The 56,869-nt window shown below is 62.5% G+C and carries 50 protein-coding genes and 2 pseudogenes (1 of these 52 running past the window's edge); 35 read left to right on the top strand and 17 right to left on the bottom strand.

Annotation, left to right across the window (positions count from 1 at the left end):
• Positions 1-211: 211 nt before the first annotated feature.
• Positions 212-1,699, top strand: a complete 1,488-nt coding sequence (locus ACN9MX_RS14125) for an EF-hand domain-containing protein (RefSeq protein ID WP_426387147.1) — start codon at positions 212-214, stop codon at positions 1,697-1,699.
• 300 nt (positions 1,700-1,999) lie between these two features.
• Here ACN9MX_RS14125 and ACN9MX_RS14120 read toward each other — a convergent pair whose 3' ends face one another.
• Positions 2,000-2,725 (bottom strand): hypothetical protein, encoded by a 726-nt coding sequence (locus ACN9MX_RS14120; RefSeq protein ID WP_363831202.1) that lies wholly within the window; start codon positions 2,723-2,725, stop codon positions 2,000-2,002.
• Between the two features lie 106 nt (positions 2,726-2,831).
• Positions 2,832-3,539 (bottom strand): TonB-dependent receptor, encoded by a 708-nt coding sequence (locus ACN9MX_RS14115; RefSeq protein ID WP_363831205.1) that lies wholly within the window; start codon positions 3,537-3,539, stop codon positions 2,832-2,834.
• 527 nt (positions 3,540-4,066) lie between these two features.
• Between ACN9MX_RS14115 and ACN9MX_RS14110 the strand changes: the two genes are divergently transcribed.
• Positions 4,067-5,698, top strand: a complete 1,632-nt coding sequence (locus ACN9MX_RS14110) for a tetratricopeptide repeat-containing sulfotransferase family protein (protein WP_363831208.1) — start codon at positions 4,067-4,069, stop codon at positions 5,696-5,698.
• Here the strand turns inward: ACN9MX_RS14110 and nagE are convergent.
• Genes nagE through ACN9MX_RS14090 form a run of 4 tightly spaced genes read right to left on the bottom strand, consistent with a single transcriptional unit; the run spans position 5,686 to position 14,898 of the window.
• Positions 5,686-7,407, bottom strand: a complete 1,722-nt coding sequence (nagE, locus tag ACN9MX_RS14105; RefSeq protein ID WP_426387146.1) for an N-acetylglucosamine-specific PTS transporter subunit IIBC — start codon at positions 7,405-7,407, stop codon at positions 5,686-5,688. The genes ACN9MX_RS14110 and nagE overlap by 13 nt on opposite strands.
• The gene (gene ptsP / locus ACN9MX_RS14100) at positions 7,404-9,923 is read right to left on the bottom strand and encodes a phosphoenolpyruvate--protein phosphotransferase (RefSeq protein ID WP_426387145.1); all 2,520 of its coding nucleotides are present in this window, start codon (positions 9,921-9,923) and stop codon (positions 7,404-7,406) included. Before ptsP ends, nagE begins: the two co-directional genes overlap by 4 nt.
• Positions 9,920-12,196: a family 20 glycosylhydrolase gene (locus ACN9MX_RS14095; RefSeq protein ID WP_426387144.1), complete on the bottom strand. Its 2,277-nt coding sequence runs from the start codon at positions 12,194-12,196 to the stop codon at positions 9,920-9,922. The genes ptsP and ACN9MX_RS14095 overlap by 4 nt, the downstream gene beginning before the upstream one ends.
• Before the next feature lie 14 nt (positions 12,197-12,210).
• Positions 12,211-14,898, bottom strand: a complete 2,688-nt coding sequence (locus tag ACN9MX_RS14090; protein ID WP_363831219.1) for a TonB-dependent receptor — start codon at positions 14,896-14,898, stop codon at positions 12,211-12,213.
• 236 nt (positions 14,899-15,134) lie between these two features.
• Here ACN9MX_RS14090 and ACN9MX_RS14085 point away from each other — a divergent pair, with 236 nt between their 5' ends.
• The 5 genes from ACN9MX_RS14085 (at position 15,135) to ACN9MX_RS14065 (ending at position 20,867) form a co-directional block, all read left to right on the top strand.
• Entirely contained in the window at positions 15,135-15,869 is a 735-nt protein-coding gene (locus ACN9MX_RS14085; RefSeq protein ID WP_363831244.1) for a GntR family transcriptional regulator, read from the top strand.
• Complete coding sequence (locus tag ACN9MX_RS14080; protein WP_426387143.1) at positions 15,866-16,897, top strand: SIS domain-containing protein; 1,032 nt, start codon at positions 15,866-15,868, stop codon at positions 16,895-16,897. Before ACN9MX_RS14085 ends, ACN9MX_RS14080 begins: the two co-directional genes overlap by 4 nt.
• The gene (nagA, locus tag ACN9MX_RS14075) at positions 16,894-18,060 is read left to right on the top strand and encodes an N-acetylglucosamine-6-phosphate deacetylase (protein ID WP_363831225.1); all 1,167 of its coding nucleotides are present in this window, start codon (positions 16,894-16,896) and stop codon (positions 18,058-18,060) included. The genes ACN9MX_RS14080 and nagA overlap by 4 nt, the downstream gene beginning before the upstream one ends.
• Complete coding sequence (locus ACN9MX_RS14070; protein WP_426387142.1) at positions 18,057-19,184, top strand: acyltransferase family protein; 1,128 nt, start codon at positions 18,057-18,059, stop codon at positions 19,182-19,184. Before nagA ends, ACN9MX_RS14070 begins: the two co-directional genes overlap by 4 nt.
• Before the next feature lie 1,209 nt (positions 19,185-20,393).
• Positions 20,394-20,867 (top strand): hypothetical protein, encoded by a 474-nt coding sequence (locus ACN9MX_RS14065; protein WP_363739539.1) that lies wholly within the window; start codon positions 20,394-20,396, stop codon positions 20,865-20,867.
• A gap of 149 nt (positions 20,868-21,016) precedes the next feature.
• Here ACN9MX_RS14065 and ACN9MX_RS14060 read toward each other — a convergent pair whose 3' ends face one another.
• Entirely contained in the window at positions 21,017-21,490 is a 474-nt protein-coding gene (locus ACN9MX_RS14060) for a hypothetical protein (protein ID WP_426387141.1), read from the bottom strand.
• A gap of 459 nt (positions 21,491-21,949) precedes the next feature.
• Here ACN9MX_RS14060 and ACN9MX_RS14055 point away from each other — a divergent pair.
• Positions 21,950-22,731 (top strand): annotated as a pseudogene (locus ACN9MX_RS14055) (IS5 family transposase).
• A gap of 270 nt (positions 22,732-23,001) precedes the next feature.
• Here ACN9MX_RS14055 and ACN9MX_RS14050 read toward each other — a convergent pair.
• Both ACN9MX_RS14050 and ACN9MX_RS14045 read right to left on the bottom strand, forming a co-directional pair.
• A protein-coding gene (locus tag ACN9MX_RS14050; protein WP_426387140.1) for an IS5 family transposase occupies positions 23,002-23,762 on the bottom strand; the annotation gives its coding sequence in 2 pieces (ribosomal slippage) (positions 23,002-23,438 and positions 23,438-23,762; 762 coding nt in all).
• Positions 23,763-24,225: 463 nt separating this feature from the next.
• The gene (locus tag ACN9MX_RS14045; protein ID WP_426387139.1) at positions 24,226-24,423 is read right to left on the bottom strand and encodes a thermonuclease family protein; all 198 of its coding nucleotides are present in this window, start codon (positions 24,421-24,423) and stop codon (positions 24,226-24,228) included.
• A gap of 421 nt (positions 24,424-24,844) precedes the next feature.
• Here ACN9MX_RS14045 and ACN9MX_RS14040 point away from each other — a divergent pair, with 421 nt between their 5' ends.
• Both ACN9MX_RS14040 and ACN9MX_RS14035 read left to right on the top strand, forming a co-directional pair.
• Positions 24,845-25,288 (top strand): CHRD domain-containing protein, encoded by a 444-nt coding sequence (locus ACN9MX_RS14040; RefSeq protein WP_363738818.1) that lies wholly within the window; start codon positions 24,845-24,847, stop codon positions 25,286-25,288.
• Between the two features lie 235 nt (positions 25,289-25,523).
• Positions 25,524-26,189 carry a hypothetical protein gene (locus tag ACN9MX_RS14035; RefSeq protein WP_426387138.1) on the top strand — a complete coding sequence of 222 codons (666 nt, stop codon included), beginning with the start codon at positions 25,524-25,526 and terminating at the stop codon, positions 26,187-26,189.
• Positions 26,190-26,250: 61 nt separating this feature from the next.
• Here the strand turns inward: ACN9MX_RS14035 and ACN9MX_RS14030 are convergent, their stop codons facing one another.
• From ACN9MX_RS14030 to ACN9MX_RS14015, 4 genes are all read right to left on the bottom strand, one after another.
• Complete coding sequence (locus ACN9MX_RS14030) at positions 26,251-26,712, bottom strand: ferritin-like domain-containing protein (RefSeq protein WP_363755632.1); 462 nt, start codon at positions 26,710-26,712, stop codon at positions 26,251-26,253.
• Between the two features lie 396 nt (positions 26,713-27,108).
• Positions 27,109-27,804: a type 1 glutamine amidotransferase domain-containing protein gene (locus ACN9MX_RS14025; RefSeq protein ID WP_426387137.1), complete on the bottom strand. Its 696-nt coding sequence runs from the start codon at positions 27,802-27,804 to the stop codon at positions 27,109-27,111.
• Positions 27,805-27,865: 61 nt separating this feature from the next.
• Positions 27,866-28,618: an SDR family NAD(P)-dependent oxidoreductase gene (locus ACN9MX_RS14020; RefSeq protein ID WP_426387136.1), complete on the bottom strand. Its 753-nt coding sequence runs from the start codon at positions 28,616-28,618 to the stop codon at positions 27,866-27,868.
• A gap of 61 nt (positions 28,619-28,679) precedes the next feature.
• The gene (locus ACN9MX_RS14015) at positions 28,680-28,988 is read right to left on the bottom strand and encodes a hypothetical protein (protein ID WP_426387135.1); all 309 of its coding nucleotides are present in this window, start codon (positions 28,986-28,988) and stop codon (positions 28,680-28,682) included.
• A gap of 202 nt (positions 28,989-29,190) precedes the next feature.
• Between ACN9MX_RS14015 and ACN9MX_RS14010 the strand changes: the two genes are divergently transcribed.
• Entirely contained in the window at positions 29,191-30,105 is a 915-nt protein-coding gene (locus ACN9MX_RS14010) for a LysR substrate-binding domain-containing protein (protein WP_426387134.1), read from the top strand.
• A 101-nt stretch (positions 30,106-30,206) separates the two neighbouring features.
• On the opposite strand, the gene ACN9MX_RS14005 is transcribed toward ACN9MX_RS14010, so the two are convergent.
• Positions 30,207-31,187, bottom strand: a complete 981-nt coding sequence (locus ACN9MX_RS14005) for an aldo/keto reductase (RefSeq protein WP_426387133.1) — start codon at positions 31,185-31,187, stop codon at positions 30,207-30,209.
• A gap of 96 nt (positions 31,188-31,283) precedes the next feature.
• Between ACN9MX_RS14005 and ACN9MX_RS14000 the strand changes: the two genes are divergently transcribed.
• The 10 genes from ACN9MX_RS14000 to ACN9MX_RS13955 all read left to right on the top strand — a co-directional run bounded on the left by ACN9MX_RS14000 (position 31,284) and on the right by ACN9MX_RS13955 (position 42,534).
• A complete protein-coding gene (locus tag ACN9MX_RS14000) occupies positions 31,284-32,120 on the top strand; it encodes a LysR family transcriptional regulator (RefSeq protein ID WP_426387132.1) in 837 nt (278 codons plus the stop codon).
• Between the two features lie 533 nt (positions 32,121-32,653).
• Positions 32,654-35,131: a TonB-dependent receptor gene (locus ACN9MX_RS13995; RefSeq protein ID WP_426387131.1), complete on the top strand. Its 2,478-nt coding sequence runs from the start codon at positions 32,654-32,656 to the stop codon at positions 35,129-35,131.
• An 80-nt stretch (positions 35,132-35,211) separates the two neighbouring features.
• The gene (locus tag ACN9MX_RS13990; protein ID WP_426387130.1) at positions 35,212-36,627 is read left to right on the top strand and encodes an MFS transporter; all 1,416 of its coding nucleotides are present in this window, start codon (positions 35,212-35,214) and stop codon (positions 36,625-36,627) included.
• A 22-nt stretch (positions 36,628-36,649) separates the two neighbouring features.
• The gene (locus ACN9MX_RS13985) at positions 36,650-37,795 is read left to right on the top strand and encodes an alpha/beta hydrolase family protein (protein ID WP_426387129.1); all 1,146 of its coding nucleotides are present in this window, start codon (positions 36,650-36,652) and stop codon (positions 37,793-37,795) included.
• The gene (locus ACN9MX_RS13980; RefSeq protein WP_426387128.1) at positions 37,792-38,100 is read left to right on the top strand and encodes a hypothetical protein; all 309 of its coding nucleotides are present in this window, start codon (positions 37,792-37,794) and stop codon (positions 38,098-38,100) included. The genes ACN9MX_RS13985 and ACN9MX_RS13980 overlap by 4 nt, the downstream gene beginning before the upstream one ends.
• Positions 38,093-38,917 (top strand): 2,3-dihydroxyphenylpropionate 1,2-dioxygenase, encoded by an 825-nt coding sequence (locus ACN9MX_RS13975; RefSeq protein WP_426387127.1) that lies wholly within the window; start codon positions 38,093-38,095, stop codon positions 38,915-38,917. The genes ACN9MX_RS13980 and ACN9MX_RS13975 overlap by 8 nt, the downstream gene beginning before the upstream one ends.
• Positions 38,914-39,693, top strand: a complete 780-nt coding sequence (locus ACN9MX_RS13970; RefSeq protein WP_363738166.1) for an alpha/beta fold hydrolase — start codon at positions 38,914-38,916, stop codon at positions 39,691-39,693. The genes ACN9MX_RS13975 and ACN9MX_RS13970 overlap by 4 nt, the downstream gene beginning before the upstream one ends.
• Before the next feature lie 4 nt (positions 39,694-39,697).
• Entirely contained in the window at positions 39,698-40,828 is a 1,131-nt protein-coding gene (locus ACN9MX_RS13965) for an FAD-dependent oxidoreductase (protein WP_363753206.1), read from the top strand.
• Complete coding sequence (locus ACN9MX_RS13960) at positions 40,828-41,487, top strand: aspartate/glutamate racemase family protein (protein WP_363830820.1); 660 nt, start codon at positions 40,828-40,830, stop codon at positions 41,485-41,487. Before ACN9MX_RS13965 ends, ACN9MX_RS13960 begins: the two co-directional genes overlap by 1 nt.
• A 63-nt stretch (positions 41,488-41,550) precedes the next feature.
• Entirely contained in the window at positions 41,551-42,534 is a 984-nt protein-coding gene (locus tag ACN9MX_RS13955) for a helix-turn-helix domain-containing protein (protein ID WP_363738161.1), read from the top strand.
• A 150-nt stretch (positions 42,535-42,684) separates the two neighbouring features.
• Here ACN9MX_RS13955 and ACN9MX_RS13950 read toward each other — a convergent pair whose 3' ends face one another.
• Positions 42,685-43,407 carry a TetR/AcrR family transcriptional regulator gene (locus tag ACN9MX_RS13950; protein WP_426387126.1) on the bottom strand — a complete coding sequence of 241 codons (723 nt, stop codon included), beginning with the start codon at positions 43,405-43,407 and terminating at the stop codon, positions 42,685-42,687.
• An 80-nt stretch (positions 43,408-43,487) separates the two neighbouring features.
• Here ACN9MX_RS13950 and ACN9MX_RS13945 point away from each other — a divergent pair, with 80 nt between their 5' ends.
• The 9 genes from ACN9MX_RS13945 (at position 43,488) to ACN9MX_RS13905 (ending at position 52,824) form a co-directional block, all read left to right on the top strand.
• Entirely contained in the window at positions 43,488-45,869 is a 2,382-nt protein-coding gene (locus tag ACN9MX_RS13945; protein WP_426387125.1) for a xanthine dehydrogenase family protein molybdopterin-binding subunit, read from the top strand.
• Positions 45,866-46,525 carry an SRPBCC family protein gene (locus ACN9MX_RS13940; protein WP_426387124.1) on the top strand — a complete coding sequence of 220 codons (660 nt, stop codon included), beginning with the start codon at positions 45,866-45,868 and terminating at the stop codon, positions 46,523-46,525. The genes ACN9MX_RS13945 and ACN9MX_RS13940 overlap by 4 nt, the downstream gene beginning before the upstream one ends.
• Positions 46,526-46,527: 2 nt before the next feature.
• Positions 46,528-47,001: a (2Fe-2S)-binding protein gene (locus ACN9MX_RS13935; protein ID WP_426387123.1), complete on the top strand. Its 474-nt coding sequence runs from the start codon at positions 46,528-46,530 to the stop codon at positions 46,999-47,001.
• Complete coding sequence (locus ACN9MX_RS13930; protein ID WP_426387122.1) at positions 46,932-47,810, top strand: FAD binding domain-containing protein; 879 nt, start codon at positions 46,932-46,934, stop codon at positions 47,808-47,810. The genes ACN9MX_RS13935 and ACN9MX_RS13930 overlap by 70 nt, the downstream gene beginning before the upstream one ends.
• A complete protein-coding gene (locus ACN9MX_RS13925) occupies positions 47,779-48,588 on the top strand; it encodes an SDR family NAD(P)-dependent oxidoreductase (RefSeq protein WP_426387121.1) in 810 nt (269 codons plus the stop codon). The genes ACN9MX_RS13930 and ACN9MX_RS13925 overlap by 32 nt, the downstream gene beginning before the upstream one ends.
• 61 nt (positions 48,589-48,649) lie before the next feature.
• Positions 48,650-49,609, top strand: a complete 960-nt coding sequence (locus ACN9MX_RS13920; RefSeq protein ID WP_363830799.1) for an XdhC family protein — start codon at positions 48,650-48,652, stop codon at positions 49,607-49,609.
• Positions 49,610-49,932: 323 nt separating this feature from the next.
• Positions 49,933-50,763, top strand: a complete 831-nt coding sequence (locus ACN9MX_RS13915) for a 23S rRNA (adenine(2030)-N(6))-methyltransferase RlmJ (RefSeq protein WP_363755621.1) — start codon at positions 49,933-49,935, stop codon at positions 50,761-50,763.
• A 192-nt stretch (positions 50,764-50,955) separates the two neighbouring features.
• Entirely contained in the window at positions 50,956-51,276 is a 321-nt protein-coding gene (locus tag ACN9MX_RS13910; RefSeq protein WP_426387120.1) for a hypothetical protein, read from the top strand.
• A 225-nt stretch (positions 51,277-51,501) separates the two neighbouring features.
• Entirely contained in the window at positions 51,502-52,824 is a 1,323-nt protein-coding gene (locus ACN9MX_RS13905) for an Hsp70 family protein (RefSeq protein WP_426387119.1), read from the top strand.
• Between the two features lie 144 nt (positions 52,825-52,968).
• Here ACN9MX_RS13905 and ACN9MX_RS13900 read toward each other — a convergent pair.
• Positions 52,969-53,406, bottom strand: a pseudogene (locus tag ACN9MX_RS13900) (DoxX family protein); the annotation flags it as partial.
• 53 nt (positions 53,407-53,459) lie between these two features.
• The gene (locus ACN9MX_RS13895) at positions 53,460-53,735 is read right to left on the bottom strand and encodes a BufA1 family periplasmic bufferin-type metallophore (RefSeq protein WP_363738773.1); all 276 of its coding nucleotides are present in this window, start codon (positions 53,733-53,735) and stop codon (positions 53,460-53,462) included.
• A gap of 208 nt (positions 53,736-53,943) precedes the next feature.
• On the opposite strand from ACN9MX_RS13895, the gene ACN9MX_RS13890 reads away from it, so the two are divergent.
• The 5 genes from ACN9MX_RS13890 to ACN9MX_RS13870 all read left to right on the top strand — a co-directional run.
• Positions 53,944-54,483, top strand: a complete 540-nt coding sequence (locus tag ACN9MX_RS13890) for a sigma-70 family RNA polymerase sigma factor (RefSeq protein ID WP_426387118.1) — start codon at positions 53,944-53,946, stop codon at positions 54,481-54,483.
• Positions 54,480-55,121: a DUF1109 domain-containing protein gene (locus ACN9MX_RS13885; protein ID WP_426387117.1), complete on the top strand. Its 642-nt coding sequence runs from the start codon at positions 54,480-54,482 to the stop codon at positions 55,119-55,121. Before ACN9MX_RS13890 ends, ACN9MX_RS13885 begins: the two co-directional genes overlap by 4 nt.
• A gap of 129 nt (positions 55,122-55,250) precedes the next feature.
• Positions 55,251-55,520 carry a hypothetical protein gene (locus ACN9MX_RS13880; RefSeq protein ID WP_426387517.1) on the top strand — a complete coding sequence of 90 codons (270 nt, stop codon included), beginning with the start codon at positions 55,251-55,253 and terminating at the stop codon, positions 55,518-55,520.
• Positions 55,521-55,581: 61 nt separating this feature from the next.
• The gene (locus ACN9MX_RS13875) at positions 55,582-56,412 is read left to right on the top strand and encodes a DUF692 domain-containing protein (protein ID WP_426387116.1); all 831 of its coding nucleotides are present in this window, start codon (positions 55,582-55,584) and stop codon (positions 56,410-56,412) included.
• Positions 56,409-56,869, top strand: partial view of a putative DNA-binding domain-containing protein gene (locus ACN9MX_RS13870; protein ID WP_426387115.1) — the 5' portion only. 331 nt of this gene lie beyond the right edge of the window; the window shows 461 of its 792 coding nt (coding positions 1-461); the start codon lies at positions 56,409-56,411; its stop codon lies off the right edge, out of view. Before ACN9MX_RS13875 ends, ACN9MX_RS13870 begins: the two co-directional genes overlap by 4 nt.

Here is a 56,869-nt window from a genome sequence, read left to right as displayed (position 1 = left end):
GCGGCTCTTGCGCGAATCGGGGCCGCATATGGCTGGCGGGGGTGGTGAGCGGACGGTCTGGTTGGGGGTGTTGGGCTGAACGGCATGCTAGCGCGACAAGGCGGTCGCACCGCTCACTCGTGCAATCGGCCTACCGAACCATTAACCTGACCCTGTAACAGTGCGTTGTGGCAGCACCTTTAAAATCTGGGGTTCACAATTGGGGGTGACCATGAAGACCGCGGCTTCTGTTACAGCGATAGCAATCGTGTGCGTAGGAGGTTTTGCTTTCGCGACGCTTACCCCGCAGACGGATGCGCCTGTGAGCTCTCCTTTACTCTTGGAGCAATTGCGCTCGGGCTCAGTGTTGGAACAGTATGTTGCTCAAATGGTGGGCAGGCTCCGGCAAGCGGACCGTCAGGGTGATGGCCTTGATCGAGACGACGTCAAACTGGATCTGGCAGCGGCGCGCGCCCAAGCGCGAGCCAGTTCTGTAGCAGAGTTTCTTCGGTACGACCTCGACGGCAATCTCGAAGTCACGCGTTCAGAGGTCGAGCAGGTGATGAAGCGAGATGACGACATCTCCACCGCAAACCAGGTAAATCGACTGCTCAATCGCGCCGATGCCAACGGCGACGGGAAAGTGACCGTAGTTGAAGCTGCAGCGTCGAACCGTATGTTTGGCAGCCGCAATCAGCTGGATGGTATGCTGGACCTTGATCCGGATGGCGACGGAAAGCTCACGCCGCAAGAATTGACAGCGCTGGCGGAACACGCCTTTGCAAAGGTCGATACCGACGGCGACCAAAAGATCTCGCAGGGTGAATACGCCGTGATAGCGCCCAGTGTGCGGGAAGCGCAAGTTGCCAGCTCCGCACCCGTGTGCGACTTGCCGGTCTTGTCGGGTGAGGCAAAGTTGATCGCGTTCGGTGCTTATGAAGGTGACGCTATTTCATCTGCCGTGATAGGTGGACCGGACGAAGAGACAAATATTATAGACGTGGCGATTGAACCAGGGTCCCAGCCGCTTTACCTCGTCCTTACGTCCTATGAATCAATGGTCTGGCGTTTCACGGGTGCTACCAGCCGCGTGGCTCGTGCCGTGGTCACGTCCCTCGGAACGGAAGCTGGTATCTCTGCATCCGGCGTCGTGGGTCTTTCCGCCCGAAAAGTGACAATCGGCGATCCCGACTGCCCGCGGTATTTCTACAAGACGGACTCGCAGTCCACCGTTGCGGCAGCAACGCTCCACCGATCCCTCGGACGTGTGCCCGACGGGATTTCCGGCAGCTATTCCGTTCAGCGCGTGTCGCTCCCATCCGGTCAAATCGTGCGCGCAGAACGCAACTCCGCGCCGCTGCCACAAGGCTTCGATGCGCAGATGTGGCGTGAGGCTGTCAGATTTTGGCCCGGCGGACTTGTAGCCGTCAATCCGCGCAGCGTGGTGGCGAAAGGGCCCGTCGAAGCCTACAAGGTTCTGCCGAGCCAGATGGGGCTTTCACAGTTGCTTGGATCAGGCGCCATTGAGCGTAAATCCAACGGCGCGTTAAGGATTGTTCGGCCGATCGCACACATGCCGCCCAGCATGGGAGGTGCGCATTCGGTCACGTTGATCGTCGCCAGCGGCGTGCCTGTTCCTCTTGGTGATCCGGTCCATAGTTGTATTATAACCGAAAGCTCCGGGCAATCACGCGGCGCGGCATGCCGTGGTTCGGATTAATCAAACGGGGGGCCAAAAACCCCATAGCACGGTCGAATGTCTGCTTGTGGCGCCGCGAAGCTGACAGTTTAAGTCGGCTATTGGTCGACGGGCGACAGGCAGCTATTTCTGCCCACGATCGTGTCGCCTGTCCTAAAGAGGACCGGCGGCTATCCCTTCTTACCCGCCGGTAAGGCGACATTCCGAAATCGGCCAGTTGCCGTCGCCGGCGAGTGTCTGAACGTAGGGCAGCTTTTGGCGAGCTAATCCGAAGCAAGGAATGACGGCTATGTTAGCGTTCGCCGGCATCCCCCAGGTGCCCTACTTCCCCACTGAAAAGCTGTACGGAATATACAGAAATACATCGGTGTTGCTGACTTGAGACCAGGCGACGGCCCGGTCGAGGCCGCTGACATTCACGGCATAGTCCGCACCATAGAAACCGACTGCGCGGTTCGCTCCCGCGGCGATGCGGCGGTAGATCTCGTCACGGTACTGGTCGGGATTGACGATGGTCAGCGCCAAGCCCCCTTTCTGTTCGATCTGCGAACGGCCCGTGGGGGGCACGGCCTTGACGAAGGCGGTGATCCTTTGCTGGGCGTTGGAAATCGAACCATCCAGCCTGACCTTGACCTTCAACCGAGCAATTGCATTGCTGCCGCTATCCTCGAAGCTCGGCTTGGGCTTGCTGTCCTCTTCTTCGTCGTCATCATCCTCGTCGTCCGCGTCGGCGTCGACCTTGCCCGCGAGGGCGGGAAACTGGTCACGCCAGTTGTCGCCGGTGATCTCGACCACTTCGAACTGACCGGTGACAAGACTGAGTCCCTCACGCTTGGCGCGGTCGAGCGCGGCGAGGAGCATGGCCTGAACCTCACGCCGGCGCATTTCAGCGTCGCGCGAGTCCGACATGATCTCGATGTTCCGCACCGCTGAATCCGCCTGCCGCTTGAGCCCGATGACCGGCGGTTTCTCGACCACGGCTCCTGCGCCCGGGCTCGGGATCCTTTGAGCCGTGACGATGACTTCGCTGGCATCGTCCTGCGCCAACGCGGAACTCGTGAAAGCCGCGCTCGCGAACAGGGCGAGGCCGGGAATTATAAGACATGAAAGGGATTTCATGGCACCTCTTCTCATTGCGTCGGGCCCCCGCGGCCTATTTCGGCACGATGGTGTACTTGTAGGGCAGGTACAGGAACACGTCGGTGCTACTTACCTGTGACCAGGCGACTTGTCCGTCGATCCCGCTGATGTGGAAGGCGAAGTCGGGTCCGAAGATGCCGGCGTTGTGCTTGGCATCCTCCGCGACGAGCTTGACGATGTCGTCGCGGTACTGGTCGGGATTGACGATTGTGAGCGTCAGACCGCCGGTCTTGTCAATCGTCGCGCGGCCGGAACCCGAGATCGCCTTGATGAAATCGATCAGTTTCTTCTCGGCGACCGCGGCCGAGCCAGCCAACTTTACCCTCAGCATGATGTCAATCTTGCTGGTGTCGACCCGGCCCGCGTACTGGAACTGCAGTTCCTGGTAATTCGCCTTCGTCACGGGGGACAATTGCACCGTCCCGGAGACCAGTTCGATGTCGGCATCCGGCGCGCGGTCGAGCGCGGCCAGTAGCACAGTATGGATCTCCTTCTTGCGCGTAGTTTCATCGCGCGTGTCCGACGAGATCGAAACAGGCATAACCGCCGCGTCGGCCTGCCGCCGCAGACCGACCACCGGGCGGTCTTGCTGGGCATAACGGGTATTGAATCGATTGCCGGTGACGATCACCTCGCCAAGTCCCGCAGGACCGGCCTGCTGCGCAAGAACAGACGGTGCACCGATCGCAACTGCCGCCGCCAACAAATACCACAATTTCATGAAGCCACTCCCCCACATGAGGCTTCATGATTTCGCACGAATTTGCAACGTCCGCTTTTGCTCCCGATAGCCAAGCTGCAGATCCGCAACTGCGGTTGAGGGCGCTTATCGCTTACCAGTGAATGTAGGACTGCTTTCAAGCAAGTTGGAGGAGCGCCGCAACGTCCGCAATGTTGGCGTATGCCGACAGGCGGACCGCCGTTGAACCGGAAGGTGCCGACCAAAGCCGGACACTGAACATCGCCGGAGGAATGGCCGAACTTGAGAAAATCGGACGTTGCCACCACTGCGACCTACGCGAACTCAGAAGCGAAAGTCTCCTGCAAAGCCGGTGCGGTTCACTTTCTGGTTGTCTTCATCACCGTGCAGTCCTCAAATCGATATTAGGTTAACACCCCGTCCGAATTATAGGCACCACCTCACCTCAACCGGTCTATACAGCTCAGTACCGAAATTGGTAATCTGGCCCCTAACCGTAGAGTCGAAATCCGTTGCAAACTCCGCAAACTTGCCCTCCGATTGTGCCCATGCACAGTGCGATTGATCTGGCACGACAAGCGGCCCGCATGGGCCGCTGGCAGGAAGCCGAGGACCGGGTTCGCGCGATTCTTTTGCATGATCCGTACGCCATTGACGCGCTGGAAGTTGTCGCCTTGTCGCGCCGTCAATTGGGCGATGTTGCCGGATCGGAAGCGGCGTTGCGCAGCGCGATCGCGATCGCGCCGGATAGGCGCTGGCCCTATGGCGACCTTGCGCGGCTGCTGATCGATGCGGGCCGACCGAAGGAGGCCGAAACCCTCGAGCGACAGGCGCTGGCAGCTGACAGCGCCAATGCCGATGCCCATATGCTGCTGGGACGGCTGCTGACCGATCGCGGCTTGGCTTTTGAAGGCGCGCAGCATCTGCGGCAGGCCATTGCGCTCGCCGGACGGCATCCGGAGCTGCTTTACGGGCTCGGCCGCGCGCTTTCGCAACAAGGGCTGCTCGATGACGCGCGCCGGTTGCTGGAAGAGGCGGCCGGGGCCACGCCGCTGCACCTTGCCACGTTGGCGGCGCTTGCCGAAGTGGAAGAGCGCGCCGGCCGCTTCGCGCAGGCCACCGCCTGGCTCGACAAGGCCGATGCGGTGGCGCGGGGACAAGGCCAGGACGTCATACTTCAGCGCAGCGTGCTTATGGCACGGATGGGAGACGAGGCCGCCGGGCTGGCCCTGCTCGAAATGCAACCGGAACTCTCTGGCGCCGCCATGCTGCAGCGCGGGCGTCTGCGCGACAAGCTGGGTCGCGGCGACGAAGCCTGGAGGGACTGGACCGAAGGCAAGGCCTTGATAGCGCGGGCCGCCGGCCGGCGCTACATGGCTCAGGCCATCGCTGAGGAAGCCGCAGAACTGGCAATGCTCGCCCGGACGATACTCCCGGCAGGAGCGGCACCCCGCGATACAGGTGCAGAGCCGGTGTTCATCCTCGGCTTCCCACGCTCTGGCACTACGCTTGTGGAGCAGATCCTGGCTGCGCACGATCAAGTTGTTGCGGGAGGTGAATTGCCGTTCGGACCGGAATTGCGCGAATTGGCGGAGCCGTTAAAAAGCGCTGATGCCGCTGTGCTTCGCGAACACTATCTGGCCCGCGCCGGGGAATATGGCCTGACGAAAGGCCCGGCACGCTTCTTTACCGACAAGATGCCGCTTAACGAATTCCATTTGCCCCTCATTCGCCTCGCCTTCCCGGCGGCGAAAGTGATTCGCGTGGTACGCCATCCGCTCGATGTGCTCGTCTCTGTGCTGAGCCACGATATGACGCATGGCCAGAATTGCGCCTATCGGATCGAGGATGCGGCGCGACATTTCGCACTGATTCAGCAGCAGGTTGCAGCATATGAAGGCGCTGGCCTCGTGATCGATCATACGCTGCGCTACGAGACCCTGGTGGCGGATCAGGAAGGGGAAACCCGCGCGCTGATGGCAGTACTCGGTCTGGACGTCCAGCCCCGGCAGCTTGCCTTCCACCGCGAGCCGCGCCATGCGCCGACGCCAAGCTACGCCCAGGTGCGCGAGCCGCTGAACGATCGCTCGATCGGCCGCTGGCGCTATTTCGCATGCGAGATCGAACCGATACTCCCGCTTGTTTCCGATGCGACGAAAGCGCTGGGTTACGCCGCTTGAAGCGCCTCGTTCAGCGCGTCGGCACCCGCCACCAGCAATTGCACGCCGTCATCGGTCCGCGCGACCATCCGCACGCCCAGCGAAATGAGCGCAGCCTCGTCGAGCGCATCGGGTGAAGCCAGATCGAGCCAGAGGCGGCTATGCGCGGCGCCTGAAGCACGGATATTCGTTTGGCCGCCGAGTGCCGCGAGCCACGGAATCGTATCGACCTTGGGCGCCAATGTACTTCCGGTCGAGCCGTTGGCCGGCGCATCGCTTGCCGCTCTGAGAGGTCCCGCCGCCGCGCGCATTTCTCCAGCGATGATCTCTGCCTCCGGGCCAATCACCACCTGGAGATTGTGGTCGGACAGGCGCACAAGCCCCTTGGCTCCCAGCGCGCGTAATCTGGCCTCGTCCGCCCACGCCTGATCGCGGATCTTGAGGCGCAGTCTGGTCGTGCACGCGGCGATGTCGGTGAGGTTTACTGCGCCCCCCAACGCCGCAACATAGGCCGCACCTCGCCCTCCTTCGACCGGCAGCGGTACGCTCGGACCCGAAACTTCGTCCTCGCGCCCCGGCGTCTTGAGATTGAAGCGAAGGATCGCGAAGTGGAAGATGCCATAATAGAGCGCGCTATAGACGAGGCCCACCGGCAACAGCAGCAGGGGCCGCGTCGCCTTGCTATAGTTGAGCGCGTAATCCAGCAGTCCGGCGGAGAAGCCGAAGCCCAGCTTCACGCCTAGTGCGTTCATTAACGCCATCGCCACACCGGTCATCAGTGCATGCAACGCATAGAGCGCGGGGGCGAGGAACATGAAAGTGAACTCGATCGGCTCGGTCACGCCGGTCAGCGCGGCGGTGAGCGCCATCGAGAGCAGCATGCCGCCTACTTCCTTGCGCCTCTCCAGACGCGCGCAGCGGTACATGGCCAGGCAGGCGGCGGGCAGGCCGAACATCATCACCGGGAAGAAGCCCGACATGAAGGCCCCGGCGGCGGGATCGCCCGCGAAGAAGCGGTTCAGGTCTCCGGTCGCGCCGTGATAGTCACCGATGATGAACCAGGCGACGTTGTTCAGGATATGGTGCAGTCCGGTGACTATCAGCAACCGGTTGAGCGCGCCGTAGACGATCAAGCCGAAGGGCCCGGAAGCAACCACCGCGCGCGAGAGGCCGTCCATTCCGGCGGCGATTCCCGCATAGCCCGCGCCGAATACCAGCGCGAGGCCAAGCCCTGCCAGTCCCGACAGGATCGGCACGAAGCGCTTGCCGCCGAAGAAGGCGAGATAGGTGGGCAGCCGGATATTCGCGTAGTGGTTATAGAAACTCCCCGCGATCAGCCCGGACAGGATGCCTATCGGCACCGCAAGCTTGCTGATCGCCTTCTCGCGCCAGGCCGCGTCCGCCAGTGCCGCCAGCGCATCGGGAAGACTGTGCGTGACGCTGCCCGGCATCACCACCAGCGCCTCTGCCCCGCGCGTCGTGACGATGAAGCAGACAAGCCCGGCAAGGCCCGCCGCGCCGTTGTTGTCGCGCGCAAAGCCCACCGCGATACCGAGTGCGAACAGCAGTCCGAGGTTGTCGAAGATCGCGGCGCCTGCTGCTGCCACGAAGGCAATGTCGAGCAGGTCCGGCTGGCCGAGGCGCAGCAAGAGGCCCGCCACCGGCAGCACGGCGATCGGCAGCATCAGCGATCGGCCGAGCGGCTGCAGCGTATCGAGCCAATGCTTCATTGTGCATCCTCCAGAACCAAGCTTGCCAGTGCCCGGACCGCATCGGCATCGGGCAGGTTCAGCGCGCGCCGTGCGAGTGCCTCGCAGGCCTGCCGGTCAAGCCCGCGTATGACCTGCTTGGTCATGGCAACGGCGGCGGGCGGTGCCGACAGTTCGTCCAGCCCCAACCCGACAAGCAGCGGCACCGCGACGGGATCGGCGGCAAGTCCGCCGCACAACCCGGTCCAGCGGCCATGCTTGCGCGCGCCCTTCACCGTTTCGACGATGAGCCGCAGCACCGCCGGGTGCAGTGCATCGAGCCCGGCGGCAACGCTGGCGGTGGTACGATCGCGCGCGAGGGTATATTGCGAAAGGTCGTTGCTGCCGATCGAGAAGAAATCCGCCTCGGCGGCGAACGACCCCGCCAGCAGCGCGGCCGCCGGCGTCTCGACCATGATGCCAAGGTCTGGCATCGGCCTGCCCATTTCCCGGGCAAGTCTGCTCAGTGTCCGCCGGGCCTCGGCGATCTCGGCGAGGTCCGAGACCATCGGCAGCATCACCCGCAGGCCGCCCGGCGCGTGGATCGCCACGAGTGCGCGCAACTGGTCTTCGAGCAGTGCGGCATTGGCAAGCTGCAGGCGAATGCCGCGCAGGCCCAGCGCCGGGTTCTCCTCATGCGGCTGGGCCAGCCAGGGCACCGGCTTGTCCGCCCCAATATCGAGCGTGCGCACGATGAGCGGCCGGGGGCCGAGCGCATCGGCGATGTCCTGGTAGGCCTGCCGCTGTTCCTCTATCGTTGGTGGCACGCTGCGGCCAAGGAACAGGAATTCAGTGCGCAGCAACCCGCAGCCTTCGGCTCCCGCGCTTACCGACGCATGCGCATCGGTGAGCGAACCGAGGTTGGCGAAGACTTCGATGCGCGCGCCATCGCGTGTCACCGCAGGTTCGGCGCTGCGCGCTTCGGCTGCGCGGCGTAAGTCGGCGAGCGAGGCGGCGGCGGCCCGGGCGCTCGCCATCTCGCTTTCCGAGGGATCGACGGTGAAGTGCCCGTCGCGGATCATGAGCTGCGTGCCCGGCTCGATCAGGTCCACGGCGGGGCCAAGGCTGCAGAGCATGGGCAGGCCGAGCCCGGCGGCGATGATCGCGACATGCGAGGTCGTCCCGCCCGCGCCGCAGGCGATCCCGGCGAGCCCGGCACCGGCCAACGCCATGAGCTGCGAAGGCAGGATATCGCCGCCGACCAGGATCGCGCCCAGCGGGGGTAGAGCGGAATCGCCTGGCTGACCGCTCAATGCGGCTAGCACAGACTGTTCGATGTCCAGCAGGTCCGCCACGCGTTCGGCAAAGCGCTTGTCGGGCGAGGCGCGCAGAGGCTCGGCAAAGCGCGCGATGGCCGCGCTCCACGCCGCCCCCGCGCTGCGCCCCGCAGCGATCGCGGCAATCGCCCCGGCTTCGAGTTCGGGATCGTCCAGCATGGCCGCGTGCCCGGCGGCAATGGCGGCAAGTGGCCCCGCAGCTTGCGCCTTTTCGCAAAGCCGCGCGCGGACATGTGCGAGAGCGGTGGCAAGCTCTTCCCGCTCGATCTCGATGCCTTTGCCTTGATCCGAACATTCGGAATGGCGCACGGCGACATGCCAGGCGGGACCGATGGCGATGCCGGGCACGGCGACCCCACCGCCGAGACGGCGCGGCAGCGTGATCGCGGCGGCGGCCGGACGCTGACCGGGAATATCCTGGCCCACCGCCAGGTATTCGTCCATCCCGCTCTCGATCAGTGTGCAGACGGCGTCGAGGGCGGCCACCGCCCCGACGCCGCGTGCGCGCAGGGTCACTCGCGTCCCGTGCGAGAGGGAGAGCGCCAGAACGGCGACGGCGCTGCGCATCGAGGCCGTGCGACCATCCGGTGCCATAACCTCCAGCACAGCGCCATGGCTGGCAGCGAGCGCGGACAACCGCGCCGCGGGGCGTGCGTGCAGGCCGTGGGCGAGCGGGAGGCGCAGCGTACGTTCGGCCAGATCTTCCATGATCTCGGGCGATAGCAGGCCTTGGCCGCCACCCGCCGATACCAGCGGTTCAAGCTGCAGCAGCATGTCTCCCGCCGCGATCGCACCAGCGGGGGCCGAGGCGGAAATGCGGAACGCCTCGCCGTTAGTGACCACCATCGGCGTCACCAGGGAGCGCGCGCGGCGGGCGAGCAGGGCAAGGTCGAATGCGATCAGCACGTCGCCATCTGAAACCCTGTCCCCCTCGGCGACCTGCGGCTGGAAACCCTCGCCGCTCAGCGCCACCGTATCGAGGCCGATGTGCAGCAGCAGAACCGGCCCCGCGTCGAGTTCGATCGTCACCGCGTGGCCCGCCGTGTGGACCGACACGATCCGCCCGGCTCCCGGCGCGCGCAGCATGCCTTCGGTGGGATCGATGGCGACACCGTCACCCAGCATCCGTCCGGCAAAGACCGGATCGGGCACGTCCTCAAGCGGCGTAACCCAGCCAGTCAGCGGGCTGGCGATCGTGATTGTCTCTTGCGGGGCCATCATGGTTTCAGCGTCAGCCTATCGAGCACCCACAGCGGGTCTACGCCTTTTTGAGCGAAAGTGATGCAGAGATCGTGGTGTCCGGTAATGGGCGCGGAAAGGGCGCCTTCGATCCGGCTGACACCTGCAATCGTGCTTGCGGGAGCAAGCGGAAGGCTGGCGATGACTGGTCCGTCGCAATTGTCGAGCCGCACCTTGAGCGCTTCGCCGTCGTTACCGGCCTGCTCGATCCGTACTTTCACCATCGCCGCGCCGAGCGAGAAATTGTAAGGCCGGTGGCCCACATCGGCGGCGATGCGCGTCACGCCGTCCAGCGCCGCCCCGTGCCAATTCCAGCAGGGGTGCATGACATCGACCGTGTGAATGCGGCGCACGCCGCCGGTCGGCGCATCGTCTTCCAGCCGCAGCGGCAGGTTTTGGGTGCACAGTTGCATATCGCCGCCGGAAAGGGTGCGGCTGAGCGCGGTGAAAACGGTCCAAGTCCGGGGGCTTCCGAGCGGTTCGCTGCCCGCGAAAGCCTGGGCCGTAAGTACGGTGCCCGCCGCAAGATCGAGCGGTTCGGAATAGGCGGGGGATGCCGGCACCGGCGCGCTGCCATCCAGCGTGTAGCGCAGCGTGCCGATGCCGACCGGCTGTTCGAGGACAGCCTTGATCGCGCCGCCATCGGTTCCGGTAAAGCGGCCGGTGGGCTCAAGCGGCGTGACGTCAGATCGGAAACCGAGCTTGCGCTCACGCGCCATCGCGCCGAGCAGGCGCGGCGAGAAGCTCTGCCAGTCGCGCGGTGCCGAGGTCCAGGCGATCTCAGCCAGCACGTCGGCACGGGGCCAGATCATGCGGTCGGCATATTCGGCGGTGCGCACATGCTCGGTCCAGAGATTGACCTGCAGGCCAAGAATGTGTGCGCGCTCGTCCCCGCTGAGTGCGGGAGGCGCGGTTTCGGCTTCGTAGAGCCTCCGCCAGCTCACGATCTCGCCGCGGCCCGGCGGTTCGTTATCGGAGGCGCTCTGGCGGTTGTCGAGATAGAACACTGGCGCGGGGGCCAGCACCGTGTCGTGCCCGGCCTTGGCCGCTGTGACGGCGCCGTCGCTGCCGCGCCAGGACATGATCATGGCGTCGCCGGGCACCGGCGCGGCAAGGATCTCGTCCCAGCCGATCGCGCGGCGGCCATGTGCGGCAAGATAGCCGGCAAGGCGGCCGGTGAACCAGCCCTGCAGTTCCTCGGCATCCTTGAGGCCGAGCGTCTTCATCTGTGCCTGGATTGCCGGATTGGCGTTCCATTGATCCTTCGTCGCCTCATCGCCGCCGATGTGGATCACCTTGCTCGGGAACAGGCGCATGAGCTGGTCCAGCACCGCTTCGCAGAAAGCCAGTCCGCGCTCGTTCGGGTTGATAAGGTTGGGCAGGATGCCCCAGTCGTTGGCGGTCGCCGCCGGCGGGTTAGGAGTCGAAGCGAGCCAGGGATAAGCGGCGATGGAGGCCGTGAAGTGACCCGGCATGTCCACTTCCGGAACAATTACGATATGGCGGTTGGCGGCATAGGCGATGATCTCGCGGATCTCCGCCTCGGTGTAGAATCCGCCCGAACGCACCGGCTTGCCGCTGTCAGGATCGATGCCCTCGGCGCCCGCCTCATGCCGCCAGCCGCCGACCGACGTAAGGCGGGGATAGGCAGGCACCGGCAAGCGCCACCCCTGATCGTCGGTAAGGTGCCAGTGCAGCGTGTTGAGCTTCACCATGGCCATGCGGTCGATCAGTTCGCGGATATAATTGACCGGCTGGAAGTGCCGCGCGGAATCGAGCATGACACCGCGCCAGCCGTAGGCCGGTGCGTCCGCTATGCGTATGGCGGGAAGGGCTTTGCCGTCGCCAGCAAGGATCAGTTGCCAGAGCGTTTCCGCGCCATAGTAGAGCCCGGCGTCGGTGCTGGCGGACAGGGTCACGCCGGCGGCGGCCACGGTCAGGCGATAGGCTTCGGCGCCGGAGATCGACGGATCCCGCAGGAACCGAATTGAGCCGTGCTGCGCGGCCGGGATCAGGGGACGGCCCGAACGCTTGAGCAGTGAGCCCAACCTGTCCGCCGCCGCCCGCGCTCCGGCGTCGTCTGCCTGCAGGCTCGCGCCGGCGAGGGAGAAGGAACCGTCCTCCTCCGTCACCGACGCGGGCAGCGGCAGCAGGGCAGGCGGGGAGGAGACCGCCGCCCGTACCGGTACCGCCGTCATGGTGAGGAGCATGACGGCGGCAGTGGCTGGTGCCAGCTTACGCTGTGGTTTTCGCATCGCTGGCATGTCTCTCAGAGTTTCAGCTTCGCACCGACCCAGAAGGTGCGGCCGTTGTCATAGTAGGCGCGCGGGATCGAGGGATCGCCGACGTAGTAGTAAAGCTTCGCGTCGGTCAGGTTCTGCGCATCGACCGACAGCGCGACGTTCTTGGTCACGTTGATCAGCAGCGAGCCGTCAAGCGAGCCGAAGTTATCCTGCCACATCTCGGTATTGCGATCGAGGCCGGAGCGGAACTTGGAACGGAAGGTATAGGCAAGGCGGGCCGAGATCAGGCTGTCTTCGTAATACCCGGTCAGGTTGAAGGTGTTGTGCGAATTGCCGTCAATGGTGCCGCCGCCCTTCTTCTTCGCATCGGCGTAGGTGTAGTTGGCGATCACGCCGAAGCCCTTCCAAATTGGCTGCTGCCAGTTGACCTCTATGCCCTGGTTGTGGCCGCCGGGGCCATTGATCGGACCGGAGAAGGAGAAGGTCGCGCCGTCGGGATGCTGCAGCGTCTTGAGGAAGATCGTGCCGGTCGAACTGGTGATGTAGGATTTGATGTCGAGGTAGAAGAGATTGACCGAGAGCAGAGCGTTGGGAGCATAGTACCATTCGGCAGCGAGGTTGAAGTTCCAGGCGCGGTAGGGATCGAGGTTCGGGTTACCGCCGGACGTCGCCGCGAGCGAGAGATCGTCCGCGGTGAAGGCGCCGGCAAGCTGGGCGTAACCGGGCCGCGACATGACCTTGGCGACCCCGCCACGCAGCAGGAGGTTGTCGGTTGCCGTGTAGGTGACGTTCGCGCTGGGGAGGATATCCCAATAGCTGCGGTCAGTGGTTACCGAACCGCAGGTGCCGCAGAAGATCGACGTTGCATTCGCAACCGCCGCGTTGGGCGAATACTGCAGCGTCTGCTGCTCGGTGTGCACCGCACGCACGCCGATGTTGCCGCGCCAATGGCTGTCGTCGTCGAAGCGGGCCATGGCATAGGCCGCCTCGGTCTTCTCCTTCACCGAGAAGCTGGCCTGCGGATAGAAGGCAAACTGGCGGCCGCCGTTGGTGGCCAGTTCCTGCAGCACCAGCGCCTGATTGGCGAAGGAATAGCCGGTCACGCTGCCGATGCCGTCGCCGTAATCGGACGGGGTCGTGTCTCCGTCGAAGACCGTACCGAGGTTGACGCCCTGAGTGCCAGAGTAGGCACCGTTCCCCGCCCAAGCATAGGCAGTATAGTCTAGGCTGCGCTTGTGGTTGGTATAGCGTCCGCCGACCTTGATCGATTTGAGGAAGCTGCCATCGAAGTCATATTCGGCATCGAGTTTGCCGTAGAGTTCCTTGTCCGGCGAGACGATCTTCCCGCCCCACGACCAGCTATAGTAGTTGTCGAGGTAGGCGGCGGAAGTAGTGTCAGACGGCAATCCCGGATAGCCGACGGTCGCACCCTTGCCGCCAAATGCGTAGCTCGCGCCAGTGTGCCAGTAAGTCTCCCAGGCATAAGTGTCCGACGTGGCGCCCGTGCCCTTGGTATAGCCGAGTTGGCCCGTCAGCGTGAGGTGGTCGCTCGCCTGCCAGGTCATGTCGGCGTTGAGATCCCAGGTCGAGGAATAGGCCTGGCGGAAGATGTCGTCCTGCACCTTCCCGTTGGGACTCCCGCCATTAGCCGTCGTATCGGCCCAACTGGCCGAGGTGAGATAGCCGTTCTTGATGGTGTAGTCTGTCAGCGCGTAGCCGTCAGTACCGGGCGTCGAGTTGTTGCTCAGCAGGCTTGACACCCACATCATCGAGTTGCGGTTGACGTTGTTGGCGTCCATCCGCGTGTAGAGCCCGTTGAGGTCGAGTTCGAAGCGGTCGCTCGGCTTGATCTGAATAGCCAGCGTGCCGCCCTTGCGGATGCGTTGTTGGGTAAAATAGGCCGAGCCGATGAGGTTGGGCGCCGAGACCGTCTGGCCGGTTCCGTCGAAGTCAGCATAGTCGCCATAGCCCAGGAATTCCTGCCCGTCGCGGCGGAAGCTGCGCTTCTGGTAGAAGCCGGTGGCGAGCACGCCGAAGGTCTCGGCCTTGTTCTTCCAGCTTACCAGACCGCTGACCTGCGGCGTCCACTTGCCGGCGAGGTCATTGTAGTTTTCCTGGGCAGTGAGCGAAATCGCGCCCGCCTTGAGATCGAGCGGCTTGCGGGTCTGCACGTTGACCGTACCGCCGATGCCACCTTCGGGAATGTCCGCTTCGGAGCTTTTGAAGACTTCAAGGCTGCCGACGATCTCGGAGGGCAGCAGGCCGAAGTCGATGCTGCGCCCGCCTGTCGTCTGGTCCAGCACGAACCAGTCGCCGGTGGCGATTCCGTGACCGTCGATAAGCGTGAGGTTGAGCGCCGGGTCCGTGCCGCGGATCGAGATGTTCGAGTTCTCGCCGAATCCGCCCGCGGCCGAGCTGCCGGTGACGACATTGACGCCGGTCAGGCGGCCGAGCGAGTCGGCGACGTTCTTGTCGGGAAACTTGCCGATGTCCTGCGCGGTGACGATTTCGGAAACGAGGTCCGATTTGCGCTTGGCGTTGAGCGAGGCCTCGATCGAGGCACGCAGGCCGGTAACGACGATTTCATCCTGGTCGCCACTCGAGGCGGAGGGGGATGCGACGTCCTGCGCCTGTGCCACCGTGGCGAGGGCGAGAGCGGCGGTGCTCGCCGTGACGGAGAGTAGTGTGTAACGAATCGAACGGGATAGAGACATGAGGTACCCCCTGATGAAGCCTGATTCTAATTGGTATCTACCAATGCAAACCCATAAATCGGCAATCCCGCATGGTTGCTTTACGATTCGTGCAGATTCGCCAGCGGTCGGGAGTGGATACTCTCAATTTGTCACAAAAAGGCAATACCAAAAATGAGGCCAATCTAAAATTATCGCATTTTGGTATTGCAAAGGCATTATATTTGCGTTTAGACCGGTTGGCGAAAGGAGCGGATATGTTCGTCGAGCGCATTGGAGCACTGGAGCCTGAAAACGGGGTACCGCTCTACCTCCAGTTACAGCGCCGCCTGCGCGCCGCGATCGAGCAGAGCGTGCTAACGCCTGACGAGGCGCTGCCTCCCGAGCGCGACCTTGCGGAGGCCTTCAACGTCTCACGCGTTACCGTGCGCAAGGCGATCGACGGACTTGTCGATGCGCATCTTCTCAGCCGCCGCCAGGGCGCCGGTACTTTCGTGGCAGCGCGCGTGGAAAAGAACTTCGCGACAATCTCCTCCTTCAGCGAGGATATGCTTTCGCGCGGCCGCCGCCCGCATTCGCAGTGGCTGTCTCGCAGCGAAGGTTCGGTCAGCCCAGATGAATCCATGGCGCTGGGGCTCAGCCCGGGCAGCGCGGTCTACCGCTTCGCACGCATCCGCTTCGCCGACGAGCAGACGATGGCTCTAGAGTACACCACGATTCCCGCCGATTCGCTACCGTCGGTCAATGCCGTGAGCGATTCGCTCTATGACGCATTGGCCGATCGACGGCCCGCGCGGGTGCTCCAACGCTTGCGCGCCGTGCTGTTCACGCCCGAACAATGCGAACTGCTCAAGATCGAGGCCGGCGCGCCAGGCCTCGAAATCGAGCGGCGCGGCTATGATCGTGATGGTCGCACGGTTGAATTCACGCGCTCCTACTATCGCGGCGATGCCTATGATTTCGTCTCCGAACTGAGTGTACCCCCCCGATGATCCTCGACCCACCTTCCCGCATGTTCGTCGAAGCCGCCGAAAGCGGCGCCGTGGCAGCGCGCCAACGCAAGGCCAATGCCGCCGCGCTGGTCCGGCTTTGCGCGCAACTGCGCAAACAGCCGCCCCGCGCGGTCCTAACGCTTGGGCGCGGCAGTTCCGATAACGCCGCCACGTTCGGGCGCTATCTGGTCGAGCGGCAACTTGGCGTTTTGACCAGTTCCGTCGCGCCTTCGGTCGCTTCGGTCTATGAGGCGACGCCGACACTCGCCGACACCTTGCTGATCGCGATTTCCCAGTCCGGGCGAAGTCCCGACCTGTTGGCGACGGTCGATGCGGCGCGCGCGCAGGGTGCGCGGATTGTCGCCATGGTCAATGACGAAACCTCGCCGCTTGCCCATGAAGCCGATGCCTTGCTGGCCCTCTCGGCGGGATCGGAGCGCAGTGTCGCCGCCACAAAGTCTTTCATCGCCTCGCTGGTCGCGGCGCTTGACCTGATCGCGGCCTGGACCAGCGATGCCGAAATGGCGCGCCAGCTCGATGCCTTGCCCGATTTGCTTGACCGCGCCTGGGCGCTCGACTGGTCGGCGGCAATCGAGCCGCTGGCCGATGCCCGCAATCTCTTCGTCATCGCGCGCGGCCATGCCCTCGGCGTGGCACAGGAAATCGCGCTCAAGTTCAAGGAAACCTGCGGTCTCCATGCCGAGGCCATCAGCGCCGCCGAAGTCCGCCACGGCCCGATGACGCTGGTCGGCGAAGGGTTCCCCGTACTGATTCTGGGCCAGCCGGACGAAACCCGCGAAAGCGTCGCAACGCTGGCCCGCGAATTCGCCGGGCGCGGAGCCATGGTGTTCCACGCAGGGCTGGACATTGCCGAGGGCGTGTCTCTCCCCGTGCTGCCGGCCGATCCGCTGATCGCACCAGTGCTGCAGGTCCAATCCTTCTACCGCTTCTGCGAGGCCTTGGCGCGCTGCCGGGGGATCGATCCCGATCAGCCGCCGCATCTGGACAAGGTGACCGAAACGCTGTGAACCAGACTGCGCTCATCAACGGCAAGGTTCTTGCCCCGGCAGGCCTGCGCGAGGATCTCGTGGTGGTGCTCGAAGGCGACCGGATCATGGCCTTGTGCAACCGCGTTCCAGCTGGTGCCAAGATCAGCGATCTGGGCGGCGCGCTGCTGTTGCCTGGTTTCATCGATGTCCAGGTTAATGGCGGTGGCGGCCGACTGTTCAACGACGATCCCTCGGTGGAAACGATCGCCTGCATTGCCGCCGCTCACCGGCGCTTCGGCACGACCGGCCTGCTGCCGACCCTGATCAGCGACGATCTCTCCGTAGTCGAGCGCGGTATCCGTGCGGTCGATCATGCGATCGAGGTCGGTGTGCCCGGCGTGCTTGGCATCCACATCGAAGGACCGTTCCTCAGCCCCAAGCGCAACGGCATCCACCTGACGGAGAAGCTGCAGCCGCTTACCGACGAATTTCTGGCCCTGCTCGCGTCAGCAAGAAATGGCCGGACGATGGTGACGCTGGCACCCGAATGCGCCAGCCCGCAGCAGATTTCGTGGCTGAACCGGGCGGGCGTGCGAGTGTCGCTTGGCCATTCCGATGCCGAATATGCCGTTGCCCGCGCGGCGCTGGACGCAGGCGCGACCGGCTTCACGCACCTGTTTAATGCCATGTCGCAGCTCGCCAACCGTGCGCCGGGCATGGTTGGCGCCGCCCTCGAAAGCGAAACCGCCTATGCCGGCATCATCGTCGATGGCCAGCACCTCCATCCGGCGACGGTGCGGATCGCTCTGCGGGCAACTGGTCCTGACCGGCTGATGCTGGTCAGCGACGCCATGCCGACGGTTGGGTCCGACATCAAGAGCTTCGAACTGCAGGGCCGCAAGATCCTGCTCCAGGAAGATCGGTTGACCGACGAAGCCGGAACGCTCGCCGGCTCGGTCCTGACCATGGCCCGCGCGGTACGCACGCTGATGGAGCAGACAGGCGTCTCGTTGCAGCGCGCAGTTGCCATGGCAACGCGCGTGCCGGCCGCTTTCCTCGGGCTCGATCATGAATTGGGGACTATCGCTCCGGGGATGCGCGCGAACCTCATCGCACTCGACCGGGACTTCACCACTAATGCTTGCTGGATTTCGGGCGTCCCCACCGAACTCGGTGCGGTTCGAGAGACCACGACCAGATGACGAGCGCCTCTCCCGCGCGCATGATCTCGCTGGATATGCTGCGCGGACTGACTGTCGGGGGCATGATCCTCGTCAACACCGCAGGCGGCGTCGCGCTCGGCCTTGGGGCGCCGCCCATCGCGATACTCGAACATTCACCCTGGGCCGGACTGACCTTTGCGGATGTGGTGTTCCCCTCGTTTCTCATGATTATGGGGGTATCGACAGTCTTTTCACTCAGCCGGCAGCGGCAGGCCGGACTGACCATGTCTGCTGCGCGTCAGATCGCCGAGCGCAGTTTGCGGTTGTTCGTACTTGGCTTTGCCCTCACCAACCTTGTCTGGCTAGCAGATTTCACGGCAGCTCCCTGGCGGCTGTTCGGCGTGCTGCAGCGGATCGCCCTGGTCTATGGCATCTGCTCGGCGCTGTACCTCGCCGTACCGCAGCGTGGACGGCTCGTCCTGACCGTAGCGATCCTGCTCCTTTATTGGCCGCTGTGTCTGCAGCCCTCGCTCAACCATGTGCCGACGGACATCTGGCAGCGCGGCATGAACTTTGTGTCATCCACTGACCGCTGGATGCTGGGTGCAGCTGGGCACAACTACGTGAAAGGGCCATACGGCTATGACCCGGAAGGGCTGCTGAGTACGCTTCCGTGCATCGCCCATGGCCTGATCGGTATCGCGGTGGGCGAATACCTGCTGCAGGTGCGCGGAGCGGCGGCGGTGCGCGGCTTGCTCAAAGCCGCTGCGGGAATGATTGTCGCGGGACTCGCCTGGGGGATAGTCTTCCCGATTGTGAAAGACATTTGGACCAGTAGCTTCGTCTTGCTCACTTGCGGCCTTACCACGGCCGCTCTGGCATTGGCGCATTCCGCGCTTGACGGTCCCGGCGTGCGCGGCCGACTGGCTCGGACCCTGCTCGGTCTGACGCTGCCGTTCGGGATGAACGCGATTCTGATTTATGTGCTGCACGATGTCCTGACGCCGATCTTGTCCTGGCAGGCCATGCAGCTTCCGTACATGGTGCTGAGCCCGATACTCGGCGCACAAGTTGCCGCAACTATCCCCTCGCTGGTGTTCATCGCCATGCTGTGGCTGATTGCCAATTACATGGCCCACCAGCGCTGGCTCGTGAAGATTTGACGGGCCGGCGCGTCAAGCCGAAAAACTGGAGGTACCGGACTGCGCTGACAACCGACCGCAGTCAGTTCCAATAGCGGTGCCGTAACGGAGAGGCCCGATCTTCTAGAAATGCAGCGGAACATACGCCTTACCTGACAAAGCGCGATCCCCAGCAGATTGGTGAATCGCAGCATGGCTACATTATGAGGTACAAAGTAGGTGTTCTTGGCATTTTTTAATTAAAAGCACATCATAATAATAAGTTATATTATAATATCGAATCCCGGCGGCTCCATTAACGAGAACGCAAGCGCCGGAGCGGCTGCCACCGCGCGAGACGTCCCAACAGGATTTAGGTTTGTCCGCTTCTGACAAAACTGGTCGTTCCGGAGGGCCGCGCGAAGGACAACAGTGTCCCAAGCCAAGTCTTTCCGTTGTACCGCGACATGGTGAACGAACGACCGGTTTCGCGGCGCTGACAACGGGCTCTGAATGACCGCTATGTTGGCGGCATGCGCCCATGTTGCGCCACTGCGCTGGCAATGGCCGCTTAAAATGATACTGCAACTGCAGCAGCCCTTCCGGACACGACCAGTTGCCGTCTACGAAGCCGGTGAAGCCACCAAAAGCAGCCGTTCATTGAGCGGGTTTGCGTGATCGCCATATCTTGCTAATTTCGCCTGAATGAGAATAGCGGTCTTGATGGTTGTGGCTGCCGCGAGTGGTTGTACTGGTCCGGGCACGAGTGCTGGCCCTTACGCTAACTGTGCAACGCGGGTTTCCGGCTTTCATAGTTTCCGCTCACGATATTTTGCTGAACATTGGTCCGCTCCGATAGACGGATATTACGCTAACATCGTAAAGGTCGAAAAATCCGGTAGGATAACGTGGAATGGTGTGGGTCTTACCTCTCTGCACGACGACGGTGAGACCGCTCTTGAAAGTCATCTGGCGGCGCTGAAATCCTTTCCGATTCAGCCTGTCACCGCTTTAGATTTTGACGCTGGCGCGCCTTGCTCGAGAATCACTGCCGTTCGAAAGTTGATGATCGAGCACTTGCATTGCTTCGAGACAGATCAATGTTTTCAGGGCACGTTCGACTAATGCAACCAACAACCGCGGCGTTAACGGATGGCTTGCCCAAACCGGCAGGTGGCTGATCCGGTTCGGGATCCAATAGCCGCCCGACGGCACGCGACCAAAAATTGCCGCTTAAGGGCCATCTTCTGAATGCCACTTGCGGACATTCCTTCGGCCGGACAAAATATGCAAATGCGCTTATTTCAGTCCGTCTGGTTCACGCTGCTTCTCGCTGTGGCCGTTACACTCCCGGCGACATGGGGATTAAGTAACGGGACTCTCCCACGTGCCACAGGCTTGCCTCTTGCGCTTGGCGGCACTCTGCTCCTGTTTGATTGGGGTTTCGGCCTTCGGATGCTACCACGGTTGCTCTCCCCGGCGCAGATTGGGGACGAAAGTCGGCGCGCTGAATGTATCCTTTATTCATTTCCGTTGGCTCTGCCTCGTTTGGCGGCGGTCACGCTATTCATCGTCTTAGCCGCGCTGGGCGTTCGGATTTTCGGAGATGGTGATTGGCTGGGCTGGGCCTTCATCGCGGCGCTAATCGGATACGCCGTTGCAATGGTCATGCAATCATTCAAGGCAATCGATCTTGCGGTTCAAGAGGTTCTGAACCTGCACTAGCAAGGGTGCACCCGTTGCGCCTCACAGACCTATGATCCTATTGGAAATGCAATGACCCAGCCCGGTGCGGACAAGCTGCCGGGCAGCAAGCGACCAGTTTTTGCCGCACAGAGCATCGAACAACCCTCCTGCAAGCGGCCGCAGGTTGTCTATCCGCAAGTAGCAGATCGTGTAGCCGTCAAAACCGAACGGATGTGAGTTCCGCCTTCCCAATCAAGATCGATATCTACGATGCCCTTGAGGTGATCGCCTTCAATTACTCCTACAATGGTTTCTGTGCCATGGCCTGGAATGGCAAAGCCCCCGAAATAGCGGTTGGTAGCGGCAAAGCCTCCGAACTCATTGAACTGCAATGCAGGTTTCGCTCTGGAGTCCCACGGGTATGCGGATTGGAGCAAGTTCGATGGGTCGCCTGCTTTTACGCAGTTCCGCCAGCCATATTTATGGCCGATCCACATTCTGAGCGCCTTCAATTTGGTTGGGTCGGTAACGCTTGAATTGCTGACATCGACTATCTGGTATTCTGTTATCCACTGCCCTTCGATCTGCGGGATAGAGGCATTCGTAGCGAATCCGGGAAGTATAACGAGAGATAGCCAGAATATCGCCTTGCTAATTTTCATGATCGCCTCCCAATCCGGCCAGCTTAGGCGTCAACAGCTTGCCGCTTTGTAAATGGCAGCTTCCTCACGCCAGTTCATCCAAACCGGACAGGCAAGAATCCACCCCCGCCAGCCATAAGCGGCCCCGATTCGCGCAAGAGCCGCTCCATTGGCGACCGTCCGGTCCGGAACGGGCAAGCTGCCGGACGGCACGCGACCATTTTCGGTCGTTTGTGCGGACGCGTATTGATAAAAAACGACCGCTGGTTCATTTTGGCTTAGGCAGCAAGGACCAGGGTGATCGCTTGAAATACATGGGAATCGCTTCGATCTTATTGATCATCTCGGCGACCGCTTCCGCTCAACCGCATCTCTCGGACGCCAATACAGAAGCGGTTAACCTTGTTTCTAGGCGATGTTGACAAAAGAGGTTTTCATTTGGGCTGAGTTCTGATTCAAGGCTGCTTTTTTGGGGCAGCGATGTTTCGGGGCGATTTGTCGGATGAAGAGTGGGCGGTGATCGGCGGACTTCTGCCGCCCGAACGCGGCCGGTGGGCACGGCCAGCGGGTGACAATCGCCTCTTTCTCAACGGCATGCTGCATGTTTTGCGGATAGGCTGCCCTTGGCGGGACATGCATGAACGCTATGGAAAGTGGAACTCGGTCTATGTTCGGTTCCGGCGCTGGGCCGAACAAGGCGTCTTGGACGCGCTATTGCAAACGCTGGTCGATCTGGGACTGACTGACGACTGGCAGCACATGATCGACAGCACCACGGTTCGCGGCCATGTATCGGCAGCGGGCGCTAAAGGGGGACTCATAAGGAGGCTTTTGGTCGATCACGCGGCGGCTTTACGAGCAAGGTCCACGCCCGCTGTGACAATCGCGGCCGCCCTCTTGGTTTTGTCCTCACGGGTGGGGAAGTCTCGGACTACAAGGCCGTTGACGACCTGATGGCTATGCCTGCGCCCAAGCCAAAAGCGCTGCTGGCCGACAAGGGATATGACGGCGACGATCTGCGGGCAAAACTGCTCATGACCAATATCCTGCCCATCATCCCGCCCAAGGCAAACCGCCGCGATCCTGCCCCATGCGATTTCCGGCGATATCGAGACCGCAACCGCATCGAGCGCATGTTCGGGGTCATGAAAAACCAGCGACGCATCGCCACCCGCTATGACAAGACCGCGCTCTCCTTCGCCAGCTTCCTTAACCTCGCCGCCGTGCGCCTATGGCTGAAATCTTTTGTCAACATCGCCTAATTACATGATACTCGAAAGATCAACCCAAGCCGAAGATGCTTGCTTCCGAAGAAATTATCACCGTATATTCGACGAATACAATTTGAGATTTAATTCTGCACTCAATCGCTTACACCTGAGATTTCCAAATTCTCTTGCAGATGTAGACGGTATTCATTGGATTTGCTCTAAAAAAAGCACGGTGGACGCGCGTAAATTAAAGAAGGAAGCGGAAAGCGTTCTTGTGAAAATCGAGGCGTTTGCAGAGAGCTTAGGCTCAGGACTCACTGATCAAAGCCAGAAGATAACGGTGGCAGCGAGGGCGATGGCTGAGAAGAATGCGTTGGGGCACCGGTCGTAGCGCGTCGCGACCCGTCGCCAGTCCTTGAGGCGGCCGAACATGATCTCGATGCGGTTGCGCCGTTTGTAGCGGCGCTTGTCGTGTTTGACGGCCTTGTTCCGGGATTTGCGACCGGGGATGCAGGGGGTGATGCCCTTTTCCTGCAAAGCATCGCGGAACCAGTCGGCATCATAGCCACGATCAGCGAGCAACCATTGGGCTTTGGGAAGTTCGTCCAACAGGGCGGCGGCACCGATATAATCGCTGACCTGCCCTGCGGTCATGAAGAAACTGATTGGGCGGCCGTTCGCATCGGTAACGGCATGGAGCTTGGTGTTCATGCCGCCTTTCGTGCGTCCGATCAGGCGTCCCGCGCCCCCTTTTTTACCGCAAGGCTCGATGCCGTGCGGTGGGCCTTGAGATATGTCGCGTCGATCATCACCGTCCAGCGTTCGGAAGCCTGAGGCGCTGCCAGACCTTCCATCATCCGAAGGAAAACGCCCTTGTCACCCCACCGCTTCCAGCGGTTGTAAAGCGTCTTGTGTGGGCCATAATCCTTCGGCGCATCCCGCCAGCGCAACCCATTCCGGTTGACGAAAATGATCCCGCTCAACACCCGGCGATCGTCAACACGCGGTTTGCCATGGCTCTTGGGAAAGTAGGGCTCAAGCCGAGCCATCTGCTCGTCCGTCAGCCAATACAGGTCGCTCATCTTCAATCTCCTCGCGGAGCCTGAATCAGATCGAGCCGGGCATATCAATGGGTCCTGACCCTAAGCCTCTGCCTGCCCCGCGCGCTGGGGCGTGAGACAGTAGCACCCGCAACATAGCGGACGGTTGTAGCGCTTCGCCCGACCGTCGAAACCGGCCGTTCATTCACGCTGCAAATTATGGCTCCCCTGGCCGATTTCAGGATGGCGGGTTAATGGCAGCAAATCGGGAAAGCTGCCCTTACCTCGTAGAAGAAGCCGCCGCGCCGCAGTCGACCAGAGATTGCCCCTCATTGCCGGAGGCGTCTGGGCCTCGTTCATTGGAGATGTTTCCGGTACCTCGCTGCCGCATCGCCTCCCGGAATAAGATAACTTTTCGAGGCAGGCGTTAGTCAGCCTTCCGGCTGACGCCGCCTCTAAGCCGCCCATCTGCAAACCCGTCGCGGCACGGCCGACAATCAGGTTATCAACAGCTCAGGCTGCCATACCTCTTCACTGCGAAACCACCTTGGACCTGAGCACACGACAGATCCCGCCCTTTAGCCGAGCATCGGGCGACCGCGCGGCCATAGTGATCCGTATCGATCTGCCGACATTCCACGGCCTGGCCGCTGACCAGCGACTGGAGGTTAGCGGTGCTCGCATAAGGTCGCCGGGCGTGCATTCGCGCCCCGGCCGGCAATGGCCGGGTAGTTCCGGCGCATCGATCGAGGAAAGCCGAATGCGGGTCTCGCCGAGCGTATCGTGTCACAGTCTAGAACCCGAGGACTCACGCATCCGATGCCGAGGCCCGCGTCTGCCTTTGCGGCGGGCCAACAGGGTAGGTTGCCGTCGAAATGGGTCAACGCGATGCTCAGCGCGCCGCCGCCGAGGCGGAGCGTTCAGCATCCTTCGGAAGTCGAAATCATCCCCGATCGGTGCACTATCGACGGAAGGGCTCAGCCTGTCACCTCTCAACCGCAGAAGGGCCGCGGCCAGGCTACATGCTGGAGGCCAAAGCGGACAGACTGCACGCGCCGGAAGCCGAACGGAACATAACGCCTCTGCAAGGGTTCTGAACCGGACACTGCCCGCTGGAGGTTGCTATGTCTCCTCGATCCGTTCTTGCTCTATCAGCTGTGACATCCGCATCGTTGCTCGCGTCTGCCGTGCTGGCGCAGCCCGCCACCGGAGGACAGCGCGCCTTCACCGTTGCCCTGACTGGGTCAGCCGAAGTCCCGGGTCCCGGCGATACGGATGGAGCCGGAACTGCCAAGATTAGCGTCAATGTTCCGAAAAAGCAGGTTTGTTACGAGTTGAGCGTATCCGGCATCGCCACGGCGACCGCTGCCCATATTCACGCGGGGGCTACAGGGATCGCAGGTCCGCCAGTGGTCACGTTGGATGCTCCCGCCTCAGGTGCCAGTAAAGGCTGTGTGGATGTTACAGCCAAACTCGCGGCGCAAATCCTTGGCCAGTCGAGCAGATATTATGTGAACGTCCACACCGGCGATTTCCCCGCTGGGGCAATTCGTGGCCAGTTGAAGTAGGCAACCTGTCGGCCTCCTGAGCGATTGTGGATGTCTCCCCGCCATTGCCCTCCCGCTTGTAGAAGAGACTAACAGCAGGCTGCGAACGGTCCCGTTACGGTCGAGGATAGCCTCGACCATCATGCTCGGCCTCTCGAGCAAGCAGTACATGGCGCGCGCACTGCAGATTTGCACTGAACGGCGACAGTGATAAGGCTGGCGGCATACCGTGATCACGCGGGCTTGATCGATTACGTTGAGCCACCTGTCATTCTCCGACTGGATCGAACATGCCTTCAGCCATGAAGTGGGCGTACACGGCAATGCGTGGTTCTTCGATATGGACGCGCCTTGGTGGGATCCGGCGCCCGGCGTGGCGGTCGACTACCTCACCCGTCTATTCGCTGAGCCGCTTCCCGCATTGCAATGGTTCAACGACGCGCAGATCGCGCAGGGCCTGACCTATCTCATGAATACATCCGCGTCAGGTGATAGCGGCTGGCTCTACTGCCGTGACGTCCCCGCGGCCGAGCGACAGCGCTGCGTCGAGGCGATCGCCGATCTGTTCGAGCAGATATTCGCGTTGCGCGCGGCGCCGGTTCTGAGCCACATTGATGAGCCGGGCGGTAATGCGCTCAACATACCCTGCTATATGTGGTTCGACGTCATGCCCTCTGTCGCGCTGGCCGATGACCCGGACAGGGATCGACTGCACCGCGCAATGCTGGTCACGATGGAGCGCATATTGGCGCTAGAGAATATCGCCTGTCAGGAAGCGGCGCTGCATGGCCTCGGGCATTGGGCAGCGGCGTATCCAGGCAAAGTGACAGAGACGATCGAAGTCTATTTGCACGCAGACACCGGCAGGCGAGCCGACCTCTCGGCCTATGCGCGCGCCGCCCGCTGTGGCTGCGTTCAATAGTTGGGAGCGGCAGCGCCGTGATGAGCGGAGCCCGTGTAGGCGGGAACGTTAGCCAGGCATTTCAACTGTCTGGCGCAAACGCAGCAACGTCGCCCGGCCGTCGCAGCATCTTGTCAACCTCGCTGGCGTGGACCTCCTCGGCATAGATCATCTGCCGCGCATACTCCTCCAGGGCGACCGAACGCCCTTCTACGAGGACCATCAGTTCGCGATAGAGCGCCAGTCCGCGCCTTTCAGCCTCCAGCGACTCCCGCAGGATTGTGGCGATGTCCGTCGTATGGCTGTCAAGCAGCGGGCCGATTCCCAGCGACGGATAGTCGCCCAGCATCGTGATCATTTCACCGGCTTGCTGCGCATGAAGCAACGACTCGTCGGCCTGTGTGCGTAGCCAGGAGATGATCGGGATTCGGCCGAAGCCGAACACCAAAAAGGAGTAATGGGTGTAGCGGACGACGCCCGCCAGCTCTTGCTCAAGGATGCGGTTGAGGACAGCTACGGTGGCGGACCTGTCGATGTTCTGCATCGCCAATTCCTTCCAGTTTGACCTGCGCCAGCATACGCCCTTTCTGCCGCCACTCCAATCGCTGGGGTTAAGGGTCTTTTGGGAGAGAGGCAGCCGGATCGGGTTGGCCTCGGCTTTGGGAAACAAGGCTCGGTCTTTTCTCCGCTGCCTCGTTTCGCTTCCGGCCTAAGTCTCTGCGCGCGCAAACAACTTCGTCACTACAAAACGCGCGAGCTGCTCGGGTGGCGGAACCCGACTCGATCGGAAGGAGTCGTCGGAAGCGTCGGACTTTCCGACTTCGCAATAGTCGTCCCGATAGCTGCCGTTTGTTCATCGAGCTTTGCCGGGCCGATGCGCTCATGCCGATCGGGCAGTCGGCGCTATCGCCGACTGCCCGCTCCTGCTGCACTCGGTCTATTACCGCAGCGCCGCGATCACCACCTCTGCCAAAGGCGTCGAGGATTGCAGGTTCTGACCAGTGAGCAGGTTGCCGTCCTTGACGACATAGGCGTGCCAGTTGGCGCCCTGCTCGAACAAAGCGCCCTGCTTGCGCAGCGTGTCGGCCAGCAGCCAGGGTGCGTTCGCCGCCGTTCCGAACTCGATCTCCTCCTCGTCGCTGAGCGAGGTCATCTTGCGACCGGCGAATGGCCAACCGCCATTCTCGTCCCGCGCCGCCAGCAGCGCCGCCGGGCCGTGGCAGACCGCCGCGATCACCTTGTCGGCCTTATCCGCCTCGATCAGTACCCGGCCCATATCGGGGTCCTTGTAGAGATCCTCGACCGGGCCATGACCGCCGGGGACGACGATGGCGTCATATTTGCTGGTGTCGATCTCGGCGAGCACCAGCGGCTTTTTGATCCGCGTCGCATTCTCGTCGAGATAGGCGCGCATGCGTTCAGCAATCTGCTCGCCGACGGTGTTTGGATCGAGGCTGCGCTTGTCCATCGTCGGCACGATGCCGCCGGGGCTGGCGAGATCGACCTTGAAATCGGCGCGCAGGAAGGCTTCGTCGAGATCGACGAATTCCTGCGTCCAGACACCGGATTCATAGATGGAGCCATCGGCGCGGGTCCATTTGTCGGCGGCTGAAAGGACGATGAGGATATTGGTCATCGATAGTCTCCTTCTTGTTGTCGGAGGACGACGGGGTTGATGGGACAGTGAGAGGATGTGGTCAGATGTTCTGGCCGCCCGACACCTCGATCCGCTGGGCCGTGATCCAGCGATTGTCGGACCCGAGCAGGCTGGCGACGGCCGGCCCGATATCGTCGGGCACGCCAACCCGCCCAAGCGCGATCATGTTGGCGAACGCATCATTATATTCCGGCGTGTCGCGGACCGCACCCCCGAGGAAGTCGGTCTCGATAGCGCCGGGCGCGATTGCATTCGCGGTGATACCGCGGCTGCCGAGCTCCTTGGCCATGTACAGCGTCAGGATCTCGATCGCGCCCTTGGCGGCCGAATAGGCCGAGAAGCCAGGATAGGAGACCCGGGTCAGGCCGGACGAGAAGTTCACGATGCGGCCGCCATCGGCGATCAGTGGCAGCAGTGCCTGCGTGAGAAAGAACACGCCCTTCACATGCACGTTGAAGAGCTGATCGAACTGCGCCTCGCTGGTCTCGGCGAAGCTCGCCATCTCGCCATGGCCGGCATTGTTGACCAGATGGTCGAAGCTCTCTCGGTCCCAGGACTGGAGCGTAGTGCGAACCCGGTCGGCGAATGGCTTCAGGGCAGCGATGTCACCGACATCGAGTTGGAGCGCAATGGCCCTGCGGCCGAGCGCCTCGATCTCCGCGACGACGGCCTGAGCCTGGCTCTCGCCGCTGCGATAGGTGAAGATCACGTCGCCGCCGTGGCGGGCGATGCTGATCGCGGTATTGCGGCCGAGGCCACGGCTGCCGCCGGTAACGAGGGTGATGGTGGTCATTGGTCGTTCCTTTCGTGGTGCTGATGTGTCGGCAGCCCGCCGACGGGGTGGTGGCTACGCCTCAGGCCATTCGGCCCTTGGCGGTTTGCGAAAGCGGGGTGTGGCGCCGTGCGGACGAGGTGCTCAGGCGATGGTGCAGCCGCACCATGTCCCGGCCGCACGCCCCCTCGATGAACAGAGCACTGATCGCCGCGAGCATGACTGCGAGCGCAGCGCTACCGGCGACCGCGAAGGACGCTTGAAACTCGCGCCACTGCGTGACGGCGAGATTGTAGCGTGTGGTCGCACCGTTCTGGAGGATCGCGCAGGCTTTGGTGAGGATCGCCGGCCCAGTGATCAAGGTCAGCGCGGAGAATGGATCGTAGGACATTGTGGCTGCTCCTTTCTGCACAAGCGTGCTCACAGGGGCCGGCATAGTGCCGTGGCCCAGCGAATGGCTTTCATTTTTTCGGCGATGCCTGGTCAGCATATCCGCTGGCCAGAGCTCTTTAAGCTGGTGCCGTAATGCCTTATAGAATGGCGCGGCGGAAAGACTTTGTAGCTTTGCTGACCATACCTGCTAGGCATGACCTATGGAGCTTCGCCATCTGCGCTATTTCGTTGCGGTCGCCGAGGAAGGCAGCCTGACTGTCGCGGCTGAGAAGCGCCTGCACACAGCCCAACCGTCGCTCAGCCGCCAGCTTCGCGATCTGGAGTTGGAGGTCGGCACGCCGCTGCTAATCCGGACCTCACGTGGGGTGACGCTGACGCCTGCCGGGCAGATCTTTCTCGATCATGCACGGCTCGCCCTGGCCCAGGCTGCCGAGGCCGTCGCCGCTGCGAGGCGCGTATCCCGCCCGGCCAAGGCCAGCTTCTCGGTCGGTTTCCTGACCGGGCAGGAAGTGGAATGGCTGCCCCACGTGACGCAGATACTGCGCGACCAGCTCAAGGAGATTGATTTCCGCGTCTCAAGCGACTTTTCGCCTGCCGTTGCCGAAGCCGTGCAGCGTGGCGAGATCGACCTCGGCTTCTCCCGCGTCGAGCCCCAGCCCGATGTGACCTATGAAGTGATCGCGTCCGAACCGATCGTGGCCATTCTCGCGGGTGACCATCCGCTCGCTAGCCGATCCGAGATCGAGCCGGTCAAACTCGGGGAATTTCCTTTCATCGGCTATACCGATACGCCGCACGTCCTGCGCGGGATCGTCGAGCGCTATCTGCGGGAGCGCGGCGTGAGCGTCTCATCCAGCCACTTTCTCGACAGCTTCGCGACTGGAATTTCCTTGGTGGCGTCGACCGGCGGACTGACGCTCTTGCCAGCCTATGTCGAAAAGCTGCTGCCTCGGTCCGTCGTGAGCAGGTCGCTTGCCGGACCTGCTCCCCTCATCGAAATCGCCGTTGGGTACCGGAAAGACAATCCTTCGCCGGTGTTGAATGATTTCCTACGAAGTATTGATTGGCTTATCGCTGCTCATGCTGCCGCCGCCCGGCAAGGTTCGCCGACCTAGCTCTTCGGGCGAAATCGCCAACATTTCTGCCGTTCCGGGTGCCGGTCGCGGAGGACGAAACCTTCCGTTCGTTCAGAATGCCTACCTTCCTCGAGGTATCATCACACATTCACGCCTTTCATACCCTCGGCGGTATAACGCTCGCCAATGAAGGTGCCGGACGCATAGGCGCTGTCGAGCGTTGCGATGTCATCGGCGGACAAATTCAGGCTTGCGGCAGCGATGTTCTGCTCCAGATAGCTGAGCCGCTTGGTGCCGGGGATGGCAAAAACCCCCTTGGCCAGTACCCAGGCTAGCGCCACTTGCGATGGCGTTGCCTCGCGCTGGTCCGCAATGGCGCGCAGGGTATCGAGACGGGCGTTGTTGGCCTCCAGCGACCCGGCGCCAAAGCGCGGGGCGTTGCGGCGAAAGTCGTTGTCGGCCAGGCTGTCGCGATCAAGCGCGCCTGACAGAAGGCCGCGCCCCAGCGGGCTGTAGGCGACGAAGGCAATGCCCAGTTCCCGGCAGGTGGGCAGCACGTCTGCCTCCATATCGCGCGTGGTCAGGGAATACTCGCTTTGCAGTGCTGCCACGGGATGCACATGATGCGCGCGACGCAGCGTATCGGCAGAGACTTCGCTGAGGCCGATCCGGGCGATCTTGCCCGCCTGCACCAGTTCGGCCAGCACGCCCATCGTTTCTTCAATCGGACGACCGGCTTCGGCGCGGTGGACGTAATAGAGGCCGATCTGTTCGATCCCTAGGCGTTTCAATGAGGCGTCGCAGGCCTGCCGGATATAATCCGGGCTGTTGTCGATGCTGCGCGCATATTCGCCCGCAGCCTTGCGAATGCCGAACTTGGTAGCGATGAAAGCATCCGGGCGGGCTGTTTCCAGGAATCGCGCCAGCAATTCCTCATTGAGGCCGTTGCCATACATGTCGGCGGTATCGAACAACCGCACGCCCAGATCATAGGCGCGGGCCAGCACGTCGAGCGACTGCGTATCGTTGGTTTCGCCGTAGAATTCGGACATACCCATGCAGCCAAGGCCAAGGGCTGGCAGGTTTGGGCCACTGGCCCCGAGCGGAAGGGTGCGGATCATGACATATGCTCCTGTTATCAGATCACACTGTGTCGCAGCAGATCATGCCGATGAAAACTGCATGATCCTGCACGTCATCTGTGCAATATTGATCAGATGAACTGGGATGATCTGCATGTGCTGGCGGTGCTGGAGCGCGAAGGCTCGCTGGCAGGCGCAGCCCGCGCCCTGGGCGTCAACCATGCAACGGTGTCGCGCCGGATTGGTGCACTGGAGAAAGCTCTGGGGCACGCCCTTGTGCACCGTCTGGCCCGGTCCACACCGCTGACCGAGAAGGGCATCGAAATTGCCGCCATCGCCCGCGAGATGGAGAGCGGCGCGCAGCGGATTGAGCGCATCTCCCATGCCGCGCAAGGAACGCTGACCGGGCGCGTGCGTTTGACCGCGCCGCCGGTGCTGGTGAGTGAAATCATCATCCCGGCTTTGCGCGTTCTGCGATCCGAGCATCCCGGCCTGCAGATCGTGCTGTCCGCCAATTCGCATATTGCCTCGCTGGATAGCGGGCAGGCCGATCTGGCGGTGCGGATGGTCGAGCCGCAGGGCAGGCAGAATATCATCCGGCGCATCGGCTCGGTCGAGTTCGCCCTTTATGCAACGCCGGAAATTGCCAGACTGCCACCGCAGCAATGGCGCTTTATCGCCTTTGACGAAACGCTGGCTCACGTGCCGCAGCAGCGCTGGCTGGAAGAGTTTGCCGGAGACCGTCCGCTCGACCTGTTGACCGGAGATTTTCACAGCCAGTTTGCGGCAGCCAAGGCTGGCCTCGGCGTTGCACTGCTACCCTCAATAATGGCAACACCTTGCAAGGAACTCGTGCGCGTAATTGCCAAGCAACCCGAAGCGCGACCCGTGTGGATGGTGATCCATGCTGATCTGAAACACGCCCCCGCCGTGCGCGCAGTCGCCGATATGTTAGCGACTGCGTTTGAATGAGGCAGTTGCCTGAAACTCCGACAGAGCTGCCGTTCGCAAGCCTCAATCAAATCATTGAAGCTGCCATACATTCAGGTCTCGAAATGTCCCTGGCCCGTTCAATTCGCCATGGGTTTCCGCCTGGCGGGCAAGTCCAAGCGCTCGAACCCAAGGTCAGGGTCGACGAAGCAGTTCAAACCGATGAAGGCTTTAGCAAGCTAGTGAGCAAGACGATGAGCCGCGGCACCAGTCAAGGCTGGGGGGACCGGGTATCGATGCCCCACAACACATTCAATCGATCAACGATCAGCATCATACGATGCCGGTCGAAGGGAAGCATCCATCGCATCAGTTCAATCAGATTCGTCCGCCCTTTGGGGTCGCCCGGCATCCAAGCGGGTCCAGCCCATCGCTGAGCCGCACGGCGAGAATAGATTTGCCGCAATGAGAAACAAGAATAGTCCGCGCCATTTGCCTAATGCTCGGACTGATAAATCGCTGCTCGCGCACATCCTCCGGCCGTCCACAGAAGCAGCGAAGTAGGGGAGAATGAAATGCCAAAGCGCTTCAGGGCTATTTTCTGGGTTTCCGCTGCACCGCTTGCGCTGATCGCTTCTGGTCAGGCATTCGCGCAGGAGGCGGCACAGCAGTCGGCGTCATCGACGGCGTCGCCGCAGGAAGGATCCAGCCAGCTGGCCGACATCGTGGTGACTGCCGAGCGCCGGTCGAGCAGCTTGCAGCGCACGCCGATCGCCATTCAGGCAGTGGACGGTGGCGCCCTTCAGGAAGCCAATGTGTCCAAGCCCGTAGACCTCGTGAAGCTGGTGCCGGGTTTGTCGGTTAGTCGCGGCTTTGGTGGGCTGAACAATATTTACGTTCGCGGCATCGGTGCGCAGATCATAAACGCATTCGGTGACATGGCTGTGGCGCAGAGCATCGACGGCGCCTATGTCGCGCGCGGCACTGCGCTTTCCGGCGCTTTCCTCGACGTTGCGCGGATCGAAGTCTTGAAGGGGCCGCAAGGCACGCTGTACGGCCGCAACGCGACGGGCGGCGCAATCAACTACATCACCAATCATCCGGACTTTGAAACCAGCGCGCATTTCGATGCGCAGTACGGAAATTACGACGCCGTTGATCTGAAGGGCGTCGTCAACCTTCCCTTCAACGACAAAATTGCGATGCGCGCCGCGGTCGGTTTCATCAAGCATGACGGCTACATCGAGCGCACCGGAATGGATGACCAGAACACCGTCGCGAGCCGCGTTTCGCTGCGCTTTGAACCGAGCAGCGACTTCAGCATCTACATCGCGGGCGATTATTCGCGCGACCATGGCAATGGCGTCGGTCAGGTAGTGATGAACACCACGGCAACCCATGCCACGGCGATCACCGCTGATCCGTGGCAGGGGCCGCCGCTCGGCTTCTACGCGCCGGCGAACTATGATGGAACACTTCAGAATCCAGGTGTAGGATGTACCCTGCTGCCCGGCGCGAACCAGTGCGTTCCGCCCAACACCGTCACCTACAATCCCAATCTTTATGGCGCAGGCGTCGGCGGCTATGCGCTCAATCCCGACACTGTGGGCCGCTGGGCACCGGGAAGTTTCCTGAACAACAGCACCTGGGGGGTGTCGGGGCAGTTCGACTGGCGTGGTCCGGGCTTCACCTTTACGTTCCTCCCGGCATATCGGCACACCCTGGCCAATTGGGTCAATCCGGCCGGCGGCTACCAGACCATCATCCGCACGCCCGCTGACCAGCAGAGCTACGAGGCGCGCCTCGCCTCCGATGGTAACGGCCCACTCAAGTGGCTTGTCGGTCTCTACTATTTCCGCGAGACCCAGGATCCGTTCGAGCGGTACTGGAACTTCAATCAGGTGCCCGGCGGCCTTATCACCAACCAGGGTTATATCCGTCGCGACTATCACCTCGCCGACACCAGCTATGCAGCGTTCGGCCAGGTGACCTATTCGATCACGCCAGAGTTGCGCCTGACCGGCGGCCTGCGCCATACCTACGAGAAGAAGTCGATCTCCGGTCTCTTCCGCATCGGCCAGCCGGCCTACACCGATATCGGGGGGACACCGTTCTGCCCGGTTGGTGTCGCGGGCACGACCTATAATCTGCCGACGTCGGAGTGCATCGTTCCCAGCAACGACAGCCGCTCGTGGAAGGCGACGAACTGGAAGATCGGGGTGGACTACGACATCGGGCCGCGCTCGATGGTCTACGCCAACGTCTCGACCGGCTTCCATGCCGGCGGTTTCAACGATGGCGTGAATGCACCGGCCGGTACGTTCAATTACAAGAACAGCTACGAGCCGGAAAGTATCACCGCCTATGCGCTGGGTACCAAGAACCGGTTCCTCGACAATCGGCTGCAGTTGAACGTCGAGCTGTTCTACTGGAGCTTCAAGAAAAAGCAGAACGGCGCGCTGAGCGTGCTCTATCCGCCGGTGGTCGGCTTCCCGATCCTCAATGTCGGCAATCTGAAGGAATATGGCGCCGACGTGGAAGCGACCTTCCTTGCCACGCCGGACGATCTGTTGACCGCCAATCTGTCCTACCTGCATTCGCGGTTCGACAATTATGTGTTCACGCCCACTTCGCAGGTCACCTGCCCCGCAATCGGCATGAACCCGATCCTGCACATCCCGATCGTCGACTGCGCCGGCAAGCCGGTACCGAATGCCCCGATGTGGAACGCCTCGCTGTCCTGGCAACATACATTCCATCTGCCGGGCGACAGCACGATCGTGGCGGGGGTGCGCAGCAACATCCAGTCCGACACGGATCTGACGATCGGCGCACCGGCGTTCGCGCATCAGAAGGCCTATCAGATCACCGACCTGACGCTGACCTACAAGGCGGCCGAGGATCGCTGGAGTTTGTCCGCCTACGTCAACAATGTCACCAACAGCCAGGTGTTCAACAACGCCCAGCAGAGCTTCAACAGCGGCGACAGGACGTGGTGGGGCAATATCCTGCCACCGCGGACTTATGGCGTTCGGGCGTCGGTCAACTTCTAGCCCGCCTGCCTTGCCGGCCGTCGCGATACAGGGACGGCCGGCATTTCTCACACAGAAATGTACAGGGCCTCGTTTCCGACATGGGTGATTTCGCTTCTCATATGGCCCTGACCGGCGAAAGCATCATTGCCAGGCTGGAGGACGCGCCTCTCACCAGTTGGCAGATCAAACTCAGGCTCGTCGTCGGTACTGCCACCTTCTTCAATGCCTTCGAAGTTCTGGCGATCGCTTATGCCTTGCCTGAATTGAAGGCCCAATGGCATCTGACACAAGCTCAGTCCGGTTTCCTGCTGTCGGCCTTGTTCGTCGGGGAAATCATCGGCGCGCTCCTGTTCGGCATGATCGCGGAGACGCGCGGCAGGCGGGCGGCGTTGATTGGTTGCACCGCGCTATATTCCGCGATGAGCTTGGCAGCTTCACTGGCCCCAAATTATCATTGGCTGGTCGCGGCCCGCCTCCTCACCGGCATTGGCCTCGGCGCGGAAGTTCCGATCGCGGTCACCTACATTTCGGAAATCGCCAAGGCCCAAGGGCGCGGGCGTTTCGTGCTGTTGTACGAACTGGTCTTTCCGCTCGGCCTGCTCGCGGGCGCGTTGCTGGGCTGGTGGTTTATCCTGCATTTCGGCTGGCGGCCGTTTCTGGCGATTGGCGCCCTGCCAGCGGTTTTGGTGCTGCCGATGATGATCCGTTTCGTGCCGGAATCGCCCCGATGGCTCGTGCACCGGGGCCGTCTGTCGGAAGCCGACGCCATAGTGCGGCGCATTGAAGCGGCGAGCGCGGCGTCCACGGCACCGGGTTCTGCCTTGTGGAACGCAACCGAAGCCCGCGTCACGGATTTACCAGGCAAGTCGAACGACAAGCCAATCTTTTCGTTCAGCTTCGCCATCTTCAGCGGCTTGTTTTCTCAGGGCTATGGCCGACGCACAGCCATGCTGTGGACGATGTACTTCTGCTGCTTCTTCATGAACTACGGCTTGGTTACTTGGCTGCCCACGCTCTACCACGGGCTGTTTCACCTGTCTCTCAGCGACAGCCTGCGCAATGCGATGATCACGCAAGCGGCGGGTTTCTCGGGGACGCTGACCACGGCGCTGGCGATCGACCTTGTCGGGCGACGGATTTGGTTCAGCACTGCGTTTCTGCTGGCCGCTGCCGCGTTTTTCAACCTGGGAGTCAACGGGCTGGAGAGCGCGAACCACATGCTCGTGGGCGGATGCATCAGCTTCTATTTCGTCTCGGCAATCTCGATCGGAATGATCCTGTACGCCCCCGAGCTCTACCCGACCCGTATGCGCGTGATCGGCGTGTCGCTTGGATATGCGGTGTCGATCCTGGCCGGCATCGTTGCGCCGATGGCCGTCGGTCTGATCGTCGATACGGCGGGGCTGGGGATGATCTTCGCGATCTTCGCCTGTCTCGGCGCGCTGGCAGGGGCAATCTGTCTGATCTTCGCCGTCGAGACGCGCAATCGCTCTCTTGAACTGATTTCACCTTGAGCCGCAAAGCGGAGAAACCCCGATGCCGAATGCCGATACCGTTCATGAACGCCCCAGGACGCTCGAAGAAGCCAAAGCCTGGATGCTGGATCGCACCCGAAAGCGCATCCACCCGATGAACAACCTGAGCTACGAGGACACAGAAGGCGTCGTCGCCCAGTTGCAGGGCCTTGATCCGGTCAACTGGGCTGCGGCCTGGACCGCCGCCGGCGAGGCTGCCTTTGCCGCCGGCGTCGCTGCGCGCGAGGCCGGCAAGCTCGAGGACGCCAAGGCGCAGTTCCTGCGGGCGGACGGCTTCTTCTTCCTGGGTCGGTTTCCTTGCCCCAATCATCCCGACAAGCTGGCAAGCGCAGCACGCGAGCGCGACGCTTATCTCGCTGCAGGCGCCTTGTTCGATCCGCCGATCGAGCGGGTCAGCGTTCCGTTTCAGGGCGAAGAAGGCGACGGCGATGAGGTTGTGTTCCTGCTGCGGCGCCCGAAGGGCATAGAGCGACCGCCGGTCATCGTCATGTGGGGTGGTGTCGACGCCTGGAAGGAGCAGATGACTGCGGCGAGCGACCTTGCGCTCAAGCAGGGGGTGGCAACGGTCGCGATAGATGGGCCAGGCACCGGGGAATCGCCGGTCAAGGGTCGGCCTGGCGCCGAACAGCAGTTTCTGCCGGTCTTCGACTGGCTGGCCGCGCGCGACGATCTGTCGGGCCGGTTGCCCGGATGCCTCGGCCGTTCGTTCGGCGGCTACTGGGCAACGCGGCTGGCCCACCTCTATCCCGATCGGATCGCCTGCGGCGTCAACTGGGGCGGTGGCGCCCACTTCATGTTCCAGCGCGATTGGATCGAAAGCTCGCGTTATCCCGACAGCTACCTGATGGAGCTCGTCGAGACGCGGATGCGGATGCTCGGCGCTCGCACAGAAGGCGAATATGTAGATTTCTTCGAACGCCTGTCACTGCTCGATGCCGGCATGCTGGACGGCCCTTGCGCCCCAATGCTGCTGGTGAACGGGCGAGAGGACAAACAATGCCCGGTCGCCGACATCGACCTGCTCGTCGGCCACGGAGAACCCAAGTCGGTGCGGATGTTCCCCGGCGGGCACATGGGGATCACTCCACAAACCCTGCCGCTGATCATCGACTGGACATGCCGCATGGTGAAGGAGCGCGCCCAATGATCAACAATTGGCTACAGGCCATTCCGACGGGCGAGGCCTATCAGATCAACCGGGTTCTTTACCGGATCCAGCATGACCGGGATGAGGAGAAGCGCTATTTCGCCAATCCTGACGTCTATATCGCAAGCTATCCGGGACTGACCCCGGCGGCAACCGCGGCACTCGAGCACACCGACGTCACGCAGCTCTATCTGCTGGGTGCCAATCCCTATCTGCTGCGCGCTTACTGCCTGCAACTCCGGATCCCGGAACAGGAATATCTCGCCGCGCTGAGGCAGGCTGGCAAGGAGCTGGAAAATGGCTGAAATTGCAGGGATCTTCGCCGTCAGCCACACCCCGGTGATGACCAATTTGCCGCACGCGCCGGCAGAGGAGGTGGCGCGTCAGGTGTTCGACGAGTTTCGCCGGACAGGCGAAGAAATCGCCCGACTGGACCCGGACGCGATCGTGCTCGTGTCCAACGATCATCTTCACAACTTCTTTCTTGGCAACATGCCGGCGTTCTGCATCGGCATCGCCGACACCTATGACGGCCCGATCGAGGGCTGGCTCAAGGTCGACCGCAAGACTATTCCGGGCGCGCGCAGCCTTTCCGCGCACATATTGCAACATTGCCTGGACAGCGGCTTCGACCCGGCGTTTTCGCTCGAACTCGTGCTCGATCACGGCATGGTCACGCCGCTCACGCTGGCCGGCATTTGCGGCGACTTTCCGGTGGTGCCGATCCTGGTGAATTGCGTCCAGCCACCCCTGCCGAGGATGATGCGCTGCATCGAGCTTGGCCGGGCAATGGCCGAGGCAATTCGTTCCTACGATGGCGCCGAACGGGTCGTGGTGCTCGCTACCGGCGGCATCGCTCACGACGTCGGCACGCCGCGCATGGGCTATGTCAACGAACAATTCGACCGGCGCTTCCTCGAACTGCTCGGCGGAACCGACGTCGATGCGCTGACCTCATTTTCCGAGGCGGAAGTCAATAGCGCCGGCAACGGCGCCGAGGAAATCCGCAACTGGCTCGTCGCGCATGGCATTGCCGGTTGCCGCAACTTCGAACTGAACCACTACGAGCCGGTCAGCGAATGGTACACCGGCATCGCTCTGGGCCGATGGAGGGGTGAATGAGTGCGGTGCTTTCGGGCCGCACCGCCGGAGCCAATACGCGGCCAGCGGTCGTGCTGTTGCATGCGATCGCTACATCCTCAGCGTTGTGGGATCCGCAGATCGAGGTCTTGGCGGAGCGCTTCCACGTTATAGCCCTTGACCTGCCCGGCCATGGGAGAAGCGCGGCGCCGCCGTTTGCCGGATCCATCGAGGATTATGCTGTCGCAGTCCTGGCAACGCTGGATGCCATGGGCGTGGAGCGCTTCGGTGTGGTTGGCCTCTCGTTCGGCAGCTCTATCGCGCAGGCCATGGCGGTGATGGCGCGCGAACGGGTGACCTCGGCGGTGCTGGCCGGGGGTACGGCATATCCGCCTCCGCCTGTCCAGGAAATGTGGCGTAGTCGCGCCGCTGGAGCGCGCCGCGATGGTATGGGCGGCCAGGTAGACGACATACTGGCGCGATGGTTTACGCCGGCGTTCCTCGTATCTGCAAAGGCGCGTGTCGATACGATCCGCCAGCTGGTCCTCGCGACACCGGCCGAGGGTTATGCGCTTGCGGCCGAGGCGATCGCCGGGCTGGACAACCGGGCCATACTCTCGCGGATCACCTGCCCGACGGTGGTTGTTGCCGGTGAGCACGACGTGGCGGTGCCGATCGAGGCGCTGGAGACGATCGCACGGGCAGTCCCGAACAGCCGTCTGGAGCGTGTGAACGCGGCCCATCTTATGAACGTGGAGGCAGCACGGCAATTCACCGACCTTGTCGGTGGGCACCTGTCCTCCACCATTGAGAGTTGATGCCATGAACAAGCTGAATGATCTGAAGGCTCTGATCGTTGGTGGCGGGGTCGGCGGCATGGCGACGGCCCTGTGCCTGCGTCAGTTGGGTGTTGCCGTCGATCTGATCGACAAGGATCCCGAATGGCGGGTCACGGGCGCCGGTATCACCGTGACTCGGCCGACCCTGCGCGCGATCAAGGCACTCAACCTGCTCGAGGAATTTCTTGAAGTCGGGTTTGCCGGAAACGGAATCCAGGTCTGCAACGTCAACGGGCAGCCGGTCACGCACCTGCCGGACCCTGAGCTGGGGGAGGATCTGCCCGGCAGCGGTGGCGTGATGCGGCCCGACCTTCACCGGATCATGTCGAGCCGGGTGCGCGATGTCGGCACCGATGTTCGCCTGGGTTGCACGGTCGACGGCTTTGACCAGGGCGACCATGCCGTCGAGGCGCGGTTCAGCGACGGCCAGACGCGCACCTACGACTTCGTGGTCGGCGCGGACGGTGTCTTCTCCGCGACACGCGCGGCGATCTTTCCGGATGCCGACCAGGCCGAATATACCGGGCAGACCGTGTGGCGCCTGTACACGACGCGGCCCGCGGGCATCGACCGGCGGCACTTTTTCCTTGGGGGCCCGCACAAGATCGGGCTGTCGCCGGTATCCCAGACCCACATGTACATGTTCCTGCTTCAGGTTGGCCCGCGGCCGCCAATCTACCCTGTCGACGAACTGCACGTCCGCTTGCAGGAGCTGATGGCAAGCTATGGGGGGATTCTGGCCGGGATCCGCGATAGCTTGACGGTGGATTCGGTCATCAATGTGCGCCCTCTTGAGGCATTCCTGTTGCCTGCGCCCTGGTACAGCGGGCGCATCATCCTGGTCGGCGATGCGGCTCATCCGACAACCCCGCAGCTGGCTTCGGGGGCCGGCATGGCGATCGAGGACGGCCTCGTGCTGGCCGACGAATTGCGACGTTCCGGGGGAGACGTGGCGCGCATGTTCGCGGCGTTCATGGCCCGTCGCTATGACCGCTGTCGGCTGGTCACCGAAAATTCGATTGAGATCGGCCGGCGCGAGCAGGATGGGCGGCCTCCCGAGGAGCAGACCATCCTTGTCGAGCAGTCGCTGGCCAAGCTGGCGGAACCGATCTGATGGCACCGCCCAGGATTGCGCTGATCTCAGCCCTGCGGCTGTCGCTCGATCCCATCACGGAGAGCTTCCGGCGATTGTGGCCAGAGGCGGAACGCGTCCATATTCTCGATGACAGCCTGTCGGTCGACCGCGCGGCCGATGGAATCCTGACGGAGTCCATGATCGGGCGCTTTGTCGAATTGTCGCGCTATGCGATCAGGTTCGCGCGCGCCGACGCTATCCTGTTTACCTGCTCGGCCTTTGGCGAGGCGATCGAGACGGTGGCGGGGATGATGGACATTCCCGTGCTGAAGCCGAACGAGGCGATGATCGACGAGGCTGTCGCGCTGGGGCGGCCAGTCGGCCTCCTCGCCACGTTCGCGCCGACTCTCGGTTCCATGCTTGGTGAATTTCCAGGATCGCTTGATGTCGAACCCCGTCTTGCCGTCGGGGCGTTGGAGGCAGCGGAGGCCGGGGATTTTGCCGAGCATGACCGCCTGTCTGCGGTCGCGGCACAGGGTTTCAGTTCCGAACGCATAGTCGCGCTGGCCCAATTCAGCCTGGCCAGGGCAGCACCGGAGATTGCGCGGGTCACGGGCGCGACCGTGCTTACCACCCCTGACTGTGCGGTCAGAGCCTTGCGGCGCAAATTTGGACAGGACACAGATTTTTCTGGATAGATGTACTATTTTCCGGTAATTCTCCTTGCGAAAATAGAATTGCTTGCGGGGAGAGGGGCAATAATGGCCGAGGCTGCGCTCCGGGCGGAAACCTTCACTACAGCTGGTGTGCCCAGCGGTCGGCGATCATCCAAGTTTCGCAAGGACATGGCCTCGCTGTTCTCGATCGGACTGAATATTCGGCCCGTGGGCTCGCAGGCGCTGGAGTGCGCGGTCGATGGATTTGCGCGGCCCGGCCTGCGTTTCGCCAAGTTGCGCTTTTCTCCGCATATCACCGAACCCGCCAGTTCGCAGCCAAGCCCGGTTCCCAGCTATCTGGTGAGCGTTCACCGCGAGGGTACCGCATTTGTCAGCCAGGGAGGGCGAGAAAGCATGATCCGCCCCGGCGACATGTTTCTCGTCGATCCTGCTCGACCGTTCATGATAGAAACCGGCGAAATTTGCACCACGTCCATCTACGTTCCCTGCGCGGCGCTGCGTTGCTATTTTCCCAATGTCGACAGCTGCACGGCGATTGCGATGCAGACGAATACAGGTCCGGCCGCGTTATTCAGAGCGTATAGCGACGAACTCTTTCGTGTCGGCATGCAACTCAACGCCGATGCAGCCGAAAAGGTGGCTGACACGATACCGTTGATCCTCTCGACCGTGCTTTGCGGCATGGCTGAGGATTTTTCTCCGGTGTCGGCGGGCGGCCAGGCCGCCCATCGCCAACGGGTTTTGACGTTCATCCGGCAGAATCTGGCGGACGCCGACCTTTCCCCTTCTCTGATCGCCCGCAACGTCGGACTGTCGCTGCGCTATCTCTACGAATTGTTTGAGGGTGAGGCTGAGCCCTTGATGCGGCGCATATGGCGCGAGCGACTGGAGCGCTGCAAGGGAGAAATCGTGCATCCGCAAATGACGGATATATCGATCGGCGAAATCGCCTTTCGTTGGGGTTTCAACGATGCGTCGCATTTCAGCCGAGCGTTCCGGCGTCAGTTCGGGGTTGCTCCGCGCCAGGCGCGCCTGGCCGCGCTCAGGCGTGATCTGTCGGTGAACTAGCGCGATTTCCAAGCGATCGGAACCGATCGCTGATTAAGAAATCGCGGCAAACAAGGAATCCAGAGCGGAGAGCGGATTCAATCAGATCGAAACCCGCTCTGGATTTCAAGATCGCGACAGACGACTGTCGCCTCGAGGAAATCGTCCGGTTCAATTTGATGGGGCATTTTCAGACGGAAGTCCGATGTCCGCCTTTCCTGAAAATGCCTTGGCATCGGGCATCGAGGGCGATTGCGCAGCGAGAGCGCGCATGCCGCCGGCAAGGAACGCGATCGCCTGATCATAATTTTCCGAGAGACGATCGCTCGACATCTTTCCGTTGGACAGGCGATCCAGTAGCTTGGTCGATGCGAACAATCCCACCATGACGGAAATCAGGTGGACATAGCCCTGCGTCGCCGTGTCAAGGGTAAGTCGCGGTTCCACCTCGCGCATGAGCGAGATGAACTTTCGACCCGTTTCGCCAAACAGGCGGTCCACCAATGGTGCCCACCGCGCATCCTGAGCGATGTGCGCCAATATCTGCGCATATCTGCGCCAACCTTCAGATCCTCCTTCGACCTTTTCGCGAAAGGGATCGAGGAATGCATCAAGCAATGCTTCGATCGTCGGATCGACAAGATTGTTCAAGCGCTCTTTCCGCTGCTGGCTGAGTTCCTCTGCGCGGCGCGCCACGACTGCTTCAAACAGCAACTCTTTGTTGGGGTAATGATAAGTAACGACCCCGAGGTGCTGGGCTGCTGCGTCCGCCACCTGACGGATCGAGACGGCTTCGTAGCCCGACAGGGCGAATTGGGCTTCGGCCGCGTTCAGGATCGCCTGCCTGGTGCGCTCGCCCTTGCGCATCGCCTTTTCATTTTCTCGTACGGTCATACAAAAATCTCTTGCCTCTTTCGTACATTGCCTTAAATTCAATATCGCACCGCCGTCAAGCCGTGGGGATGTCCGCACCAATGATCGACCAAGGCGGTAATGGACGGGGAGGAAATGTGTCCGGTTTTGGCATTGGCCAGGCGGTCCGGCGTCGCGAGGATCATCGCTTTCTGACGGGCGCTGGCAGCTACGTCGGTGACGTCAAGCGGGCTCGCATGGCGCATATGTGCGTGATCTATTCGGACCAGGCGCATGCGGACATTGTCCGCATCGACGTCAAGGCCGCAATGGAGTCGCCGGGCGTGCTTCTGGTCCTCACCGGGCAGGATGCCGAGAATGAAGGTCTTGGCGGCCTGCCGCCCTATTTCATGCCGGAGGACGCCGGCGGCCCACCGGGCTTTCGCACCATCCGCCCCATTCTGGTGTCCGATCGGGTCCGCTGTGTCGGTGACAGGGTGGTCGCCGTCATAGCGGAGACCGCCGACCAGGCCCGCGACGCGGCCGAGGCCGTCGAGATAGAATATTCCCCCCGTCCTTGCGTCACGACGCCGGACGGCGCTGCGGCGTCCGATGCGCCGGAAATCTGGCCTGGTTGCGAAGGGAACCGCAGTTTTACACTGGCATTTGGCGACCCCGAACGCACGGACGAGGCGTTCGCCCGCAGCGCTTTCGTCGTGCGGCTTGACTTGCGCAACAACCGCCTCTCGGCCAACTCGATCGAGCCGCGATGTGCGCTGGGCGAGTTCGTCATGAATGATGGCGATGGTCAGTACATCCTGCACACCAGCTCGCAAAACCCGCACGGCGTCCGCAAGATGCTGGCGAATTCGGTCCTCGCCATTCCCGAAACGTGCCTGCGCGTCATCTCTCCCGATGTCGGTGGCGGGTTCGGAATGAAAGCCGACCCCTATCCCGAGGATGCGCTGGTTCTATGGGCCGCGCGCAAGCTGGGGCGGCCGGTAAGGTGGATTGCCAGTCGTTCGGAATCACTGGCGGGCGATAATCATGGTCGCGACCAGGTTGCTTCGGCGCAGATGGCCTTCGACGAAAATGGCCGGGCCATAGGCCTGCGCGTACGCGCCTATCACGCGCTGGGCGCCTATGTCGCTTCGGCCACGGTTGCGCCGATCACCTTTTCGATGCGCATGTTGCCCGGGGTCTACGACATCCCCGCCATTGATGTGCGGACGTCGGCCATGTTCACCAATTGCTCGCCCACGGGTCCGTATCGCGGCGCAGGCCGGCCCGAGGCATGCTTCATGCTTGAGCGGCTGATGGATGAAGCGGGCCGCGTTTCGGGATTGGGGCAGGTGGAGATCCGGCGCCGGAACCTGATCGCCGAGCAGGCCTTGCCATATGCGACCCCCACCGGCTTCACCTATGATAGTGGCGATTTCGCCGGAATGATGGATAAATGCCTCGAACTGGCCGACTGGGAAGGCTTCGCGGCGCGCAGGCAGGCGTCGGAAGGCCGAGGGCTCGTTCGCGGACGCGCTGTCACCTGCTATATCGAGAGCGCAGGCGTGTTCAACGAGCGGATGGAACTGCGCTTCGACCCGTCTGGCGGAGTATCGATCCTCGCCGGCACTCATTCGCACGGCCAGGGGCATGCGACCGCTTTCGCGCAGCTGATACACGACTGGCTCGGTATCCCCTCTGAACAGATCCGACATGTTCAGGGCGATACGGATGCAGTGACATTCGGTCGCGGGACCTATGCCGCCCGTAGCTCCATGCTGGCAAGTACGGCGCTTCGGGCCGCAGCCGACGAGGCGATCGCGCGCTGTTCGCCTATGGCCGCGAGCATCCTTGAGACAGACGTCGATGCTGTCCTATTCAGCGAGGGCCTTTTCCGGGCCGCGGGCACTAACCGTACTGTCTCGCTGCAGCAGGTGGTCAGGGGCTTCTTCGCGCCGATGGGCGTGCCGGGCGGCCAGTCCCTGGGTTTATCGACCGTAGGCACGGCCGGCGGTGAAGCGCCGAACTTCCCGAACGGCGCGCACGTCTGCGAGGTCGAGGTCGACCCCGAAACCGGTGCCATCCGGATAGACCGCTACACCGTCGTCGACGACGTGGGCAAGGCGATCAACCCGATGATTTGCGAAGGCCAGATCATTGGCGGCATCGCCCAGGGTGTCGGGCAGGCTCTGGTCGAGGAGGTCGTCTACGACCCGGCCACCGGCCAACTGCTGAGCGGCAGTTTTTCAGACTATGGAATGTTGAGGACAGACACGATGCCAACCATAGCCGCGAGGCTTGAGGAAATTCCATGCAAGACCAACCCCGTCGGGGTCAAGGGCGTGGGGGAATCCGGTACGATCGCCGCGCCGCCCACGGTGGTCAACGCGGTGCTTGATGCGCTGCGCCCGCTTGGCGTCACCGACCTGCAAATGCCGCTGACTTCGGCGCGCATATGGTCCGCGATCGATGCCGCCGCCTCGCGCAAGGCAGAACCGGCGTGAAGCTCGTCGGTGAAGCGCTGATCCGCGCCGAGCGCGAGCTGGTCTGGCAGGCGATCAACGATCCCGATATCCTGCGCCAATGCATACCGGGGTGCGAGGAGATCACGCGCGAGACACCGGTCGACTGGGTGGCGACGGTGGTGACCCGCGTCGGGCCGGTAAAGGCCAGGTTCAATGGTCGAATCCGGCTTGAGGATCTCCAGGCGCCGGAAAGCTGCCGCATCGTCGGCGAAGGATCGGGCGGTGCGGCCGGTTTCGCCAAGGGGGCCGCGCTGGTCCGCCTTGCACAGGAGGCGGAGGGCACGCGGCTTACCTATGACGCCAGCAGCGAGATCGGCGGCAAGCTGGCCCAGATCGGCTCGCGCCTGATCGAGGCTTTCGCCAAAAAATATGCGGCTGAGTTCTTCGACAAGTTCGGAGCGATCGTCGAAGCCGGAACGGCCCCGGATATATCCGCAATTCCGGGCGAAGCGCCGGCTGCACCGATCCCCGCCGGAGATGGGCGGGTGCCCTTGCCTGTTGCAGGCGCGCAGCCCCGTCCCGCACCGGCTGTCGCGGAATCCGCCCGGCGGTGGTTCGATGCCCAGTCCTTCACGATCCTGGTGCTGGCAGCGCTGTTGGTCTTCATGACCGTCATGTACACACTCAAGCCCTGACCATGGAAAAGCTCTACCCACTTTCGCTTGCTGTGAACGGCCGGGAAGTCAGCGAGATGGTCAGCGCGCGGCTGCTGCTGGTCGATTTCCTGCGCGATGTTCTGGGTCTGACGGGCACGCACGTCGGCTGTGATACCACCCAATGCGGTGCCTGCACCGTTCATTGCGACGGGCAGGCCGTGAAGAGTTGCACGATGCTGGCGCTCCAGGCGCAAGGGCAGGCGGTCACCACGATCGAGGGGCTCGGTCCACGGGGCGATCACCCGCTGCAGCAGGCGTTTCGCGAGGAGCACGGCCTTCAGTGCGGTTATTGCACGCCCGGCATGATCATGGCTGCCGCCGCGCTTCTGGACACGAACCCCTCACCGGACGAGGCTGCGGTCCGCCATGCGCTGGAAGGCAATCTGTGCCGCTGCACCGGATACCAGCCGATCATCGCAGCCGTGATTTCCGCCAGCCGGAAGACCGGCCAATGAGAGAATTCGTCTATTCTCGCCCTGAAACTCTTTCGGACATTCTCGATATCCTTGCGGGCGATCCCGATGCCAGGCCGCTGGCCGGAGGCATGACCTTGCTGCCGACCATGAAGCAGCGGCTTGCCGGTCCTTCGGAGCTGGTGGACCTGGCCGGGATTCCACTGCTGAGCGAGATCGAGGAAGACGAAGGCGAACTGCAGATCGGCGCCATGGCAACGCACGCTGCCGTCGCAGGCAACGCGCTCGTGCAGTCCCGGCTTCCTGGGCTTTCGCTGCTGGCCGACGGCATCGGTGACGTCCAGGTCCGTAACCGGGGTACGATCGGCGGCTCGATCGCCAACAACGATCCGGCGGCCGATTACCCGGCGGCGATCCTCGCGCTCGATGCGGTGGTCGTCACAGACCGCCGTGAGTTGCCTGCCGACGCCTTCCTGACAGGATTGTTCGAGACCGCGCTGGAACCGGGCGAGCTTGTCCTGCAGGTGCGCATCCGCACTGACCAGGCATTTTCCTATGCCAAGTTCCGGCACCCGGTTTCGGGTTACGCCATGACCGGCGTGGCCGTCGCCCATGGCCCCCGTGGCTGGCGGGTCGCAGTCACCGGAGCGGGAGCGGGGGCATTCCGGATGCCGGACGTCGAGCAACAATTGTTGCGCGACGGCAGCCCTGAAGGCATCGATCGACTGACCTTCGATCTGCCGGAACTCATCAGCGATTTTCACGCGGGCGCGGACTACCGGGCCAATCTTGTGCGCGTGATGACACGGCGGGCGGTACATGCTCTGCTTGGAGGACAAAATGCCGACTGAGCTTCCCCGGTCGGGCCGTCTTGCCGCCAAGGTCGTCGCGATGACTGGCGCCACGGGGGGACTTGGCCTGGCGACCGCGCGATTGATGGCGCGCGAAGGCGCGAAACTGGCTCTGACCGACATTGACGAGCAGGCGCTGGATATTCTGAAAACGGATTTGATTGCCGAAGGAACCGAGGTCGTTGCGGTTCCGGGTGACGCGACGCAGCCGGAAACCCACGCCGCGCTGGTCAACCTGGCCATGGAACGGTTTGGCGCCCTGCACGCCTGGTGCAATATCGCCGGCATTCTGGGGCCCGGCGATCTGGCCGACGTCACGCTGGCCCAGTTCGACCGTGTGATGCACGTCAACTGCTTCTCGCAACTCATCGCCATGCAGAAGGCCGCGCCGGCCATCCGCGCTTCGGGCGGCGGGGCGATCGTCAACGTCTCGTCGGTCGGGGGGCTGGTATCGCTGCCCCACATGAGCGTCTATTGTGCTTCCAAGGCGGCGATCATCGGCATGACGCGGGCATTGGCGGCCGAACTGGCGCCCGACATCCGATGCAATGTCATCTGTCCGGGCGGAATCGACACCGGCATGGCGCAAGGGCTTCTGGCCGGGTTACCGCCGGAGGACCGAGCGGATCTGCTGGCCAAGTTGACCGGTCGCCAGCACCTCAAGCGCTTTGCCCACCCCGCCGAGATCGCGAAAACCATCCTGCACCTCGCGTCGGACGAATCTTCGTTCATGACGGGATCGGTCATCGCCGCGGACGGCGGCCACACGAGTTGGTAGACAAGGCCAAGGCGCTCGCAACGTTGATGCGGTTTTCGGTGGCGGCTCGTCTGGTCGGCGGATGACGAACGGGCCGCACTGCATCGACATGGTCAGCCACCCACGGGACGTCGCCCGATTTGTCGTCGAATGCGCCGAGGCCCGGATCGGCGTGGCGCTGGTTTTCGTCACTGCGGTCGATGGGGGCAGCATGCGCGAGCCCGGCCTGCGAATGGCGGCCAGCATTACGGGCACCACAGCAGGCTATGTGTCGAACGGCTGCGTCGAGGCGGACCTGGTGGCGCAAGCGCGCAAGGCAATCGTCGAAAATCGGCCGGCGGCCGTACAATATGGGCGGGGCAGCGGCAGGATCGACGTCGTGTTGCCGTGCGGAGGCCGAATCGAACTGTTGATATATCCCGTCGCGGATCATCATCTGCCGGCCCTGCGGGCCATGATTGAGGCGGAACGGGAGGCCGGGGCGATCGCACTGGCAACGGACGGCTCGCTCCCGTGGTACCCCGGAATGGAACCTGCCTCGCCCGGCACAGCGGCCTATGTGGTTCGACCGAAGATCCGGCTATTGATCGTGGGATCCGGCGTGGAGGCGCTGGTCCTGGCGCGTCTGGCTGCGGCAGCCGATATGCAGGTCGAGCTGGCCTCGCCGGATGACATCACCTTGACCAGGGCACGCCACGCCGGAATTTCCGTCCGGGTACTGCGGGGGCTTTCGTCGCCCGTTGATTTGCATATCGACGGGGGCACTGCGATAGCCCTGATGTTCCACGATCATGAATGGGAGCAAATGGTGCTGCGCCAGGCGTTGGGCAGCGACGCCTTCTATGTAGGTGCGCTCGGCAGCCGGCGAGCTCATGCCCGCCGCGCTGAAGGCCTGGTCGCTTCCGAGTGCAGCAATGAAGGCATCGCAAGGATCAAGGCGCCGATTGGTCTGGTTCACCAGCTGCGCGATCCGCATTTAATCGCCGCATCGGTGATCGCGGAAATTGCAGCCGCTTTTCAGGAGCGGTTCACGGCGTTCTAAGTACCAACGTGCGCTAAGGCTGAACAAACGACAGCTTCAACGGGCTGCCGCTCGGAAGCGGACTAACTGGAACGTCCGACAAAGCAGACATGATGGCCGGCTCGAGCGCGGCAATGAGATGTCCGCTGCCGGCTAGCGAAATTTGGCCGCTAAGCGGCGAGGAAGGGTCGTCTCCGCCCGCCCTCATGCGAGCACCGGATTGGTTGCTTCAATTGCCTCGCACTCGGTTTGGACGCCCAACAATACCGGTTCGGCCATAATTTCGCTTTTGCAGAAGGTCCGGCAGCTCGTCTAAAGGCGGGCCGTCAGGATTTTGAACCACGATGAATTATCGCCATTCCTTCCATGCCGGCAATAGCGCCGATGTCGTAAAGCACAGCCTGCTGATCGCCCTGGTGCGGGCTTTGCAGCACAAGCCGGGCCCGCTGACCCTGATCGACACCCATGCCGGCTGCGGGCTGTACGACCTTGGCGGCGACGAAGCCCAACGCACCGGCGAAGCCACGCAGGGCGTGCTGCGGGTCTTTGCCGATCCGAACCCCTTGCTGGATGACTACCGCGCCGCCGTACGGGCGGTGAATGTGGGTGACGAACCGCACCTTTACCCCGGCTCACCGCGATTTCTGGCCCAGCTTTTGCGCCCGCAGGATTTCCTGATCCTGAACGAAAAGCACCCGGAAGACGCTTACGCCCTGCGCGGCGTGATGCGGGGCACGAGCGCGGCCGTGCATGAACGCGACGCCTACGAACTTTGGCTGGCTATGCTGCCGCCCAGCACCGCGCGCGGCGTGGTGGTGGTCGACCCGCCCTACGAGCAGCTGGACGAACGCGCGCGCATCACCGCCACCCTCGCCGCCGCTCACCGCAAATGGGCGCATGGCGTGACGGTGATCTGGTATCCGCTGAAGGACAGCGCCACGCATTGGCGGTGGAAACAGCAGTTACGCAAGCTCGGCATCCCGAAATTGCTACTGGTGGAGCATTGGCTATACGATAGCGAGCAACCTGGCATCTATAACGGCGCGGGCCTCTTTATCGTCAATCCGCCCTACGCTTTCACGCAGGCACTGCCGCCACTGTTGGAGGCTTTGCGCGCCGCGTTAGCGCCCGAAGAGCATAAGGGCGAGATTATATCCGGTTGGCTGGGCGATTAAAATAGAGCCTCGCCCCACCCATCATGCAAAGGGGCACGCTCGTTGGCCGTGCTCCAGACATTGTGCCTCTGCGCCCGCTGGTAATGGACTCGATCATGTGATCCTGTTCGCTCGGAATGGCGACTGAGGGCGTCGAAAAAGCCTCCCGATGCCAGGGGTGGTGTACTGCTGCCGACATGCTAAGGGTCTGACATGTTTCAAGCACCCGGCCGCAGCGGCACTGTCGAGATCGATGGTTTCAAATTTGATTGGGAACTCCTGAGCGAGCCTCAATTGTCCTCTTCCGATGGCTGGAAGGGAATGACTGTCTCCCTGCGCCAGAGAAACATGCCGCGCGAAGCCGTGCTGGAATTTCCAGCACCCAAGCGCCTGATGAGAGGATTGCCGAAAGGCCGTTTGCACATCAACGATGCGATTGCTTCGCGAGGGGTTCGGGCAGCATTATCGGCAGGATGGGATCCTGCTTCGCGAGGCAAGCCCACGGTTTTCATGGTTGATGCCAACGGTGACTAAGGGGGGCATAGATCGTGCACTCCCGCCATCGCTGAAGCCGAACCACCATCTCGTTCGGTACCGACACGAAGCTGACTGATCCGCCTTGTCGGATCCATCCGTCCCTGCCGAACGCCCGTTCGCCCAAGACCTCCCCGATGACGCGTGTGACTGGTTGCGCCGTCGGTCCATGCCTGCAATAGCCGCCAGCCCGCCTCCACAATCCGCACATAACAGGACGGAATCATGACTTCGCTGGCTCGCTCGATCGGCATCGACTTCGGCACCACCAATTCGGTTGTCGCGCTGGGCGGCGTGGATGGCGAGGCGAGGATGGTGGATTATCCGGGGCCCGACAACACCGGGTCGATCTTCCGCTCCGCTCTTTGCTTCTGGGAGGATCATGGCGTTTCCGGCGGTGTCGCGCATGAAGCGGGGCCTTGGGCCATCGCCGAGTTCCTTGAGTTCCCCCAAGGCAGCCGCTTCCTGCAATCTTTCAAATCCGTGGCAGCAAGTAGGGCGTTCGAACATGCAACAATCTTCGACAAGCGGCTTCGCTTCGAGGAGCTGGGCCATGTTTTCCTGGAGCGGTTGCGGGCGCATGCTGCCGACGCGCTAAAGGACCTCCCTTCCCGCATCATCGTGGGACGCCCAGTCCGCTATGCGGGGCAGCGCCCGGACAGCGCACTTGCCTGCCGGCGGTACGAACTCATGTTTGCGGCCCTCGAACGGGAAATCCATTATGTCTACGAGCCGCTGGGCGCTGCGTTCAGTTTTGCTTCCCGCCTGGCCGAACCTGCCACTCTGCTGGTCGCGGATTTCGGCGGCGGCACCAGCGACTTTTCTGTCGTACGGATAGAGGCGCCGGGGACCCTGCGGCGCTGTACGCCGCTCGGGTCCGCCGGCATCGGTATAGCGGGCGATCGCTTCGACTATCGCATCATGGATAAGCTGGTCCTGCCGATGCTGGGCAAGGGCGGCACCTATGCGTCCATGGGCAAGACGCTGGAAATACCGCCCGGCCATTTCGCCGATTTCGGCGACTGGGCCCGCCTCGCGCTGATGCATAACCGGCGTACGCTGGCCGAGCTGGAGAAGCTGAAGCGGGCAGCGAATGATCCCGCCGCGATCGGCCGTATGATCGCCGTGGTGGAAAATGAGCTTGGCTATCCGCTCTATGACGCGGTTGGGCGGTTGAAGCGGACGCTTTCCACCGAGGAGCGCGCGCACTTCCATTTCGACAGTTCGGGCGTGTGCGTGGAAGCGGACGTCAGCCGTGCCGATTTCGAAAGCTGGATTGCACCCGACCTCGCCCGCATCGGCGCGACGGTGGATGTAGCGCTCGACCGGGCTGGGATCAGCGCGGGTGCGATAGACCATGTCTTCCTGACCGGCGGCTCCTCATTGATCCCCGCCGTCCGCCGCTTGTTTGAGGAACGCTTCGCCGCGAGCCACATTGCGAGTGGCAATGAGTTGACCTCCATCGCCCACGGCCTCGCGCTGATCGGTCAGGAGGCCAGCATCGCTGAATGGACGGCAAGCAGCGAAGATGAAATCGAGCAGGGTTGAATAGCGGTCGGGTACCAAAAATTGGCGCCGAATGACATCCGGTCGGCCCGCTCTGCGAAGCCCGCCTCCCCCTGAACGCGGGTTGGGAGAACATCGATCACGGTCAGGTGGTTTTTTTTGGCGGCCCCATGCCTCACATCTTCGATCGGGGGAAATAAGTGCATCCATGGACCAGATGCCGCCGCCGCGGGCGACAAGCGGAAGCAGGATCGCGGCCCAGCTGAGATGCGTCGGCCAAGCATCAGGATAGACGAATGTCTGGATGACTAGGGTCATGCCGAGCAGGGCGAATGCCGAAAGCCGCGTGAACAGGCCGAACAGCAGCAATATCGGGAAAAGATGCTCCGCCCAGGTCGCCATCGTTGCCGCAAGATCCGGCGGGACGAGCGGCAGGGCATATTCGGTGCGGAACAGTTCAAATGTGCTGTCGGTAATGGTAAGGATACCATCCACCTTGGTCCGTCCCGACAGGAAGAATATGGCTGCAATGCCTAGACGGGCGACCAGCAGCAACAGCGCATCGGGCAGCAGCGTTTCGATCCGCCGGACGATGGCGCCGTGGATTGGCGAGGGCAGATTCATCGTTCGTCTCCAGGAGGCATGGCCGGGACGGAATGGCGCCCCGGCCGCCATGGTCAGGCCTTGGGGGAAAGCGCGCCGTTGCCCTTGGGCGTCTTGATCGACGTGCAGGTGCCTGCCTTCACCAGCTTCCAGGCATTGCCCTGATAGTCGACCTTCGACGTGCCCGCGCAGCTCGTGCCGGGACCGGCCGCGCAGTCATTCTTGCCGGCGAGTGAGACGCCATAGCATTTCTCCATCTTCGGCTTCGTCTCGGCATGGGCGGACGCGGCGAGCGCGGTTGCCGAAGCGATAGCGATGCTGGCGGCGAGCGCGGCATGAGTGGTACGCATGATAATGTCCTCTTCGATCCGTCGCCTCTGCGCGCGACCCGGACAGGGGCCGGGCCGCGCGGTGACCGGGGAGGAGGCGTGAAGCCCGTGTCACATCGGTGGGTTCGGGGAAGGGCAAGGTGCGGTTACAATCGAACAGCGCAAAAAATTTCCGTCGATGATGTAACCGATGGCCGGTCCGGTCCGAACATGCGGGCGAGGAGATGGAATGAAGACCACAGAGGAGCATCTGCGCGCATTGATGTTGGATGGGCTGGAAGGCGACGCCGCCGCCCATGCGGCATTGCTGCGCCTGCTTGTTCCGCTGCTGCGGGGTTTCTATCGACGTCGCGTTCGCGGCGCCGACGACGATGTCGAGGATATGGTGCAGGACACCCTTATTGCCGTTCATACCCGCCGCGCGACCTATGATCGCGAGCGCGCCTTCACCACCTGGCTCTATGCGGTCGCCCGCTACAAGATGATCGACCATTTCCGCCGCGTCGGCCGGCTGCGGCCGATCGACGATCTGGAAGACTATCTGGTCGCCGACGAATTTGAGGCAAGCAGCATCGCTAAACTCGACATAGACGATCTGCTGGAGCAATTGCCGCCCAAGCAGGCGCGGATGATCCGCGCGACCCGGCTGGAGGGGTTGAGCGTCGCCGAAGCGGCGAGCGCCGAAGGCATAGGCGAATCCGACGTTAAGGTCTCGGTGCATCGCGGGCTGATGGCACTGATGACGCGGGTGCAGGGAGCGATGCGATGAACACGGACGATCTGATCCGGCAGCTTGCCAGCGATACCCGCCCGGTGAGCAGAAACAGCGTCGCGCGGCGGCTGGCCATCGGGATCGTCGCCGGCGGTATCGCATCGGCGCTGCTGATCCTGGCTTCGATCGGTGTCCGACCGGATCTGGGCACGGCCATGCAGGGCGCATCCTTCTGGGTGAAATGGGGATACACCTTTTCCCTGTCGATCGCCGCGCTGATGATGACGGCCCAGCTCGCCCGGCCCGACAGCGGTCGATTGCGCGGCTTGTGGGCTCTTGGGATACCCGTCCTGCTTCTCGCGGCGGTCGGCCTGCTCGAACTGGCGCGCACGCCATCATCGCAATGGCTGGTGATGTGGCTCGGCCATAGCTGGAAGAGTTGCCCCTGGCTGGTGCTGTCGCTGTCGGCGCCGATCTTTGCCGGCTTGCTATGGTCCTTCCGCAGACTCGCCCCTACTCGGCTCCGCGCGGCCGGTGCGGCCGCCGGTCTGTCGGCAGGAGCCTTCGCGGCGACCGTCTACTGCATCCATTGTCCCGAAGTGTCGGCGATCTTCGTCCTGACCTGGTATTCTTTGGGAATATTGCTCGCTACCTTGATCGGCATGCTGGTCGGGCCGCGGCTGCTGCGCTGGTAAGCCGCAAACCGCGCGGTTACGGAGCCTATTCCCGGTCCCTAAAAATTCCAACCGCCCCTGTAACCGCACGCCGCTCCAAACCGAATGACAGGGGCCATAGTGGCTCATCATATTTTCGGAGAGATCATCATGCTCACCCATAATAGCGGAATCGGCATGGCCGCTTCCGCCGCCGCCATCGCGATCGTGTCAGCAGCAGCGGCCCCGGCCGTGGCGCAGGACGGCGCGGATACGAAGGTCGTCCATTGCTACGGTGTCAACAGCTGCAAGGGCACGTCCGACTGCAAGACCGCCAGCAACGAGTGCAAGGGGCAGAATGTCTGCAAGGGCCATGGTTTCAAGGCCATGACCGTCAAGGCGTGCAAGGCGGCCGGAGGCAGCCTGACCGAGCCGAAATGACGTTCCCATGCCCGGCGCTACCATTCGCGCCGGGCAGCCCTCATGAGCAGGGAGTATGCCCATGATCCCGTCCTTTCCCGGTTTCGGACTTGGCCTGCGCAAAGAACATTATGCCGACTTTCTGGACCATCGCGTCGCGGTCGATTTTCTTGAGGTGATATCTGAGAATTTCATGGTCGACGGCGGTCGGCCGCGGCGCATTCTGCGCGATATTCGCGCTCGCTACCCCGTCGCCCTGCATGGCGTGTCCATGTCCATCGGCTCCGCCGATGGCCTTGATCGAGCCTATCTCACCCGACTTCGCGCGCTGGTGGACGACATCGAACCACTGTTCGTATCGGATCATCTCAGCTGGTCGCGGATCGAAGGATTCAACTCCCACGATCTTCTGCCATTGCCCTACACACAGGAGGCATTCGACATCGTCTGCGCGAACATCGACCGCGCCCAGAATGCGCTGGGCCGTGCGATGCTGATCGAAAACCCGTCGACCTATATCGATTTCGCGCCGGCGGACATGACCGAATGGCAGTTCATCGACGCCCTGTGCGCGCGGACGGGCTGCGGCCTGCTGCTCGATGTCAATAATGTGTTCGTGAGCGCCAGCAACCACGGCTTCGACCCCATCGCCTATCTCGATGCAGTGCCGCATGAACGCGTGCGCCAGATTCACCTCGCCGGGCACAGCCAGGGCGACCATTTGCTGATCGACACGCACGACCAGGCAGTGCCTTCGTCGGTGTGGCGGCTCTATGCGCATGTCCTGCCGAAGCTTGGGCCGGTCGCGACGATGATCGAGCGCGACGACGCCATCCCGCCGCTGGCCGACCTGCTGGCCGAACTTTCCACCGCGCATCGGATCGCTGCTGGGAAGCTGGAGGAAGCGGCATGAGCCTGCTGGCGTTTCAGCGCGAAATGCGGGACTGGCTGCTACGGGAAGATAGGGCTGCTGCCGACCGCATCGGTGCAAAGGCAGAGCCGGGCCTTGCCGTCTATCAGAATAATTACCGCACCCAGCTTGTCGCCTGTCTGGAAATCAGCTTTCCGCGAACCCGGGCGTGGATCGGCGAGGACATGTTTATCCGCGCCGCCGTGCATCACATCGACGGCGTCCCGCCGAGCAGTTGGACGCTTGACGCCTATGGACGCGATTTTCCGACGACGCTCGCGCAGCTTCATCCGGACGATCCCGAGATCGCGGAAATCGCCGGCATCGAGCTTGCACTCGAAGACCTGTTCATCGCAGCCGACAGCTCTGCCGTTGGGCTGGACGGTTTGGGCGATCTCGATTGGGATCGCGCGGTCTTGACGTTCGCGCCGTCGATCAACCTTCTGCATCTTAACACCAA

Origin of the sequence: Sphingobium sp. R-21 (assembly GCF_049913335.1) — a bacterium.
Classification (GTDB): domain Bacteria; phylum Pseudomonadota; class Alphaproteobacteria; order Sphingomonadales; family Sphingomonadaceae; genus Sphingobium.
The sequence above is the reverse complement of the archived record's forward strand: the minus strand, read 5'-3'. Positions and strand labels throughout refer to the sequence as shown.

Bases quoted from the DNA above. Each gene is read 5' to 3' on its own strand.
- ACN9MX_RS14125 (WP_426387147.1), top strand. From the start codon at position 212: ATGAAGACCGCGGCTTCTGTTACAGCGATAGCAATCGTGTGCGTAGGA.
- ACN9MX_RS14115 (WP_363831205.1), bottom strand. From the start codon at position 3,539: ATGAAATTGTGGTATTTGTTGGCGGCGGCAGTTGCGATCGGTGCACCG.
- ACN9MX_RS14110 (WP_363831208.1), top strand. From the start codon at position 4,067: ATGCACAGTGCGATTGATCTGGCACGACAAGCGGCCCGCATGGGCCGC.
- nagE (WP_426387146.1), bottom strand. From the start codon at position 7,407: ATGAAGCATTGGCTCGATACGCTGCAGCCGCTCGGCCGATCGCTGATG.
- ptsP (WP_426387145.1), bottom strand. From the start codon at position 9,923: ATGATGGCCCCGCAAGAGACAATCACGATCGCCAGCCCGCTGACTGGC.
- ACN9MX_RS14095 (WP_426387144.1), bottom strand. From the start codon at position 12,196: ATGCGAAAACCACAGCGTAAGCTGGCACCAGCCACTGCCGCCGTCATG.
- ACN9MX_RS14090 (WP_363831219.1), bottom strand. From the start codon at position 14,898: ATGTCTCTATCCCGTTCGATTCGTTACACACTACTCTCCGTCACGGCG.
- ACN9MX_RS14085 (WP_363831244.1), top strand. From the start codon at position 15,135: ATGTTCGTCGAGCGCATTGGAGCACTGGAGCCTGAAAACGGGGTACCG.
- ACN9MX_RS14080 (WP_426387143.1), top strand. From the start codon at position 15,866: ATGATCCTCGACCCACCTTCCCGCATGTTCGTCGAAGCCGCCGAAAGC.
- ACN9MX_RS14070 (WP_426387142.1), top strand. From the start codon at position 18,057: ATGACGAGCGCCTCTCCCGCGCGCATGATCTCGCTGGATATGCTGCGC.
- ACN9MX_RS14065 (WP_363739539.1), top strand. From the start codon at position 20,394: ATGCCACTTGCGGACATTCCTTCGGCCGGACAAAATATGCAAATGCGC.
- ACN9MX_RS14060 (WP_426387141.1), bottom strand. From the start codon at position 21,490: ATGAAAATTAGCAAGGCGATATTCTGGCTATCTCTCGTTATACTTCCC.
- ACN9MX_RS14045 (WP_426387139.1), bottom strand. From the start codon at position 24,423: ATGCACGCCCGGCGACCTTATGCGAGCACCGCTAACCTCCAGTCGCTG.
- ACN9MX_RS14040 (WP_363738818.1), top strand. From the start codon at position 24,845: ATGTCTCCTCGATCCGTTCTTGCTCTATCAGCTGTGACATCCGCATCG.
- ACN9MX_RS14030 (WP_363755632.1), bottom strand. From the start codon at position 26,712: ATGCAGAACATCGACAGGTCCGCCACCGTAGCTGTCCTCAACCGCATC.
- ACN9MX_RS14025 (WP_426387137.1), bottom strand. From the start codon at position 27,804: ATGACCAATATCCTCATCGTCCTTTCAGCCGCCGACAAATGGACCCGC.
- ACN9MX_RS14020 (WP_426387136.1), bottom strand. From the start codon at position 28,618: ATGACCACCATCACCCTCGTTACCGGCGGCAGCCGTGGCCTCGGCCGC.
- ACN9MX_RS14015 (WP_426387135.1), bottom strand. From the start codon at position 28,988: ATGTCCTACGATCCATTCTCCGCGCTGACCTTGATCACTGGGCCGGCG.
- ACN9MX_RS14010 (WP_426387134.1), top strand. From the start codon at position 29,191: ATGGAGCTTCGCCATCTGCGCTATTTCGTTGCGGTCGCCGAGGAAGGC.
- ACN9MX_RS14005 (WP_426387133.1), bottom strand. From the start codon at position 31,187: ATGATCCGCACCCTTCCGCTCGGGGCCAGTGGCCCAAACCTGCCAGCC.
- ACN9MX_RS14000 (WP_426387132.1), top strand. From the start codon at position 31,284: ATGAACTGGGATGATCTGCATGTGCTGGCGGTGCTGGAGCGCGAAGGC.
- ACN9MX_RS13995 (WP_426387131.1), top strand. From the start codon at position 32,654: ATGCCAAAGCGCTTCAGGGCTATTTTCTGGGTTTCCGCTGCACCGCTT.
- ACN9MX_RS13990 (WP_426387130.1), top strand. From the start codon at position 35,212: ATGGGTGATTTCGCTTCTCATATGGCCCTGACCGGCGAAAGCATCATT.
- ACN9MX_RS13985 (WP_426387129.1), top strand. From the start codon at position 36,650: ATGCCGAATGCCGATACCGTTCATGAACGCCCCAGGACGCTCGAAGAA.
- ACN9MX_RS13980 (WP_426387128.1), top strand. From the start codon at position 37,792: ATGATCAACAATTGGCTACAGGCCATTCCGACGGGCGAGGCCTATCAG.
- ACN9MX_RS13975 (WP_426387127.1), top strand. From the start codon at position 38,093: ATGGCTGAAATTGCAGGGATCTTCGCCGTCAGCCACACCCCGGTGATG.
- ACN9MX_RS13970 (WP_363738166.1), top strand. From the start codon at position 38,914: ATGAGTGCGGTGCTTTCGGGCCGCACCGCCGGAGCCAATACGCGGCCA.
- ACN9MX_RS13965 (WP_363753206.1), top strand. From the start codon at position 39,698: ATGAACAAGCTGAATGATCTGAAGGCTCTGATCGTTGGTGGCGGGGTC.
- ACN9MX_RS13960 (WP_363830820.1), top strand. From the start codon at position 40,828: ATGGCACCGCCCAGGATTGCGCTGATCTCAGCCCTGCGGCTGTCGCTC.
- ACN9MX_RS13955 (WP_363738161.1), top strand. From the start codon at position 41,551: ATGGCCGAGGCTGCGCTCCGGGCGGAAACCTTCACTACAGCTGGTGTG.
- ACN9MX_RS13950 (WP_426387126.1), bottom strand. From the start codon at position 43,407: ATGACCGTACGAGAAAATGAAAAGGCGATGCGCAAGGGCGAGCGCACC.
- ACN9MX_RS13945 (WP_426387125.1), top strand. From the start codon at position 43,488: ATGATCGACCAAGGCGGTAATGGACGGGGAGGAAATGTGTCCGGTTTT.
- ACN9MX_RS13935 (WP_426387123.1), top strand. From the start codon at position 46,528: ATGGAAAAGCTCTACCCACTTTCGCTTGCTGTGAACGGCCGGGAAGTC.
- ACN9MX_RS13925 (WP_426387121.1), top strand. From the start codon at position 47,779: ATGCTCTGCTTGGAGGACAAAATGCCGACTGAGCTTCCCCGGTCGGGC.
- ACN9MX_RS13920 (WP_363830799.1), top strand. From the start codon at position 48,650: ATGACGAACGGGCCGCACTGCATCGACATGGTCAGCCACCCACGGGAC.
- ACN9MX_RS13915 (WP_363755621.1), top strand. From the start codon at position 49,933: ATGAATTATCGCCATTCCTTCCATGCCGGCAATAGCGCCGATGTCGTA.
- ACN9MX_RS13910 (WP_426387120.1), top strand. From the start codon at position 50,956: ATGTTTCAAGCACCCGGCCGCAGCGGCACTGTCGAGATCGATGGTTTC.
- ACN9MX_RS13905 (WP_426387119.1), top strand. From the start codon at position 51,502: ATGACTTCGCTGGCTCGCTCGATCGGCATCGACTTCGGCACCACCAAT.
- ACN9MX_RS13895 (WP_363738773.1), bottom strand. From the start codon at position 53,735: ATGCGTACCACTCATGCCGCGCTCGCCGCCAGCATCGCTATCGCTTCG.
- ACN9MX_RS13890 (WP_426387118.1), top strand. From the start codon at position 53,944: ATGAAGACCACAGAGGAGCATCTGCGCGCATTGATGTTGGATGGGCTG.
- ACN9MX_RS13885 (WP_426387117.1), top strand. From the start codon at position 54,480: ATGAACACGGACGATCTGATCCGGCAGCTTGCCAGCGATACCCGCCCG.
- ACN9MX_RS13880 (WP_426387517.1), top strand. From the start codon at position 55,251: ATGCTCACCCATAATAGCGGAATCGGCATGGCCGCTTCCGCCGCCGCC.
- ACN9MX_RS13875 (WP_426387116.1), top strand. From the start codon at position 55,582: ATGATCCCGTCCTTTCCCGGTTTCGGACTTGGCCTGCGCAAAGAACAT.